Annotated in this window: 70 protein-coding genes and 2 tRNA genes (1 of these 72 running past the window's edge); 13 read left to right on the top strand and 59 right to left on the bottom strand. The window is 42.9% G+C overall.

Going from position 1 to position 55,868, the window contains the following annotated elements; genetic code table 11:
- The 30 genes from CRO25_RS00365 to CRO25_RS00220 form a co-directional block, all read right to left on the bottom strand.
- On the bottom strand, positions 1–180 hold the 5' portion of the coding sequence (locus CRO25_RS00365; protein ID WP_079694199.1) for a hypothetical protein. Its footprint begins 147 nt before the window's first position; the window shows 180 of its 327 coding nt (coding positions 1–180); the start codon lies at positions 178–180; the stop codon falls past the left edge of the window.
- A complete protein-coding gene (locus CRO25_RS00360) occupies positions 180–545 on the bottom strand; it encodes a hypothetical protein (RefSeq protein WP_079694200.1) in 366 nt (121 codons plus the stop codon). The genes CRO25_RS00365 and CRO25_RS00360 overlap by 1 nt, the downstream gene beginning before the upstream one ends.
- An 8-nt stretch (positions 546–553) precedes the next feature.
- Complete coding sequence (locus CRO25_RS33145; protein WP_179132091.1) at positions 554–901, bottom strand: hypothetical protein; 348 nt, start codon at positions 899–901, stop codon at positions 554–556.
- 31 nt (positions 902–932) lie between these two features.
- The gene (locus tag CRO25_RS00350; RefSeq protein WP_079694201.1) at positions 933–1,808 is read right to left on the bottom strand and encodes a capsid protein; all 876 of its coding nucleotides are present in this window, start codon (positions 1,806–1,808) and stop codon (positions 933–935) included.
- Positions 1,809–1,844: 36 nt separating this feature from the next.
- Positions 1,845–2,420, bottom strand: coding sequence for a phage scaffolding protein (locus tag CRO25_RS00345; protein ID WP_079694202.1), 576 nt, complete (start codon positions 2,418–2,420; stop codon positions 1,845–1,847).
- A 137-nt stretch (positions 2,421–2,557) separates the two neighbouring features.
- Positions 2,558–3,682, bottom strand: a complete 1,125-nt coding sequence (locus tag CRO25_RS00340) for a phage minor capsid protein (RefSeq protein ID WP_079694203.1) — start codon at positions 3,680–3,682, stop codon at positions 2,558–2,560.
- Positions 3,679–5,175 (bottom strand): capsid protein, encoded by a 1,497-nt coding sequence (locus tag CRO25_RS00335; protein ID WP_079694204.1) that lies wholly within the window; start codon positions 5,173–5,175, stop codon positions 3,679–3,681. Before CRO25_RS00335 ends, CRO25_RS00340 begins: the two co-directional genes overlap by 4 nt.
- 2 nt (positions 5,176–5,177) lie before the next feature.
- Positions 5,178–6,512: a PBSX family phage terminase large subunit gene (locus CRO25_RS00330; protein WP_079694205.1), complete on the bottom strand. Its 1,335-nt coding sequence runs from the start codon at positions 6,510–6,512 to the stop codon at positions 5,178–5,180.
- Complete coding sequence (gene terS, locus CRO25_RS00325) at positions 6,505–7,302, bottom strand: phage terminase small subunit (RefSeq protein WP_079694206.1); 798 nt, start codon at positions 7,300–7,302, stop codon at positions 6,505–6,507. The genes CRO25_RS00330 and terS overlap by 8 nt, the downstream gene beginning before the upstream one ends.
- A 519-nt stretch (positions 7,303–7,821) precedes the next feature.
- The gene (locus tag CRO25_RS00320; RefSeq protein ID WP_079694207.1) at positions 7,822–8,382 is read right to left on the bottom strand and encodes a tyrosine-type recombinase/integrase; all 561 of its coding nucleotides are present in this window, start codon (positions 8,380–8,382) and stop codon (positions 7,822–7,824) included.
- Between the two features lie 17 nt (positions 8,383–8,399).
- Positions 8,400–8,699: a hypothetical protein gene (locus tag CRO25_RS00315; protein ID WP_143813172.1), complete on the bottom strand. Its 300-nt coding sequence runs from the start codon at positions 8,697–8,699 to the stop codon at positions 8,400–8,402.
- Complete coding sequence (locus CRO25_RS00310; protein ID WP_256863576.1) at positions 8,677–8,883, bottom strand: DUF3797 domain-containing protein; 207 nt, start codon at positions 8,881–8,883, stop codon at positions 8,677–8,679. Before CRO25_RS00310 ends, CRO25_RS00315 begins: the two co-directional genes overlap by 23 nt.
- Positions 8,884–8,927: 44 nt before the next feature.
- Positions 8,928–9,149, bottom strand: coding sequence for a hypothetical protein (locus CRO25_RS00305; protein WP_079694210.1), 222 nt, complete (start codon positions 9,147–9,149; stop codon positions 8,928–8,930).
- A gap of 573 nt (positions 9,150–9,722) precedes the next feature.
- Positions 9,723–10,103: a hypothetical protein gene (locus CRO25_RS00300; RefSeq protein ID WP_079694211.1), complete on the bottom strand. Its 381-nt coding sequence runs from the start codon at positions 10,101–10,103 to the stop codon at positions 9,723–9,725.
- 22 nt (positions 10,104–10,125) lie between these two features.
- Positions 10,126–10,332 carry a hypothetical protein gene (locus CRO25_RS00295; protein ID WP_079694212.1) on the bottom strand — a complete coding sequence of 69 codons (207 nt, stop codon included), beginning with the start codon at positions 10,330–10,332 and terminating at the stop codon, positions 10,126–10,128.
- Positions 10,325–10,615 carry a hypothetical protein gene (locus CRO25_RS00290; RefSeq protein WP_079694213.1) on the bottom strand — a complete coding sequence of 97 codons (291 nt, stop codon included), beginning with the start codon at positions 10,613–10,615 and terminating at the stop codon, positions 10,325–10,327. Before CRO25_RS00290 ends, CRO25_RS00295 begins: the two co-directional genes overlap by 8 nt.
- 118 nt (positions 10,616–10,733) lie before the next feature.
- Entirely contained in the window at positions 10,734–11,168 is a 435-nt protein-coding gene (locus CRO25_RS00285) for a hypothetical protein (protein WP_143806510.1), read from the bottom strand.
- Complete coding sequence (locus tag CRO25_RS00280) at positions 11,140–11,520, bottom strand: hypothetical protein (RefSeq protein ID WP_079694215.1); 381 nt, start codon at positions 11,518–11,520, stop codon at positions 11,140–11,142. Before CRO25_RS00280 ends, CRO25_RS00285 begins: the two co-directional genes overlap by 29 nt.
- A 19-nt stretch (positions 11,521–11,539) precedes the next feature.
- The gene (gene dnaB / locus CRO25_RS00275; protein ID WP_256863577.1) at positions 11,540–12,868 is read right to left on the bottom strand and encodes a replicative DNA helicase; all 1,329 of its coding nucleotides are present in this window, start codon (positions 12,866–12,868) and stop codon (positions 11,540–11,542) included.
- Positions 12,849–13,157 (bottom strand): replicative helicase loader/inhibitor, encoded by a 309-nt coding sequence (locus tag CRO25_RS00270; RefSeq protein WP_079694217.1) that lies wholly within the window; start codon positions 13,155–13,157, stop codon positions 12,849–12,851. The genes dnaB and CRO25_RS00270 overlap by 20 nt, the downstream gene beginning before the upstream one ends.
- On the bottom strand, positions 13,087–14,169 hold the full coding sequence (locus CRO25_RS00265; protein WP_256863578.1) for a replication protein: 1,083 nt from the start codon (positions 14,167–14,169) through the stop codon (positions 13,087–13,089). Before CRO25_RS00265 ends, CRO25_RS00270 begins: the two co-directional genes overlap by 71 nt.
- Positions 14,170–14,499 (bottom strand): hypothetical protein, encoded by a 330-nt coding sequence (locus CRO25_RS00260; RefSeq protein ID WP_079694218.1) that lies wholly within the window; start codon positions 14,497–14,499, stop codon positions 14,170–14,172.
- The gene (locus CRO25_RS00255; protein ID WP_079694219.1) at positions 14,489–14,875 is read right to left on the bottom strand and encodes a hypothetical protein; all 387 of its coding nucleotides are present in this window, start codon (positions 14,873–14,875) and stop codon (positions 14,489–14,491) included. The genes CRO25_RS00260 and CRO25_RS00255 overlap by 11 nt, the downstream gene beginning before the upstream one ends.
- A gap of 139 nt (positions 14,876–15,014) precedes the next feature.
- Positions 15,015–15,230 carry a hypothetical protein gene (locus tag CRO25_RS00250; protein ID WP_079694220.1) on the bottom strand — a complete coding sequence of 72 codons (216 nt, stop codon included), beginning with the start codon at positions 15,228–15,230 and terminating at the stop codon, positions 15,015–15,017.
- Positions 15,227–15,697, bottom strand: coding sequence for a helix-turn-helix transcriptional regulator (locus tag CRO25_RS00245; protein ID WP_079694221.1), 471 nt, complete (start codon positions 15,695–15,697; stop codon positions 15,227–15,229). The genes CRO25_RS00250 and CRO25_RS00245 overlap by 4 nt, the downstream gene beginning before the upstream one ends.
- Entirely contained in the window at positions 15,694–15,975 is a 282-nt protein-coding gene (locus CRO25_RS00240) for a hypothetical protein (protein ID WP_079694222.1), read from the bottom strand. Before CRO25_RS00240 ends, CRO25_RS00245 begins: the two co-directional genes overlap by 4 nt.
- 102 nt (positions 15,976–16,077) lie before the next feature.
- Positions 16,078–17,025 (bottom strand): hypothetical protein, encoded by a 948-nt coding sequence (locus CRO25_RS00235; protein WP_079694223.1) that lies wholly within the window; start codon positions 17,023–17,025, stop codon positions 16,078–16,080.
- Positions 17,026–17,064: 39 nt separating this feature from the next.
- On the bottom strand, positions 17,065–17,880 hold the full coding sequence (locus CRO25_RS00230; RefSeq protein WP_079694224.1) for a Bro-N domain-containing protein: 816 nt from the start codon (positions 17,878–17,880) through the stop codon (positions 17,065–17,067).
- A complete protein-coding gene (locus CRO25_RS00225) occupies positions 17,877–18,206 on the bottom strand; it encodes a helix-turn-helix domain-containing protein (protein WP_079694225.1) in 330 nt (109 codons plus the stop codon). The genes CRO25_RS00230 and CRO25_RS00225 overlap by 4 nt, the downstream gene beginning before the upstream one ends.
- 129 nt (positions 18,207–18,335) lie before the next feature.
- Positions 18,336–18,554, bottom strand: a complete 219-nt coding sequence (locus CRO25_RS00220) for a helix-turn-helix transcriptional regulator (RefSeq protein WP_079694226.1) — start codon at positions 18,552–18,554, stop codon at positions 18,336–18,338.
- 110 nt (positions 18,555–18,664) lie between these two features.
- On the opposite strand from CRO25_RS00220, the gene CRO25_RS00215 reads away from it, so the two are divergent.
- From CRO25_RS00215 to CRO25_RS00205, 3 genes are read left to right on the top strand one after another with little or no spacing between them, the layout of a single operon-like run.
- A complete protein-coding gene (locus CRO25_RS00215) occupies positions 18,665–19,063 on the top strand; it encodes a helix-turn-helix domain-containing protein (protein ID WP_079694227.1) in 399 nt (132 codons plus the stop codon).
- 15 nt (positions 19,064–19,078) lie between these two features.
- Entirely contained in the window at positions 19,079–19,516 is a 438-nt protein-coding gene (locus CRO25_RS00210) for an ImmA/IrrE family metallo-endopeptidase (protein ID WP_079694228.1), read from the top strand.
- A 20-nt stretch (positions 19,517–19,536) separates the two neighbouring features.
- The gene (locus CRO25_RS00205; RefSeq protein ID WP_256863579.1) at positions 19,537–20,802 is read left to right on the top strand and encodes a site-specific integrase; all 1,266 of its coding nucleotides are present in this window, start codon (positions 19,537–19,539) and stop codon (positions 20,800–20,802) included.
- Positions 20,803–20,910: 108 nt separating this feature from the next.
- Here the strand turns inward: CRO25_RS00205 and CRO25_RS00200 are convergent.
- A tRNA-Val gene (locus tag CRO25_RS00200) sits at positions 20,911–20,983 on the bottom strand.
- Positions 20,984–21,127: 144 nt separating this feature from the next.
- On the opposite strand from CRO25_RS00200, the gene CRO25_RS00195 reads away from it, so the two are divergent.
- The 3 genes from CRO25_RS00195 to CRO25_RS00185 all read left to right on the top strand — a co-directional run bounded on the left by CRO25_RS00195 (position 21,128) and on the right by CRO25_RS00185 (position 22,409).
- The gene (locus CRO25_RS00195) at positions 21,128–21,382 is read left to right on the top strand and encodes a hypothetical protein (protein ID WP_063565554.1); all 255 of its coding nucleotides are present in this window, start codon (positions 21,128–21,130) and stop codon (positions 21,380–21,382) included.
- A gap of 236 nt (positions 21,383–21,618) precedes the next feature.
- Positions 21,619–22,062: a GNAT family N-acetyltransferase gene (locus tag CRO25_RS00190; RefSeq protein ID WP_063565750.1), complete on the top strand. Its 444-nt coding sequence runs from the start codon at positions 21,619–21,621 to the stop codon at positions 22,060–22,062.
- 110 nt (positions 22,063–22,172) lie between these two features.
- Positions 22,173–22,409 carry a DUF3892 domain-containing protein gene (locus tag CRO25_RS00185; RefSeq protein ID WP_063565553.1) on the top strand — a complete coding sequence of 79 codons (237 nt, stop codon included), beginning with the start codon at positions 22,173–22,175 and terminating at the stop codon, positions 22,407–22,409.
- Between the two features lie 60 nt (positions 22,410–22,469).
- On the opposite strand, the gene CRO25_RS00180 is transcribed toward CRO25_RS00185, so the two are convergent.
- The 4 genes from CRO25_RS00180 to CRO25_RS00165 all read right to left on the bottom strand — a co-directional run bounded on the left by CRO25_RS00180 (position 22,470) and on the right by CRO25_RS00165 (position 23,816).
- Positions 22,470–22,751 (bottom strand): hypothetical protein, encoded by a 282-nt coding sequence (locus CRO25_RS00180; protein ID WP_063565552.1) that lies wholly within the window; start codon positions 22,749–22,751, stop codon positions 22,470–22,472.
- Entirely contained in the window at positions 22,745–22,957 is a 213-nt protein-coding gene (locus CRO25_RS00175) for a hypothetical protein (protein ID WP_064636528.1), read from the bottom strand. The genes CRO25_RS00180 and CRO25_RS00175 overlap by 7 nt, the downstream gene beginning before the upstream one ends.
- Before the next feature lie 169 nt (positions 22,958–23,126).
- On the bottom strand, positions 23,127–23,447 hold the full coding sequence (locus CRO25_RS00170; protein ID WP_064636525.1) for a DUF3889 domain-containing protein: 321 nt from the start codon (positions 23,445–23,447) through the stop codon (positions 23,127–23,129).
- 54 nt (positions 23,448–23,501) lie between these two features.
- Positions 23,502–23,816, bottom strand: coding sequence for a hypothetical protein (locus CRO25_RS00165; RefSeq protein ID WP_179800926.1), 315 nt, complete (start codon positions 23,814–23,816; stop codon positions 23,502–23,504).
- 211 nt (positions 23,817–24,027) lie between these two features.
- On the opposite strand from CRO25_RS00165, the gene CRO25_RS00160 reads away from it, so the two are divergent.
- Positions 24,028–24,930 carry a manganese catalase family protein gene (locus CRO25_RS00160; protein WP_079694230.1) on the top strand — a complete coding sequence of 301 codons (903 nt, stop codon included), beginning with the start codon at positions 24,028–24,030 and terminating at the stop codon, positions 24,928–24,930.
- Between the two features lie 111 nt (positions 24,931–25,041).
- On the opposite strand, the gene CRO25_RS00155 is transcribed toward CRO25_RS00160, so the two are convergent.
- The 6 genes from CRO25_RS00155 to CRO25_RS00130 all read right to left on the bottom strand — a co-directional run bounded on the left by CRO25_RS00155 (position 25,042) and on the right by CRO25_RS00130 (position 28,430).
- Positions 25,042–26,046 carry a VanZ family protein gene (locus tag CRO25_RS00155; protein WP_257018503.1) on the bottom strand — a complete coding sequence of 335 codons (1,005 nt, stop codon included), beginning with the start codon at positions 26,044–26,046 and terminating at the stop codon, positions 25,042–25,044.
- Between the two features lie 63 nt (positions 26,047–26,109).
- Complete coding sequence (locus CRO25_RS00150; protein WP_063565546.1) at positions 26,110–26,385, bottom strand: DUF6809 family protein; 276 nt, start codon at positions 26,383–26,385, stop codon at positions 26,110–26,112.
- A gap of 144 nt (positions 26,386–26,529) precedes the next feature.
- Entirely contained in the window at positions 26,530–26,709 is a 180-nt protein-coding gene (locus CRO25_RS00145) for a ribbon-helix-helix protein, CopG family (protein WP_079694231.1), read from the bottom strand.
- A gap of 286 nt (positions 26,710–26,995) precedes the next feature.
- On the bottom strand, positions 26,996–27,382 hold the full coding sequence (locus CRO25_RS00140) for a DUF5071 domain-containing protein (protein ID WP_063565544.1): 387 nt from the start codon (positions 27,380–27,382) through the stop codon (positions 26,996–26,998).
- A gap of 41 nt (positions 27,383–27,423) precedes the next feature.
- Positions 27,424–28,002, bottom strand: coding sequence for a DUF3221 domain-containing protein (locus tag CRO25_RS00135; protein WP_079694233.1), 579 nt, complete (start codon positions 28,000–28,002; stop codon positions 27,424–27,426).
- Between the two features lie 104 nt (positions 28,003–28,106).
- Positions 28,107–28,430: a hypothetical protein gene (locus tag CRO25_RS00130; protein ID WP_256336374.1), complete on the bottom strand. Its 324-nt coding sequence runs from the start codon at positions 28,428–28,430 to the stop codon at positions 28,107–28,109.
- Between the two features lie 166 nt (positions 28,431–28,596).
- Here CRO25_RS00130 and CRO25_RS00125 point away from each other — a divergent pair, with 166 nt between their 5' ends.
- On the top strand, positions 28,597–29,592 hold the full coding sequence (locus tag CRO25_RS00125; RefSeq protein ID WP_079694234.1) for an ABC transporter substrate-binding protein: 996 nt from the start codon (positions 28,597–28,599) through the stop codon (positions 29,590–29,592).
- Between the two features lie 216 nt (positions 29,593–29,808).
- A complete protein-coding gene (locus CRO25_RS00120; RefSeq protein WP_079694235.1) occupies positions 29,809–31,611 on the top strand; it encodes an AraC family transcriptional regulator in 1,803 nt (600 codons plus the stop codon).
- Positions 31,612–31,767: 156 nt separating this feature from the next.
- Here the strand turns inward: CRO25_RS00120 and CRO25_RS00115 are convergent, their stop codons facing one another.
- From CRO25_RS00115 to CRO25_RS00100, 4 genes are all read right to left on the bottom strand, one after another.
- Positions 31,768–33,483, bottom strand: coding sequence for an ABC transporter ATP-binding protein (locus CRO25_RS00115; protein ID WP_079694236.1), 1,716 nt, complete (start codon positions 33,481–33,483; stop codon positions 31,768–31,770).
- Between the two features lie 44 nt (positions 33,484–33,527).
- Complete coding sequence (locus tag CRO25_RS00110; RefSeq protein ID WP_024631187.1) at positions 33,528–34,559, bottom strand: iron ABC transporter permease; 1,032 nt, start codon at positions 34,557–34,559, stop codon at positions 33,528–33,530.
- 2 nt (positions 34,560–34,561) lie between these two features.
- A complete protein-coding gene (locus CRO25_RS00105) occupies positions 34,562–35,617 on the bottom strand; it encodes an iron ABC transporter permease (protein ID WP_063565538.1) in 1,056 nt (351 codons plus the stop codon).
- 233 nt (positions 35,618–35,850) lie between these two features.
- Positions 35,851–36,588, bottom strand: coding sequence for a glycerophosphodiester phosphodiesterase (locus tag CRO25_RS00100; RefSeq protein ID WP_063565537.1), 738 nt, complete (start codon positions 36,586–36,588; stop codon positions 35,851–35,853).
- Positions 36,589–36,946: 358 nt separating this feature from the next.
- Between CRO25_RS00100 and CRO25_RS32965 the strand changes: the two genes are divergently transcribed.
- Complete coding sequence (locus CRO25_RS32965; protein WP_072735381.1) at positions 36,947–37,141, top strand: hypothetical protein; 195 nt, start codon at positions 36,947–36,949, stop codon at positions 37,139–37,141.
- Positions 37,142–37,312: 171 nt separating this feature from the next.
- On the opposite strand, the gene CRO25_RS33655 is transcribed toward CRO25_RS32965, so the two are convergent.
- From CRO25_RS33655 to CRO25_RS00075, 5 genes are all read right to left on the bottom strand, one after another.
- Complete coding sequence (locus CRO25_RS33655; RefSeq protein ID WP_211754062.1) at positions 37,313–37,444, bottom strand: YjcZ family sporulation protein; 132 nt, start codon at positions 37,442–37,444, stop codon at positions 37,313–37,315.
- Positions 37,445–37,542: 98 nt separating this feature from the next.
- Positions 37,543–38,127: a TIGR00730 family Rossman fold protein gene (locus CRO25_RS00090; RefSeq protein WP_072735382.1), complete on the bottom strand. Its 585-nt coding sequence runs from the start codon at positions 38,125–38,127 to the stop codon at positions 37,543–37,545.
- Between the two features lie 234 nt (positions 38,128–38,361).
- Positions 38,362–38,787: a hypothetical protein gene (locus CRO25_RS00085; protein ID WP_125477324.1), complete on the bottom strand. Its 426-nt coding sequence runs from the start codon at positions 38,785–38,787 to the stop codon at positions 38,362–38,364.
- Positions 38,788–38,801: 14 nt separating this feature from the next.
- Entirely contained in the window at positions 38,802–39,470 is a 669-nt protein-coding gene (ung, locus tag CRO25_RS00080; RefSeq protein WP_079694309.1) for a uracil-DNA glycosylase, read from the bottom strand.
- 274 nt (positions 39,471–39,744) lie between these two features.
- Entirely contained in the window at positions 39,745–40,965 is a 1,221-nt protein-coding gene (locus tag CRO25_RS00075; protein ID WP_079694238.1) for a MalY/PatB family protein, read from the bottom strand.
- Between the two features lie 247 nt (positions 40,966–41,212).
- On the opposite strand from CRO25_RS00075, the gene CRO25_RS00070 reads away from it, so the two are divergent.
- Positions 41,213–41,920, top strand: a complete 708-nt coding sequence (locus CRO25_RS00070; RefSeq protein WP_072735384.1) for a helix-turn-helix domain-containing protein — start codon at positions 41,213–41,215, stop codon at positions 41,918–41,920.
- A 153-nt stretch (positions 41,921–42,073) separates the two neighbouring features.
- On the opposite strand, the gene CRO25_RS00065 is transcribed toward CRO25_RS00070, so the two are convergent.
- Both CRO25_RS00065 and CRO25_RS00055 read right to left on the bottom strand, forming a co-directional pair.
- On the bottom strand, positions 42,074–44,995 hold the full coding sequence (locus CRO25_RS00065; protein WP_079694239.1) for an insulinase family protein: 2,922 nt from the start codon (positions 44,993–44,995) through the stop codon (positions 42,074–42,076).
- Positions 44,996–45,766: 771 nt separating this feature from the next.
- Positions 45,767–47,305, bottom strand: a complete 1,539-nt coding sequence (locus tag CRO25_RS00055; protein ID WP_079694240.1) for a hypothetical protein — start codon at positions 47,303–47,305, stop codon at positions 45,767–45,769.
- A gap of 243 nt (positions 47,306–47,548) precedes the next feature.
- Between CRO25_RS00055 and CRO25_RS34225 the strand changes: the two genes are divergently transcribed.
- Positions 47,549–47,815, top strand: a complete 267-nt coding sequence (locus CRO25_RS34225; RefSeq protein ID WP_079694241.1) for a helix-turn-helix transcriptional regulator — start codon at positions 47,549–47,551, stop codon at positions 47,813–47,815.
- Positions 47,816–47,972: 157 nt separating this feature from the next.
- Here the strand turns inward: CRO25_RS34225 and CRO25_RS00045 are convergent, their stop codons facing one another.
- The 7 genes from CRO25_RS00045 to CRO25_RS00010 form a co-directional block, all read right to left on the bottom strand.
- Positions 47,973–48,935: a DUF4435 domain-containing protein gene (locus tag CRO25_RS00045; protein WP_079694242.1), complete on the bottom strand. Its 963-nt coding sequence runs from the start codon at positions 48,933–48,935 to the stop codon at positions 47,973–47,975.
- Positions 48,936–48,947: 12 nt separating this feature from the next.
- Complete coding sequence (locus CRO25_RS00040) at positions 48,948–50,243, bottom strand: AAA family ATPase (protein WP_079694243.1); 1,296 nt, start codon at positions 50,241–50,243, stop codon at positions 48,948–48,950.
- 13 nt (positions 50,244–50,256) lie between these two features.
- Complete coding sequence (locus CRO25_RS00035; protein ID WP_079694244.1) at positions 50,257–52,206, bottom strand: DUF3732 domain-containing protein; 1,950 nt, start codon at positions 52,204–52,206, stop codon at positions 50,257–50,259.
- Positions 52,169–52,684, bottom strand: a complete 516-nt coding sequence (locus tag CRO25_RS00030) for a three component ABC system middle component (protein ID WP_079694245.1) — start codon at positions 52,682–52,684, stop codon at positions 52,169–52,171. Before CRO25_RS00030 ends, CRO25_RS00035 begins: the two co-directional genes overlap by 38 nt.
- The gene (locus CRO25_RS00025; RefSeq protein ID WP_143806512.1) at positions 52,681–53,880 is read right to left on the bottom strand and encodes an ABC-three component system protein; all 1,200 of its coding nucleotides are present in this window, start codon (positions 53,878–53,880) and stop codon (positions 52,681–52,683) included. Before CRO25_RS00025 ends, CRO25_RS00030 begins: the two co-directional genes overlap by 4 nt.
- 595 nt (positions 53,881–54,475) lie before the next feature.
- Positions 54,476–54,561: transfer RNA gene (locus CRO25_RS00015), tRNA-Leu, on the bottom strand.
- A 236-nt stretch (positions 54,562–54,797) separates the two neighbouring features.
- On the bottom strand, positions 54,798–55,247 hold the full coding sequence (locus CRO25_RS00010; protein WP_079694248.1) for a general stress protein: 450 nt from the start codon (positions 55,245–55,247) through the stop codon (positions 54,798–54,800).
- A 207-nt stretch (positions 55,248–55,454) separates the two neighbouring features.
- On the opposite strand from CRO25_RS00010, the gene CRO25_RS00005 reads away from it, so the two are divergent.
- A complete protein-coding gene (locus tag CRO25_RS00005; protein WP_079694249.1) occupies positions 55,455–55,691 on the top strand; it encodes a hypothetical protein in 237 nt (78 codons plus the stop codon).
- Positions 55,692–55,868: the final 177 nt, after the last annotated feature.

Raw genomic sequence — 55,868 nt, 5'->3', positions numbered from 1 at the left:
GCCGGACAGTGTAACCAAACGGCGCTCCTTATCCAGCTTCTGACGCATCTGCTCGTCATAACAAGCAAGCCCGTCAAAGATTAATTTCTCGACAGGCTCCCCGTCTTCTGACGTCTCTGTTCGGAACACTTGAACCGGTGTATTCAAAATCCAATGTGGAAACGGAAACTTCCCCCGCATCAGCATAACCCCCTATTCATCAACCCCGTGGCTCTCAGTAGGCTTGTAACACCTTCGGTAGTCTTAACCCCTCCGGGGCCGTCAACGGCCTTAAATGACACGCTCACGCTGCCTGTGGAGTATCCAGAGAGAGGGAAGTCCAAGTAATCACCGTATTGGTATTGAAAATCCGCTTGCTGGCATACCGCTTTGACCACGTTCCCCCGCTGGAAGGCTGTCAGACCGTCCAGTTTGCGTTGTACGATGCGATTATAGGTAAGACTGTCTATTTGGTCGGATGCCCGACTGAGAGCCTTATTCAAGTCCTCAGCCGGAATCACGCCGTCCCCATACAGTTCATACTCTTCTGCCGTTACATATGACATGCCATCACCTACTTGTCATCAGGTGTCGCTTTGGCTTTAGTCTTCGGAGTTTCCGTGTCGGCAAGCTGCTTCTTGAGTGATTCGATTTCCTTGTTGGCGTCATCCAACTGGGTTTGCAGCCCCGTCAGCGCTTCCGGTGTACCGGAACCAGATGCCGCAATCTGCTTTCTCAAATCCTCATTCTCTCTTACCAGGGCTTCGTATTCCTTCCAAGACACCTTTTTGCTTGAAGCGTTCTCTACTACCTCAAGTGTATTCCCCGACTGTTCAGCGATATCGTAGCCGAGTTTAAGATAGGTATCCCGGTCAGCATCGTCAATCTTAAACTGTGTATTTCCCTTTACTGCAAACAACATGTGATTTGCCCCTCTCTATTGGCTGTTATGTTTAGGCTTGAACGTTCATTTGGATTGCTGCCGCTTTGCGCTCGATCAAGAACAGATCCGTGTAACGGCGGTTTTGGTACAGATAACCGTCACCCTGTGTATGGGTGCTTGGCTCATGCAGATAAATTGCACTATGTTTGATCGGCGCCAGAACACAATCAGGATGAACCAAGATCAAGTTAATCTGTTTTGCACCCACACCAGGAAGAGCGCCATTCGTAAAGTCATAAACCGTCTTCATACGGCTGGAAGGTACGGATTTCAACACAACCTCATCCAAGCTGCGTACTGCCCGGTCAATAACTCCACTGTTCTGACCCACGGTTACGATCTGGCGAAGCTTCTCAGCGGATTTCAGCAGCTTCATATAGGTTGGCGTTACATACATGATTCGGCCTTCCTGCGGCACCTCTGCCTCGTCCATGTTCATCATCATTTCGTCGAACACTTCCAAGGCATTAGCAGCATCCAAAACGGTTGTATCAGGTGTGTAGCCCATCGCCACATAGTCTGCATACATTTTGGAGAAGCGATATTTATCAAGCTCAGGAATGGCCTGTTCCTTCTCGAATGTAGCTGTCAGATTAGCGGCAGAAAGTACCTGGTTCGTTTCATCTACGTCCATAGCGTCAATGAAAAACTCAACGTCACGGTCAAATCCCAGGGTCATCGTTTCAAAATCATTGCTGACTGCCTGACGATTCCAACCCCCAGAACGGTTATGGTTCTTGTACCCCGCTACATCCAAACGTGGTACTTTGATCGTTTTGTTATTCACCCAGATCGCATTTTGCGTAGTCAAGGCATCGGAAGCCAACTCTTTCGTATACTTCTGCTGCAATGTTGTCAAAAAACTTTCTACATAGTTGAACGCCATGTGTTCATCTCTCCCTTAAATTAGTAAATTGGTTTATTACTTCGTTTCAGCAACGCCGAAAATACTTGCCAGTTGATCGTTCGTGGCTTGCCCAGTTCCTTGCCCTGGATTACCTACACGGAAACCGCCTGCACCGCCTGCTTCATCAGGCTTGAACAAATAGGCATCCGATGTTTGAAGCCCCTTCAATTGCTCATCCAGCCCAACCACCTTGCCGTCATCGCCAATAACCAACTTGGCCTTATCGATCATGCCCGTAACCACCTTCTCGTTATGGACTTTTCCGTTAAGCGCAGCAGAAATTGCATTGGTCAGTTTCAGGTCTTGCAGATCCGTTTCATACTGCTGCTTCGCCGTGGTATTCTCACCTTGCAGCCGTTCAATCTCTTTCTTGAGCCCCTCGCTGGCATCAGCGGATTTTTTCAAATCTTCCAACTGTCCATTGAGCTTTTCGCGGTCTTGCTCGGCCTGTTTCTTTGCTTCGGTCAATTCGTTGTATTGCGATTTGGGAATAAAATGTTTTGGAAGCTCCTTGCCTGCATCCGTTACGATCCCGTCAATCTTTGAATCATCCAATCCCGCATTCTTCAACAACGTTTTCAGCCAATCCATATATCATCAACCTCCATAGATTTGTATAGCTGCTCTCCAGCTAAGGGAGTTAACCGATATGCTCCGGTTATTGAGCGGTGAGCCCCAAAAGTCTCATTTGGAGCCCATAGAAAAAGCACCCTCTGTGTAAGAAGGTGCTAATTAGGCGGTATTCTGAGTTTTTCACGTTTGGAATCCCTACGTAAGTAATCATGTTCTCTCAGGTGTATCCTTATCTGAGCTTGCCACTGCCTTACCTTGGCCTTGTAATTCGCTTGGTTCTCTTCATCCACGCTACCCGCTTCCAAGCGCTTGTACTTGCGTATCTGGCGTTCCATGTACCGCTGCTTCTGCTCTGCTTGATAGTTGGATAGGGCTTTCTCGTCGTCAACTGGCTTAGGCAATGAGCTGGTTCCCACAATGAACGTGGTCATATTATGACGACAGTTCGGATGGAACAAGCCCCCGGCAATGGCGGTACTCAGTAGCGGATACTTACCATCTGCAGCCGATCCCCCGGAATACACATCGTCAATGAACACCTTGCCCTGATAAGGCAGACACAGCTTCGAACAGTTGCCGTGTGAAGATATGACCACGGTTCGAATGCCCAGTTGATCCCGTTTGGCACCCTCTCCGGCAAATACAGCACGCTGGGAAGATGTACGCAACGCCATTTCCGCATAAGAAGCAATATTCACCCGCCGTCCATTGGCATAAGTGATATTGTCAAAGCCCTTTTCCAAAAACTCCTTCGTTGCCATGTCTATAGCCTGATTCAGCGAAGCAGCTCCACTGTTCAGGTATACCTGGCTCTTATATATGGTCTGTCTGTACACGTCATCTGCTTGTCTTAGCATGGCATGCCGGGCAATTTGCAGATTGTTTTGTGCAGCATCAGCCAGAGCGTTAACCCGCTTCTCGTTGATCTTGAAGAAGCTACGGTCTGAACCATCTTCAACTTCGATATCCGGCTTTTTGCCTGTGATCTTGTTCCACAGGCTCTTTACCGTATCCTTTACCCGGTCAGCCCCACGCCGCCAGGAGCCTTTAACCTCTTCCTCGGCTGCCTTCTTCACTTCTGGTTCATAGCGTTTGGATATCTGCCGTGTCTCTTTACGGTACTGCTGGATGTCTTGCAGCTTGCGTTGCTGCCACTGCTCCCACTCCTTGCCTTCCTCTTCTTCGGCAAGCTCATGACGTTTCAGGTTGCGCTTCATGGACTTGATCAGATCCATTTCCATGTCAGAGAAGATTTGACGGATGTCATATCTCTTCTTCATACCTCATCCTCTTCTGGATCGCCTTCGATTTCAGTATCAGGCGGGTCATCCCGCTTTAGAGATGGTTCGTCTAAAATGTATCCTTGCTCTGCCTTCAAAAGCGCAACCTCAGCGGCCTTCTCATCCTCCGTCCAGGTGTCACCATACATTTCTTCCACGGCACGTTCTACGCTCATCACACCGAACGTCCGGGCCTTGCCCACCGTCTCTACCACGGCGTCAAAGGATGGACTGGCATATTCTCCGAACTTAACCGATACTTCATACTCGCCTGCTGCCCGACTCTGCATCGTGTCATGTACCTTCAATACCGTTTCTACCAGACGGGGCAACACCTCATTCAGCGCATCAATGATCTTTCCGCGGGTATACAGCGTGGCTTTCTCCTTCTCCCGCTGCGCTTCTGCATTGTCGGTCTTCTTCAAGTCAATGCCCAGCGTGGATGGCGACATAACGCCCTGTAAGCACATGTCCAGTGCGCTGGCATAGGACCCCACGAATGCTTCATACAGGATTTGTGGTTGCAGCATCGTGATTTGGTCTTTACCGTCCTCAGCCATGGAGCTACCAATCTTGATGAACTGATTATCAAATGGGTTGGCACGCATTGGAGCCCCCGTTTCAGGGTTCTTCGGAACCAAGTCGTCTGGGATGTACTTTTGCACCCTCCCGGCTCGGATCGCGTCCCACCATTGACTGACCACCTCATCCAATGCGTCAAAGTTGTCTGATTTGCTATCGAATAGGGATTTCCCTCGCCCCTCCCACTTGGAGCTACGGAAGAACATGAGCGGCACAGCCATGATAAACTTGCCATCGTATTCGATGTTCGCCAGTGCTGCCGTCTCAGGCAATACAGTAAGCGGCACGCCTTTTCCGTAAGCGTCATAAAGCTGATACCGGATGTATCCACGTCCATAGGTTTCTTCCAAACGGTAATCCTTGCCCTTTAGTGTGTAGTCCGTTAAGAAAACAACTTCACTCAGCCTGCCCCGGTTCCGTCTATACTCCACCTGATCCCCGCTGTAGAACTCAATAATGGGGTATTGGGTAACATTGGTATCCACGGTGATTTTATACGCTCCATCCCCAGCCACCAAAGCGTCTATGATGTTCTGCCCTAACAACTCATCAAACGCATTGTCTTTGCTGATATCGTCCCATGCGGTTTCCTTATCCACCTCAACGGCTTCCAGATCAGCAACGACGATATCCGATAGACGCTCCGCAATCATGGCAGGCATTCCGGAATGGATTTTCCTAATCGCCATGTTCTGGCTGGGTACCGCTGCCCAGAATCTTGCCTTACCCACTGCATCCGTTCCGGTCTGCTTGTAAAACTGATCCAGCTCAGAAGCATCACCACGGAACCATAAGCGGTTACGCAGTACATTTGTCCGATATGATAGCGGCTCAGTGATGTTTACGATTCGATTCTCCGGCGCTGGGTTAATACGCAGCATTTTCATGACCATATTCTTGATCCACCCCATTTCTATACCTCCAGTCTCTTCTTGAACGGCTGAACGGCGTATTCGCTACTATCCAAGCAGTCCACCGGGTAACTTCCGTCATCCGTCCGCACCCATTCACCTTTCTGGCGCTCTGTCTCGTCCCATGTGGCGTTCTCTATGGCTTCAATCCAATGTTTAAGATGGGCCATGATCTTGTACCGCCCTTGGTTCATTAGAGCATTGGTTAACCTGATCCGGTCAACAATTCCTTCTTTCTTGTAAGAGGGCTCAACTTTGATGTAGATCCCCCTGCGCTTTAACTCATTAGCCAGTGCTTGCCGGAACAGCTTGTCAGCAGATTCAGCAAAGATATGGGCATACGACAAAAAGGCCGGATAGGTTTCCGACCACTCGACTATCTTCTCAACGATCTCCTTGGCGTAACGGTCATGTGTGTAGCCGTTCTCCTTGCCCTGCTTGTGGTAATAGCCATCCATCAGTATAACCGTGCCATATCGCGGCGTGAATCCAGTTAGCGTGGCAACCGTGGCGTCAGTGCCCCCAACGTCTATCCCAATAGAAAACTCAATGAACCGTTCTTTCCTTAGCTGTTCCCTGGTAATGATGACATCCTTGACGGTGTACTGCGTGTATATCCGTCCTGTAGCTGCTGTTCGTTCACCCTTAATCTCTGACTTGTACCACAGACTGGACTTGTCATACCTAGCCAGCATAATCTTCAACCGTTCATCTGGAATGCTAAGATTATCAAAGACTGTGAAGTGAGCATAATTGTATCGTGGATTCTCACCACGCTTAAAAGCTTCGTCCTGATAATTCAGAAAATCACTATAGAACCAATGGGCCGGGGGTTTGGGGTTAAGATCAAAAAATAACTGTTGGTTTGAACTGGCTAAAGTACGGTCACGTACCTCTTGGACAAAAGAAGGGTGGCACTCGTTGACCTCTGTTACATAGGCCGTTCCGAAAGAGTTACCCTTGATCAGTGCGGCATTGTTTGCCTTGCCCCCACCAGCAATAATGACGATCTTCTCGCCTGTCTTGGTCTGAATGAAGAGTGCTGCACGGTCCTTGTATTCACCTTCCCGGCAACGTCCCTTGAACAACCATTGAAGTCCGAACCCGTTCGAGTCAATGGCGTTCATCTTCGCGGCTGCCATGCTCACCCCAGCGACCAAGTGAAGCTTGTCCGGGTGAACCTCCAAGCACATGGCATAGGCAATCAGGTTAATGATGTTCTTGCCTGCACGCTTGCCGCCCTCAGCTACGTTCAGCCATGAGTCCTGGCAACGTCTGATATATTCCGCCTGCTTCGTATTAAATGGAGCATATGGAATTAGGGCTGTGTCAGTCATTGTCTATCACCCGCTCCGGCACAGGATTGTTAATCAAATCAGCCAATGCGGTAATTTGCTGGTTCAGGTCAAGCTTGCTGTTATCTGGAACCTTGCCCCGCATAACGGCAATACTGGCCTTGATCTGCTCCAGACGTTGCTTCTGAACCTCGTTCACCTCATCGGGGGAAGCCATCCGCAAAACATCCTCATACTTCTTAATGGAGCTACCCAGGGCCGTCCATGCAGCAGCCATGGCTTTCAGGCTGTTTGCTGATCGATCCCAAGCAAACTGGAATTCGTATTCCTGTTCAATTGGTATTTGTTCAATGTTGGGTTCCTTCTTGGTTCCCGTGTTATGGACTTCAAACTTCTGTTTTTTGAGTTCCTTAATCATCTCATCCTTGCCCGTTACGTGCTGGATCTTCAAGGCACGTATGATATTCGTGAGCTGGATGCGTATGCCTTCCCACAAGATGTCCAACGTGGAAAGCTCGGCTGTCGTGTCATAAATCTCTTGCGTTTCTTCGTCATCTGGCAGAAACTTACGGAATAGCCCATGCTTAACGGCCTTGTCATTGCCGTATGGCCCGCCGTGCCCACCTCTATTGCCTACTGCGTTCTGATTGCCCTTGGGCGCTCCCGGGCGTGGCTCAGGTTGCTTTTCCCATTCATCAAGGCTTTTCCATTTACGAACAAGACCAGCGCTGATTCCAAGCTTTTCGGCAATCTCTCCTGGCTTCATTTCCTTGCCACTGGCGAACCACATCGCTAATGCTTTCTTGCGGTCCGGGCTTCTCTCTCTCGCCATTACATAATACACCTCACCCCTGACATTCGTTTATGCAATATTTATGCACAGACATGTGTTCAAAACCCTGAGTTTTGTACATATGTACTTTCCCACAACCACGCCGAAAACCCTGATTTGACGGGCTTTTTGACAGCTAACTGAATTGTGCGGATATACATAGTTTATGCATAAACCCGAAAACCCGCGTCATTACTGGATTTTTCGATTTTGCCGATTTTGATTATTTCCCGGCTTATTGCCCTCAAATGGGGCGTTTATTCATCGTTTATACAGCCATAATTGAGTCGGTTTTCTTAGAATCAGTCTAAATAGACAGACTTCTAATTGTTTTTCTTCTTCAACCAACACAAAAATAACCCAAAATAGGGTCATTATTAACCATTTTCTGGATCAGGACTGAAACATAAATACAATAGTGTTTCACTCGGTTTAGAACTGGCAATCATCGTCATTTCAGATTCGAAAGCCATTTCTGTAATATGAGTGCAACGAACGCCATATTGTGATGCACTAATATTAACGTAACAGCATAATTGCTCTGTCCATCATGTCCTGTGTCAGCCCGATATAGTCCAATGTTTCCCTTGGATCGCTATGCCCGAACATATCCATTAGTAACGCAAGGTTCTCGGGATTCTGCATGTAAAGGCGGTATGCCCATGTCTTCCGTAGCGTATGACATCCGATCTCTTTTAGGCCAAATTCCTTGGCTGCCTTATTCAAGAATCGGTATGCTGTTGTCCGGTCAATCGGTTGTTTCCGCATGCGGCTAACTGTCTTAACCTGACGGCTAGGAAACAGGAAATCCATATCCTGCATGGTGGAGATATACTTGTCCAGATCCTGCCGAATACTTGGATGGATGATGAACCGCTTGGCATGTTTGTTTTTCTGTTCAACCAGGTTAACGTGTGATCCCTTTACATCAATAACCCTCAGCCTGCATAAGTCAGATACACGCAAACCGCTGTAGATGCCAATACAGAAGAACAAGTAATTCCGTAAGCTGCGTATCCAAAAATAATCCTTCATGCCATCAATAACCCGTTCATCTCGGATCGGTTGGACTTTTTTCATGTCACCACCTCACTGAATTAACAGCGGCTGCGTGCTACCGCAAGAACCGGCTTACGATTGATTACTTGATGCTTGAGCGGGAGACTGGCCGGAATTCTCGGCATCTTTAGAGGTTTGATCCTCTTCACATCGTGTTCGTTCAGCTCCTGCGACTCTTGCACCCTTAACCAAATCTTCTGCATTTCGCGGATCGCTGCGCCAAATCGGTTAAACGCATCCCACAAGGCATCTGCTGCGGCTGTAAGAGCGGTTTTAAGAGATTGTTTCAATTCATTACTCACTGCATCGAACGATTCATTCTCCTTCAACCTCAACACCGTCCTTTATGGTCACTTTCCAGCCGCATTTGCAACTTCGATGGAACAGGTTTTCATCAATTTTGATGGTTCCTTCTCCATTTCCTACATAGGTGTTTCCACAATCAGGACAAGCCGTGTACTCATGCGCCAATTCAAGCGCTGTTGCAGCATCCATTTTGTTTTGCCCTCCTTTTTTAGACACAAAAAAAGCCGCCATTAAAGGCGACTGTCTTCCATGTTCTAAATCTATTGAAATTTCTTGTACTCACTTATGAAATGATCCCAGCGGTCGTTGTCTACTTTCTTCCCTACTTCACCTTTTTCTTGATCTGGGAAGAAAACAACCCTATTCAAAGGATCGATCCTTGTCACTTTGCGAACATTCACAACTGATTCGTCAGAAATCACTACAAATCCCGGCGTGTTAAGTACACGTTCCATTTGTGCTTGTGCAAATTTGTCATCCATGTTGTCATCCTCCTATGGGCAATTGGAATACATCCCAATCATACCCACTCATGGACACGCTATCAATGGAGATTTTTAGGCAACATACAAAAGAGAGCAACGGCACTTAACCGTCACTCCTCTTGTTTGATGTGTACAGGATTCGAACCTGCCTGCCCCGCATTCGCCGTTCGCACCACATCAAGTTAGCGACCTAACCCATGATCATTCGCCAGTACCGCCCGTGACTGGTAGCGTCACCCCACACCAATGCGGTATTCCCTATTCAGATCCCTGATAATCCAGACGGTCGACCTGAACTCCGTCATGGATGTTTGGCCTTGCCTGGAATCGAACCCGGCTTATACCAATAGGCCATAATATAAAGTAGCGGTGATCATAACCGCTTTTCCCCGCACACCGCACCCCTGACGATTCACGTCTAAGGATATCAATCCCACAGCACGGTCGAGTCCTGCTGGGATAAGGGGTAGCAGGGACACCCGGGCAAAAGCCCTATGTCCCTACTTTAATTTGCATTAACCGTCATATGATTGTCATGATACAGTCAATTTACCGTCAATATTTTAAGGTTTATATGATTCCGCAATCTTTCAGCGTGTTGGCAACACATCTAATCCCTTCGGTAATGCGCCGATCTACTGTTCTTTCACTCATCACACTTCGAAAATTAATTACAGTGTGCTTCCATTTCCCGCCTTTGATGAACCGATGTTCAATAATTCGTCGGGCTTCATCGTCCTTGATCGTGCGAATTGCCATGTCTACCACGCTGATTTTCTCATTGTAGGCATCATATTTGCCTTTTTGCTCTGGCGTCAATACCCTCATTGTTTCAAACACGCTTTTGCTTGCCTTCCATTGGGGGTAATCTTCGCGGAGCAACTTTATTGTGGCTTCGGCATCCTTATCAGTGGCGCTCGGAAACAGTTCTAATTGTTCTACAGCGTCCATATGATCCCCCTTTTGCACTATACTACATATAATCATCAAGAGTCGCTTGGCCTTCTGTGACCACTTCCGAAGCATCTTGAATCAGTCCTTGGTCCAACCATGATTTTGGTGCGTTTTTCTTGTACTGCGGCCAGATCGGTTCCCCGGCTCGAGAGCGTGTAGGGTTCTGGCTCTCGGCTTTCTCGGTCCATGCCCATTGGGTACGGGCTGTTACCGTATCGTTACTCATGAGCTGCTTCACCTTCCTGCTCTACTGGCTTATTCTCATGCAACCATCTGTAAATCACCTTTAAAGCCGCGCCTGCCCTGTCTGGTGTTCTTGCCATGCTCAAAATATCCGTCACTTGCATTAACAACCGTATGGAGCTGGTGCGCTTGTTCTTCTCCTCTTCAAGTTCCTTACGAAGTTGATCGTTCTCAATGAACGAATCTTCCAGCTCATCCATCAGCATGGTTGGATAGGGTGTTCTGGCTTTTGCCAGCTTCCGTTTTACATCAATTATGCTTTTCATAGCTTATCTCTCCCCTTTAATTTCTTCGCAGGCCAATTCTGCGGTACCGCCACGGCATTTATAGATAGGGGTTGGTGTGTTTACACCCCGAAACGCTCTATGCACACTTTACGTTCGTCTATGAGTCTGTTCCTGTATTAACGTTATGTCTTAACTTCGCTCTATCAAAATGGTTTTGAAGATCCTCGCGACTTCTCACCGTGTAGTGCCGTGCAGCTTGAGTTTTTATTACTGACCGAATTTCACGTTTGCCCTGGCTGAATTCATGAAGCAGCCCCAGCCGGACAACGATTTCATGTAGCACACGCCATTGTTCGTTGGCTTCCTTGGCAAGGCGGCGCGTTCTTCTGTTCGCCTGATACTGACGCATCAGTTCTTCCGGCTCCACCTCTTCTGGACCAAGAAACTCGAATGCATGTGATAAATCCGTGGCTTCACCATCACAGAACCCAACACAGGTTACCGTATTATCAAATTGAGCCTTGATATGCTTGACCAATTCATGAAGCTGGCTTGCTGCATCTTTAGGCGTCATTACCGTTGTGTCGTCCATGCTCCCTGTCCTCGCTTTCCTTGAGCCGTTTACATAGCCCATCGTATTTTTCCATAGCGGGTATCCGGCGTGGATCGTCAGGGGCAAGGGCATCAAAAAATGCCGCACCCTTTATCATCCGTTCCCGCAAACGTTCCTGATAATAGCTGACCAATTCACGAAATATCCGGTCGAAGTGATCCAATATTTCATCCTGAGTCTGAGCTATACAACCCTGACTTTTCAGGCGGGTGAATGTGTGTTCGTCAATGTTGCCGTTTTTCAACGCATTTTCCAAATGGCTGATTAAAATGATCTGATACCGCATGATGAGTCTTACGTTGTTTTCAATCTCCAAATGATCTGCTGTCACATTCACACCGCCTTTCTGATCAGTCGTAATGTATCCGTGCTATATCTACAAACTTGCTGAAATTCTTCATGTACACCATTTCCGCGACCCCTGTTCCTGTATTCCGGCCCTTGGCAACGATGATTTCCACAATGTTTTTCTTCTCTGTCTCAGCGTTGTAATAATCATCCCGGTACAAGAAGTCAATTTCATCCGCATCTTGTTCAATCGAACCGGACTCCCGTAGATCAGACATCATCGGACGCTTGTCCTGCCGCTGTTCTACGCCCCTACTGAGCTGGGACAGCACTTCTACCGGACAATCGTTGTCCCGTGCAATCTGCTTCAAGGAACGGCTGATATAGGCAATTTCCTGTTCACGGCTTGAGAATTTTTTGCCTGGATTGATCAACTGCAGATAATCGATTTGAATGTAGATTTCGCCGTATTCCTTCTTCATCTGCTTTGTCTTGGCTGCTATCTGTTGAATAGTAATCCCCGGTGTATCGTCAATTACAATGGGTAAGGCGTCCAGAAGCATTCGGGCGTTTGTGTAATCCCCCCATTTTTCCGGACTTAACAGTCCAGTCCGTAGCATAGTTCCGTCCAGATTGCCTATGTTTGCAATCAATCGTTCACCCAATTTCTTACCGGGCATTTCCAAACTGAATATCCCAGTGGTAACGCCGTGATTAGCTGCCGCCTTTGAGTTGTTAAGCATAAAGGCCGTTTTCCCGACACTGGGCCTAGCTGCCACAATGATTAAATCCTGCTTCTGCCTGCCGCCTGTGAGTCTGTTCAGATCTGAACCGCAAGTGGGCACGCCTGTAATTCCTTTGGATTTGCTTCGTATGTCCAAATCGTCATCATGACCATCCATGACTTCACTGATTTTCACCATGCCGCGTTCGGATGGGGAACGTTCGGACAACTCTTCTGCCCCTGCCTTGATCCCAGCAATCACTTCGAGCGGGTCGGAAGACTCTTCAAGCAATCGGCGCTGTTCATCCAGCATCCGCAGCCCTTGGCGCTTTACTCCCAATCCTTGAACACTCGTGATGTACTCCCGGGCGTTTGATATGGTCGGCACAGCTTCTGCCAGCTCTCCAAGGTACGTCAAACCGATCACATCACCTGTTATCCCTTTGGCGTTCAAATGGGTGTACAAAGTGATTACGTCTATGGCCTTTTGTCCTTCATGAAGCTCTGTGATTGATTCAAAGATAGGTTGATGCCTTGATGAGAAATCCTCTGGCGTTAATAGACCCGTTGCAAGTGCTGCCGTATCCGGTGTTCGATCCAGCAGAATGCAACCAAGCACAGCTTGTTCGGCTTGCGGGTTGTACAGGTTATTCATTTGCTCCACCATCTTTCAAAAGCGGTACCGCATTCTGTTCCCATGACTCCATCAGCCGGAATCGTTCATGTGTCTCTGCCCGAAGGATCTCATTCACCGTGGATGTATTCGCCCGGATTTCTGCTATTGTTGGCGGCCACTTCGATGTCTTGATATGTTGCGTCAAACTCCGTTGTGCAGATTCATAAGTCACATCGTGAAGCATTTGTTCCCATAGTGTGACCATTTCGTCAGTCAGTTCGACCGTGGGGTAAGCTGTAACCACTACCGCCAAAATGCTCAGTACCTGTTGATTGTCCATTCCGTGTATCCTCCATCCGTCTTTGTAAAAGAGACTTGTTCCGACTAGACCGGGTGTTGCTTTGATCACTCGCTACCGGAACAACTGCTGTAATCTTCGGTGCTTCTGTGAAATCGGCATATCTTTCGTTCTTCGGGTTTAAAAAGGTCGAACCATGCATGATGAAATTGCTTTCTGTTCGGTTGATTGAACAATGTTGTGCATAGTGCTGAGAACATTGGATTAAAAGTTCGGGTTTGACTTTTTCTTTGATTGCTCTATCCCACATGTTTTGAGCTTGCTTTTTTGCGACCTTTTTCGGGTATGAATTCCAGAACAATTCGAAATCCAAAATGACCATATCTTTAATGTCTTTATCTTTTAATGTCTTTAAAGTGTCTTTAAGAGCCCCGGAGGCCGCGCCCTGTATGGGCTCAAGGGGTGTCACGGTTACTGTTTCAGTAACTGGCGGTTCCTGTTTCAGTAACTGATTTCCGTTTTCGGTTACCGTTTCAGTAACTGAGTCTTCTTGAATCGGTTCCTGTTTTGGTAACTCTTCCGCATCTGGCGAGTCCCCGTTTTGGTAACTTTCAGCAGCCGGATTTCCTTCCAATCCCTCATCCTGTTCGGTTCCTGTTTCAGTAACCTGTTTTTTTGTTTTTTTAGCATTTATTAGATTGGTGTGAATCAGCTCATCGAACCGATTGCTATCCCAACCTTTAACTGGCGATATCTGCCAATAGTCATAATTTTCGTTGAACCGATATTCATTGTTGTTCCGTGCTATTACTTTGCAGTTCTCAAGATGCTTAAGTTCTGCACCTATATGACCTTTACCAACGCCACACAAGGCAAAGTCTTTTAACATGGGTATGATTGCAATCTCTTGGTTGCAGCCATAAGATAAGCGCCAGATAAATAGCAAAATATCCTTCTGGCGCTTGGTAAAATCACGACGAATGACCTCGTCCCAAATCTGGTTGGCAATCCCTACAAAACCGTTCTTCTTGCGAGAGTCGGTCACACGTCTCACCTACTCTTCCTTTATTTCAAATTGATCTTGCGTACCGAAGGCAGCAGCCAGCAAAGCCCGGACGGCATCACCTTTGGGCTGTTCCTTATCACACATCCGACGAATGAACTGAGAGACAAATTCATATAATTCATCACGATCTACATACTCTAAATAGGTCATCATGGAAGCCTGAAATCCGGTGCTCCAAATGTCATATGTCCACCACTGGAAGCGCATGTGATGGTACTTTCCTACAAACTCTGAATCCGGTTTATATGGGCGAGTAAGAGAACGAATAAGTTCGTGACTAACCGATTCAACGTCAACAACCGTATCCTTAGATCCCAAGTTGCTCACCCTCCCAATCGTATTGAGCTGAAATGACTTCGAATCCCTCAATACGAACCGGTTTGCTATACCAGGTATGGGTGGCTTCTGAACCGCTGGGCCAAGCCATGATGGAAGCTGTTTCATTGGCTGAATCGTACATAGGCGCTACGTTAATATTTGTCCCTTCTACCTGCGGCAATCCGCGGATAGCATCACAAACCAAGCCCAATACATATGTCCATACATCTACTTTATTTTTTAACGTTGCACGTTCACTGATATATACATGAAAGTTGTTCAGGACCGGATATAGGCCCTTGGATTGAATGCTTGCAGCCAATTCTTGAACCTTTGTTTCGCGGCTTAATTTCGCAAAAGGAACAGCCGTTTTCATATTGTTCACCCCTCAAATTTGGGGGCAGCCCTTGCGCTGTTCGAAAACATGGTGTTATAATCAGCGCGAAGGGATGCCCCTTTGATTTAGGTTGCCTTAACGACCCCGACCAAGAGATGTTAAGGCGAACCGTGAATGATTATCTAAGATGACTAACAGAAGCTGTGTACGCCGATGTAATGGCTGACATGGCTTCTTTTTCGCGCACATCAACAATAGCTAGAACCTTGGTGATATCCTTTTGAAGCTGATCCCTCGGATAATCTTCCTCAGTGCTGGAAATTAAGATAATGTCCAGAAGCTCCTTCTTCATTTCCCAATATGCCATCAGTTCCGAATGTTGTTCTCCAGTCATACCGATCTACCTCCCAAAAATATATTGTCGTGATCATTCAAAAACGGGCTTAAAATAATCTCTTCGAATTCATGCAAATCATGGAAAATTTCCCGAATCGCTTTATGGATATCCTGACGCGTAAACATGTCGTCCGTGCCCATACATTGAATTAGTTCAGCAAGTTTCAGCTTGATCTGTGTAATTTGAGACACTTCGTTAAAATCAGTTGATTTTCCTGAATTGCGAGCCTTGTTAACTTCGCTTGCAACACCAGAGTAAACGTGATTGCAATTGGTACCATAGCACTGACAAAGACTTACGAATTCATCTATGGCTGCATGACTGGCATCAATCTCAATTTCGCTAATTCTGCTTTCTGTGATCCCGGTTTTACGAGCCGCATCCTTCAACGAATAACCGAAGTTCTCCCGCGCTTCCTTCAATGTCAACTTTTGAGCAATAGAGATTCCGTCAGATCCCTTCATTGCAGTACCTCCGATTGTGTTTGGTTCTCAGGAAAAATGTTAGCGCGATAATCATCATTAGCCATGCAAAGAGCATCGCGAAGTTTTTCCACATCAGACGCACGTTTCAGCCATCCAGCAGCACTTGCAGGGTTATCACCTTTCTGAGTCTGAGCTAAACCTTTCAATTCAGACTGAACAGACAATTCCTCAAGAGAATCAAACACGTCAAGCATGTCGCAAAAATCAAGAGTTCGAAGAACGGCTATAAGTGCAATTTCGTTTAGTGATAATTTCATATTACTTAGCTCCTTTAGATTGTTTTTGGATGTTACGTACGATGATGGCATGCTGCATAGGGTGACCGAACCAGATTCGAGCAAGTTCTGGCAGATTCATAGTTACTTCACCACCTTGAGATTAGGCTTGTTCGGTACCATGTCAACAATGTCTCCGTATTCATCAAGCTTAGATGTGAATGTCTGGATTGGTTTGCCTGTAATCTCTTCCAAAATCCCAAACGTATCAATCATGTCTTCGCCAGTTTCCTTTTTGTACTTGTCCATCACCGAAAACATGTGATGCATGAAGATGTCCATCAAATAGCAATCTTGTTCATGCTCAATTTTTTCTATGAAGATGATTTCCTTGAACGCTTCGTAATCGATTTTCTCAGGGATTCTGGAGTATACTTCCTTAAAGATTTTGCGTCTGCTGCCATCCCACCACTTTAGGCTTTTATCAATAGTGATTACCTGTAGCAGCTCATCTCTTGTGATCGTGGAATTTTTGAAAATAGCTTCAATCTGGACCATGAAGTCGGTCTTGCTACCAGTCAAAGGTTCATCTATGATTTTTTTAAACTGCTTCCAAAAGTCCAACGTCTGCCAGACTAATAAGCCAGCTTCCGCGGAAGCATTATCACTGCAATGTTCTTTCGCATCTTTTCCAATTGACTTGATTTCGTCCAGCAGTACATGCCCTTCTTCTTTCAAAAGTCTAAATTTAGCTAGAACCTTGATACGCCGTCTTCCGTATATTCTCAATGCAGCAAAAACATTGGTCGCCTTATAGGACGGAAGCGCAAGCATGGTGTCGATATAATTCGTGAACTCGCGTTCATCTTCACTACCTTCGCCATAATAATCAACCATTTCACGTTTAAAAACCTCGACATCTTCTTTGGAAACTTTTCGCGCCCAGTATCCGCCAGCAACTCGCCCAATTTTGATGTTATAGTCTAACAATTCGATGTCCAGCTTGTTTCGTTCTACTGGGAATTGCTCAAGGAATTTGTTTGCCTTAACTACCCAAGCGTTCATCTGTTGTTGAATTTCAGCTCTTTTCATATTGTTCATCCCTTCAATATTTGTTTTTTATAGACAACCCTATTTATTCAACCCAACTCTTTTAAGTAGGATTTCAAATTTAGCAGGAAAGTAATGTGGCGCTGTTTCTCTTGGGTTGTTAGGACTAATCAAGTTTTTACCAAACTCAATGCCTTCTTCCGTAAGAGATTTGAAATATTTGACACCACTTCCTCGTGACGGTCTTTCCTTCACTTCCAATAATCCTTGTTGGATGAGAAGTTCGTTAAAGGTCTTAGCCCCAATTTGTAGCCCGTATTCTTTCAGGAGCACTGTTGCAGACTTTGTATCCGGCTCATCGGCATAGGCTGGCAATGGAATGTTAAAACCATGTTGCTTGTTGAAGTCCCCCAGCATCTTTAACCTTCCGCTTTCAGGCAAACGTAAAATTTCAGCGGATACACCAAGCATGTGTGCTTCCTTCTTGAAATGAGTTAGATCAGGTTCAGCAATTCCAGGTCTTTCATATCTTCCGGTCTTCTGAATAGATGGCAGCATTTCTTCATACAGGAAATCTTGGAATGGAATTGCCCTAGGCTGTCCAGACTGACCAAGAACCCGATTAAGTGAAAGGTTAGATATGAACTTTTCACCTGCATTGTTCATTTTTCGGATATGGCGATTCACCATGTCTGAATTCTTTACAAGGTAAACATGTTCGGTTTTACAAAACTTTAAAACTTCGTTTGTAGCGGATGCACCTTGATATTCCAGACCAACCGCTACGTCCTTGGCCGCAATGATGAAGTCCCCTACAAAATCGAAGTTAACATCCTCCGGCATCAGAATTGTGATTGATAGTTGTCCTTCAAATAACACCATTTGGTTTCCGCTCATTTCCTCGCTCCTTCTGGTTGGTAATTAGCTGATAACTGATCTCTCTTCCATTTATCCAGCGCATTGGAACTGAACAACAACTTTCCTCTCCGACTTCCTTTCCCGCCAATTTTCATATGAGGCAATAAGTTTTCAGCACACATCCTATAAAGGGTTACTCGTGAAATTTTAATGTGAGCGGCTGCTTCATCAGCTTCTAATGTTCTATCTTCCGATTCGCTTAAATGTTTGTTTGCTATTTCATTCAGAACTTCGGGCAGAATTATTTTCGCTACACGTTTTGCTAAATCATTTAGAAAGTCATCAGAACTGTTGCTCTCAATCATGGAACACCTCCAATTGATAATTAAATTATCAATAATAGTAAAAAAAATGCATATCAAACAAAATTATTGACGATAATATACTTATCAATTATAATCGTAATAGATAATATTTTTATCGCTTTGGGCATGCTAAGTAACTTTGATTTTGTCAAAGTAATCAGGAAATAATTCTTTTTCGGTTTTGCCAAAGTGTTGTGCAATTCGGAACATCAAATCTCTACCAGGAGTAAAGGTTCCGTTTTCAATCATCCTAACATAGACAGTCGAAATTTTTAACTCAGAAGCAACTAAAGCTTGAGAGCCGATTTGTTCGCGACATTGCCTAAACAGTGAACGTTTAGCAGCCATCAATTGGTGCACCTCCTTTATGTACTTCTGATTATATTTGATAATTTAATTATCGTCAACATATTTCGATAATATTTTTATCAAAACTTTCAGGGGGTTGTCAGATCATTATGAAAATTGGAGACAAATTAACTCAATTAAGAAACAAAAAAACATACACCCAAGATCAAATGGCAGAACTGTTAGACATCAAAAGAGCACGTTATAATGCATGGGAGAACAATATATCCAAACCCGATATCGAAATGATAGCTAAACTGGCAGCAATCCATAACGTTTCTGTAGATTTCCTTTTAGGAGTAGAGCAGAATGCAGATGGAAAAATCATCCCTCCTTGGGCAACTCCTAAAGACAAGCGGGATTTTAAGAGAATGTTAGAAGAAGATGAAGAAGTCATGTTTGATGGGGTTCCAATTGCGGATGAAGACAAAGAAAAAATAATTAGAGTAATGGAAGCGATGTTCTGGGATGCCAAGAAGAAAAATAAAAGAAAACCAATAGATGACTAACACGGGGGAAATATTATGCGTGACATCGTGGATAAACTAACATCTAAATACAAAACTAATTGCCCTTACGAACTTGCAGCTCATCTGAATATCAATGTCATGTTTGCGGATTTAGGCAAAGGTACTCGTGGTTTCTATTATAAAAAACTAAAGCGAAAGTATATCTGTATACATAAGGACTTGCCAGATGAATGGAAACGGTTTGTCTGCGCACATGAATTGGCACATGAGAGATTGCACAAAGGAATGGGGAGATTTTTTGTTGATGAAAAGTCATTCTATCTACCTGGTAAATTCGAGCGGCAGGCGAATAGTTTCGCTATAATCCTACTGCTTGGAGATAACAAGATTTCAAGCGGAGAAACCGTAGAAAAATTTTTCCTAAGAAATAAAATTCCGCTTGAAATGCATCACTTTTTCACTCCAGTAATGTCTTTTTATACACAAAAATAGAACATACGTTCTTATATGAGGTGATTCTTTTGGGATATGTTGAAAAAAGAGGTAAAAATACTTGGAGAATGGTCGTGGTTACTGGCTATGAAGCTGACGGGGTTACTCAAATAAGAGAAAGAGATAAGATCACAATTGACGATCCTGACATACTTAAATCCCCCAAAAAAACAAAAGAGTATCTTCAAGACGCTCTTAGGAACTTTAGCAACAAAGTACTTGCTTCCAATTATGTAAAACCCGAAAAGTTAACATTTAACGATTTTGTTTTCAAGGACTGGTACAACAATTACGCGAGAGATGAACTTTCTCCAGCAACATTGGAAGTTTATCAAACACATTTAGATTCCAGGTTAATACCCCGTTTTGGTCACATGCAGCTAGGAGAAATAAAATCAATGCATATCCTAAATTTCCTTAAAGATTTGGAACAACCCGGAGCAAGACTTGATGGAAAATCCGATGGCTTAGATGCTGGAACGATCGGCTATATTTATAGAGTATTGAAAAACATTTTGAGTCGTGCGAAGGAATGGAATTACATCGAAACCAATCCCATGGAAGGAGTCAAGAAACCTAAAGATAAAAATGCAAGGGCAAAGCAACTAATGAAATTGGAGAATCCGCAATATTACGAAGAAAAAGAAGCGCAACTGGTAGTAGACGCTCTTTACAAAGAATCAAGAAAATGGAGGCTACTTATCCTTGGTTCCATGTTTGGAGGATGGCGAAGAGGTGAGTTAATTGCCTTAGAGTGGCCGAATGTAAACTTTGAAGAAGGAACTTTAACGGTAAACAACAATATTCCTTTATCTAAAAATGGAAAAGCAATAGAAAAAAGCCCCAAATCTATATCATCACATAGAAATGTAGATTTCCCAGAATGGTATATGAAAGAATTAGAAGACTACTATGATGAATGGGTTCGCGAACGAAAGCGCCTTGGAACAAAATGGCTTGGAGGGGATCGACAGTATGTTTTTCATAATGGCGAAGGAAATCCTTATTACTATCAACATCCGTCAAAATGGTGGAGAAGATTTTGCAGCCGGCACGAAATACGATATATAAAATTTCACGGGCTTAGACACAGCTCGGGCACGTTATTGCTTGAAGATGAATCTGAAAATAATTTTGATTCAATTTTAAAAGTGATTCAGGAACGTTTGGGGCATTCCCGTTTATCAACCTCTGCTGATATATATGTTCATGCTACAAAAAAAATAAAAAAGAGGTCAGCTAATAAGTTCGATAAGTTTTCTCGAAATCCGAAAGAAGAAAACTAACCACTTAAAAAATCCTCCCCCATTTCTCCCCCAAATCGCAAAATTTGGAGCTTTACACCTTGACTGTCTAAACGCTCAAACCCTTGGCACACAAGGGTTTTTTCTGTATGATCTGTAGTGGGCTCGAACCACTGACCCCTACCCTGTCAAGATAGTGCTCTCCCAGCTGAGCTAACAGATCATGATATCTGATTGTTTTCCAATCAAGTAACAGTATCATACCAAGTAACCGTGTTCATTGTCAATTGTTATATTGGTAATATTTTATTCGAATTGGTGCACAATAAAGGAATGATTACCATTTTGATGACGAGGTGACTTCCATATGAGGAACATGAAAGAACGTAAGCTGCGTTTATTTATCATAGCCAAAAACTTAGCCTGTTTGATTGCGCTTGTTGCATTAATATACGTTTCTGTCGGTTGTAGTTTGGAACGAGATGAACATACAGTACAATTCCAACAGTTAAAAGAGCCCCATGAGGTGAATGATGATCTGCCCGTTTGGCTGGATGTGTATTCCAAGTCTGTTGTGCATGACGTTTACTCCCCACAAGGCAATGTTGAAGTCTTACCCTGAGGAACATCAAATTGCATTTCACTCGTCTTCGTCCCACTTTTTGGAGTACGCCTTCTTAGTCACATAATACAACAAAGCAATCATTCCTGCCGCCATCAAAAGGGTGATTGCCATCACTCCTGCCATACCCATGGTGCGCCCCTCCTCTCCCAGTATGTTCCAGTCTTAACTATACAGGAAAAGCATTTTTTTGTATAATTCAGTCTGATAGCGTAGAGCAGAAAGAAGGTATGGAATTGGCAGCTGAGATTAGTTATGTAACGACTGAAGAACAACTCCAGGAAGCATTGGATATTCGCAATCATGTTTTTGTCATCGAGCAGCAGGTGCCTGCTGACATTGAGATCGATCAATATGATATCATCAGTCCTGATGTGCATCACGTATTGTTGAGTAAAGATGGACAGGCTGTAGCCACAGGGCGTCTGATCTATTACACCAAGGATACCGCCAAAATGCAGCGTATCGCTGTACTCAAATCTCATCGTTCGTTCGGTTACGGACGTGTGCTTCTGTTAGCCATGGAAGAACGAGCACGCGAATTGGGATTGGCCTACTCTGTTTTGGACGCACAATGCCAGGCGCAGAAGTTCTATGAGAAGCTCGGATATGAAGTGATCTCGGAAGAGCCTTTTTATGATGCAGATATTCTGCACGTTCGTATGCAAAAGAGCCTGTAAATAACCTCAGCGTGCGATATGAAGCTATGTTGTGCATACTTTTTTTTGATCCGGACAGGCTAAAGAGGTAACCAGATTCCTATTTGGTCAGATAAGGAGAGTGTGACATCATGGATCAAACGACACGCGAAAGCTTCACAGCAGTACAAAAAAATGGTGACGGCGATCTGACGGCGTTTCAAACTTCATCCGGACGTGTGCTGGATTACCAACAAGCACTGGCAGAAGTAAAAGCAGGATCAATTGCAGGTGTGAATGTCTTTAAAGGCAAAGACGGCGAAATGTACATTCGCGGTGACGCAGACGGCGACCCAACCAATAACCTTGATCAACTTCCTATCTTCTAATAGATGTATGCTGATTAACATGGCGCCAATCCGGCATTCCGGGTTGGCGTTTTTTACGTTTTAATATTCGGTAAAATATTTCACGGCATCGCCAGCAGGCTGGCTTTTGCGAATGGGCTGTGATTCCTGCTCCCATGCTTGCAGAATTAGTATGCCTTCCAGCGTAGACTTGTTCTCCCACACAATATGCTGCCTGCGCTCAAGCTCCAGCAGTGACTCATGAATGAACGCCTTGGTTCTGCCCGTCTTATTCTCCAGCTCATCCATTCGTGGTACTCGACGACGCTGCCCCGCATAATTAACAATAATACGCAAAATTTTGCGTTCAAAATCATTCAGCATATTTCTTCCTTCCCTTCCTTATGGAGTACGGGACGCCATGCAAGAATACCTTGTTCAAGAAATGTTCGGGGTGCCCCTTCTTTCCCTGCGGATGCTCTAATCTTACCTTCCCGTACACTGTTGATTCGAATCTGCCGCTGTGTAATATGCCCTGCACGATCCATGTAGACGAGCTCCACCATCTGACCAATATATTTCCCTAGCATAATCATCCCTCCAATAAGAACATGTGTTTGTTTTATTATTATATGCGAACATAAGTTCTTTATTCAACAACTAAAAAAAGGATTTTTTTGAAATAAAAAAACCAGACTCACTCCCTCTCATAGGGAAGTCTGGTTCCTATCCTGCCTTGCTATGCAGTGCATGTTCAGTTCAACGTCGATCCGATTCCGTGAATTGTACTTTTTTCAGCTGCTGGGTAGACGGATTAAAATCAACATTCACAAATACAGCAAATTGTTTACCGTCTTTGTTACGTACCCATAACTTGAACTGTTCACGGGATTGGTCTGCTGTTAGTGAGGTGCGACCGATGTGTTTGTAATCCAAAATATCCACGTTGTACTTGGTTTGTGTTTCTTTCACTGCAATGATTCCCCACTTCGCATAATCCGGAATTGCAGTTGCTGAACTTGTTGCTAGTCCACTTAAACTTAGTATCACCGTCATCAGGGCTACGATGAGCATTCTCATATCATTCACTCCTCGGGACAATGTTTACGTTAGCCTGCCCTGTAGAAGTTTATTTTACACCAGTAGACGAAGGATAAACGTAATCGGTTGCTGGAGCGATTGAATCGTACTGATCGCCATCTTATACCGTTCGATTGGTGATTTGAAGCTTATCCCCCAGTCACCCTCCAATAAAAGATTACGCGGTGGTGGATCTTCCGGCTTTTCCAAACCGTACTTTTCTATAAGCGCATCTCGTGTTTGTTGATCCAGCTCACTTGGATAATCTGCGTATGCTGCCGTAACATCGCTACATCCAAAAACGAGAAGCATCAGGACACCCCATCCTACCATAATCCAACTTTTGCGCACTCTCAGTTTCTCCTTCATTTAAATCAGATAATGACAACCATACTTAACTTCATTTGTCCTGATTGTACATAAATAATACGGGATTGGAAATAACAAATGTAGACTTAACTACATACGCCTTAAGCCTCAATTGCAAAATTATGGGTTTAGCGTATTCGATAAACGTGTAATAGGCCATGACAACATCACTTCATTATTCTGAGCAATCATTTCGAGGAGGTTACACCGAATGTTCAAACGTATGGATGAAATCGCAATTGAAATCCCCAATGTCGAGAGACCGGACCCGAATGCAGCGGCAGCGATACAAGAATTGCTGGGTGGTAAATTCGGAGAGATGTCAACGTTGAACAATTACCTCTATCAATCCTTTAATTTTCGCTCTAAAGAAAAATTGAAACCCTTCTACGATCTGGTGATGAGTATCACCGCCGAAGAATTGGGTCATGTAGAGCTTGTGTCCCATGGCATTAACAAATGCCTCAGAGGTTCCACTGAGTACAAAGAGCCTGACGATACACCACTTGGTTCCGTGAAGGATGCGCGTCTGTCCTATCATTTCCTGGCTGGCGCACAGGGAGCAATGCCTTTCGACTCCATGGGCAATCCATGGACAGGCGCCCATGTTTTTAACAGTGGAAATCTGGTCGAAGATCTGCTGCATAACTTTTTTCTTGAATGCGGAGCACGTACACATAAAATGAAAGTTTATGAAATGACCGATCACCCTGCAGCCCGGGCAGTTGTTGGCTATTTGCTGGTACGCGGCGGTGTGCATGTAGTCGCTTATGCTAAAGCGCTTGAAATCGCAACCGGAGTGAATGTAACCAAATTGGTGCCGATTCCCTCCCTGAGCAACAAATCCTTTAACGAGGCGTGGAAATACGAAGAAAAAGGTCTACACACCAAGCTGTATACCTATAGTGATAAAGACTTTACTGCAATCAGTCAGATCTGGAAAGGAACACACCCCGAAGATGGACAACCGCTGGAAGTCATTCAAGGCGTACCTGAAGGGTACCCGATTCCTGAAGCTCCTGCGGTGGAAGAAGAATTCGCCCCAGGCATTTCGCAGGAAGAGTTCCAGGAAATTGCACGTCGTCTGAAGATGGCGGGAAATATTGCGGATTAAGAAAGCTTTGTTGTAGTGGATGTATTAGTTGTTGTTGATATGGCATGAAAATGGATTAAGCCCTCGGATCTTGCTGCTTCAGTGGCAGGATCGAGGGCTATTATTGATATATTAAAACATGGATTTAATGCTGTTGATGAACTTTTGCCCTGTGTTTGGCTCTGTCAATGCAATGTCCCACATCACTATATTGGTCACCGGATTTGAACCATCGGTTATTACTTTTATAGTCAGTTCATTAACTCCCTTTAACGGAGTTTGAAAAGAGTCAGGATGGTTCTCCCCGCTGTTTGCTGATACAACCAAGGAATAAATTTCTGTGCCATCGGCGATAAAGCTTATTGTAATAAGCTCATGGCTTGTTCTTCGGACAACATCGTCCGGTATAGCGAAATAACCTTTCATATTTTTGTATTTTTTATTTAAGAGATATGAAAACTCATTCGTTTTTTGTTTTTCTCTACTGTACAGATTGATTTGAGGCTCGACATTTGTTTGTCCTACTGTAAAACTGGAGAGTTCTTCATCCCATACTACAGCCCCATCGCTCGAAACAAGTTCATTCAGTGCAACACTTTTTCCGTCAACGTTATCTAAATAATGATTGAGGCCGCCAACAACAGTGATCGTACCTATTGAAAAAATAATCGCTGTCAGGAAGATTCGAATAAGTCCTTTTAATGTATTCCGATGATGCTTTACTATCCGCTGTGCTCCATATCCAACGGCAGCCCCTAAAGTATTAATCAGGATATCGTCTATATCAAACGCACCTAAACGGGAAATCATTTGCAATGTCTCTAACATCGTAATGCAGAGAATGAATATGCTGATAAAGCGAATAAACCCACAGCGAAAGAGGAGCGGAATGACCATCCCGAAGGGGATGAATGCTACAAAGTTCCCCATTTCAAAAAACCATATCTTAAAATCTCTCCCCATTGGAAAATGTAAAGGAATTCCTTCAGGGGTGAAGCTGTATCGCCAGCCCTGATCAGGACTGGCCGAGCTTCTATCGAAGCCCAGGAATAAGAAATACAATGTTAAACAAGTATACAACGATAACAATACAATGATGAATTTTCTTGACTTTCCTTGATACAAAATCAAAATCACACCTTCTTTTTTTCAATAAACTTCTACATCATCAAATCATTCCTACACTACAATTTGCAGGACTCACGTTGACTCATGACTCATCACTTCGATCAGCATGTTGGCCCCCAGTCGAAATCCCTGAACAAATGCAGCTTCGCTATGCATACCATCACATTGACCACACAAGTCAAACAACTGTTCTAGCTCACGGAATTCTCCCTCGCTCAATCGATTCTTCCATTGTTCCGTCAGAGACGCAATTTGCCGCCCTAATAATTGGTATTCAGGATGTGTCGGCATCATCGTCTCATCCGGGCGAAGTCGCCCGCTATAAAGTGCTTCCAGAATTGAATTCATGTGCATCCTCCCAGAAATGGATTCGCATCGACTTGAATGAGCGTTCTGCACATGGTAGGATATTTATGCAGTCAGCTCATTGATAGTGATTGCGGGATAGGAAGCAGCGCTGTTCTTCGTGGGACGAACGCTGCTTTCTTTTTTTTATTTTTGGAGTTCGTCGTAAATCTTCTCAATCCCTTTGCGAACGATGTCTGATCGGTTCGTATTCAGCTTCTCAGCCGAAGCATCGAGCTTGTTCATAATTTCATCATCGACACGTATCTCGATCGTCTTGCTTTTGGGTTTGTCAGATTTAGGACGCCCCCTCTTTTTGGAGGACATCGCTTCACCTCTTTTTTTGTCCTGACATTAATGTATTATTGTCAGGACAAAAAGTCAATTCATTTGTAAAACATACGTTCTTTATTTTGTGGCTTCCAAATTAAATACATGTAGATCGTCAGTTCAAATCAGAAAAAATATCACTCATGTTATATGTAGCTATGACTTGTACTTTAAAGTACGGATCTGTTTTTGACAAAAAAACAACCCTGAAAGGCATTAAGCCGTTCAAGGTTGTTAAGGGCTGCTCCTCAATATGAACTTTCCTGAATCACTGAACTGCTTGTTATTGTATTTTATTCAGCAATGGTATTATAACCTCATCCAATTTCTCAAGCATCTCATCCTCCGTAGGATTTTCTAATATTCTTTCTAAATCGCCCTTTAACATAATCAAATATTTAGAAGGCAATCTACTAATTAGTCCCGTCAGCATAAAATATTCCCATGTAGAGTCTCTTATTTTAAATACATTTTGAATATGAGGAATAAGTTCTTCTCCAAATCTTAAAAGTAAATCTTCTACGGATCTGAAAATGGGCCAATTCCCATCCTGCAACCACTCCGTAAGCTCAGGAATGATATCTCGCAACTCTTCATTACCTAATTCACTTAACTTACGCACCGCTTCAAAATCAGACTTGTCGCGGGGAAGCCATTCTCTAACATTCAGACCTATCTCCTCTTTTCATCCAACATTGAAATCCTACATCCTTACTCCTGCTCCCCTACTGGCTCAATGTCTTCTACTTTTACTTCTATTGGATCCTGAATATCCGTCGTTGATATTGCATCTCGCATATGAATGGTCCATATTCCTATATCCTTATCGAAATCAACATTCTCAATTACAGGAATACGTACTTGCTCTCCGTCTGATGAGTACAATCCAGCCCGGATGGCTTCCTCCTCACTCATATGAGCTCCATCTGGATTGGCCGGACAGGATACAGCAATCGTTTCCGCTCTGGCCTGACCGGGATAGGGCTGATTTTCCGGGCTGCCATCCGTCCAGATCTCAACATAGGAGCCGATCTGAGGATCAGGCGCATTGGAGAACCATTTTGCCGGATAATATAGACTTTCTCCTTCGTTCTCACCGAAGTCTTCATATGCAGGATCAACCACTAGAATGGAATTGCCTTCGCGGTCAACCACATAACCAGTGAATCCATTATCACTTGGGGGATTCGCTTGAGTTTGCACAGAATTACAATCGATATGTCCTGAACATCCGGGAAGGCATACGATCAGGATCGAAAGCGATATCAGAACTCGATGAAGATGGGACATATGTAAATCCCCCTTTATTAACACCTATTTCTACCTTCAACGTTCAATATATGCTGATTGTTGCATGCAAACATACGTTTATCATAATCATGCGGGCAACAAAATCACTTCTTCCCGTATTGCTTGTACCAGTACCTCCCCCAGATCACTAATGCCACGCATAACAAGAGGGCACAGTATGCCCAGGTAAAAAACAAAGCCAGTCCCAATCCAATGTTGGCATCCAGCCGCTCTACACCCCACTCTGTATACATCGCAAAGCCCAAAGGTACAGTCCCTACAACAAATAATCCAATCAATAATCCTCCCCAACGTCTGAAGACGGACTTGGCTCCTTCCTTCGAATTCTTTCTAATACCTTGCACCAAGATGGCAAGAATCAAAATCAATATCAGCCAAGTCATGAGAATTTCCAGCATAATGTTCATAACGTTCGCCTCCTCCACTTAGAATCGTTTTATTTTTGTACAAAGGTTTTCCACCTGTTTGTCCATTGTACTGACACCCCGCTTTCGATAAACTGATCACATTCGAACTAAATTGATAATGATTATCATTATCCAATAAGTAACCTATGCGGGAGGAACCATAACGATGAACGCAACACGTAAGCTCGGTACCCTTATACTCATGATTACCCTGATTGGTGGGTTGCTATCAGCCTGTGGTAGCAAAGCAGAACCACCCACTACGACCGCTGAAGCAGAATCAGGTGAATCGACCACCTCAACTCGAGCGCAGTCCGAACAAAGTGAAACCAAGAGTTACACCGACTCCCTGGGCCACAAGGTAGAGATTCCGGTCAACGCGAAACGTATTATTTTCACAGGCAGTGATCTTGGAGATTTGCTTGCCCTGGATGTTAAACCAGTAGGTGCAGCCCTAGGCATCATTGGCGATCAGATCGCTTATCCCGAATTGCTGGATGGGATTGAAGATGTAGGCGACTTGCAAGGCGATCTGGAGAAAATCACTTCATTAAGTCCTGATCTGATCCTGCTGGATGCTGGCGGCAGTTATTATGAAGAGAACCAATATACTTTGTTATCGAAGATTGCTCCGACAGTAACCTATGACCGTCTATCAACCAATGAACGTGTGAAAGTCTTCGGTGACATTCTAGGGAAAGAGCAAGCAGCTGAGGAATGGATTAAAACCTATGCAGAGCAATCCGAGCAAGTACGAAATCAGCTTGATTTGCCCACAGGTGTAACCGCATCCGTCTTTCTCCAGCTTGGCAAAGATATGTACGTGATGGGCAACAGCGCACTTGCCGAAACTGTGTATGATACATTGCAGTTCACCCCTGCTCCCAAAGTTAAAGAATCCCTGATTGATAAAAATGAACGTTTTGCCAACATCTCCAGCGAGCTGCTGCCGGAATATGCAGGTGAATACTTGTTTGTCCTCACGGATCTATCAGAGGAAGAGCGAAATAACAGTGACTCCATCATGACGACCGACATCTGGAAGTCCATCCCGGCTGTTAAAAACAATAAAGTCTACTATCTTAATACCAAGTGGAACTTTGATGATCCGATTACCAAAGAACGACTGATGGACGAACTGCCTTCCATACTAGGAAAATAACACATCAATTCACGAAGCGTTAGGATCTTCAGGATAAACCATTTTGCTAGAGAAGCATTATCTGTAGGGCTACTGCCCTCCACTCATGACCGGTGCAGTTCCTGACACACAGGAGCCTCCGGTTATTTGCCATTGAAAAAAAGTGCTCCTTTATATACAATCAACTATAATTGATAACTATTCTCAATAAATATGCTATGAAAAGAGGATTCCGTGTTGAGACAACTTACCCAGAATACTCCGGATCTTCTGTCCTTATCCTATGCCAACTCGCAATCCCATTTGCTCAGCAAACTGCTGACACCGAGCATCTCCTCCGTTCTTAAAAAGCATTCCCTGCTCTCGTTTACTTCGGGAAAAGGAACTTTATATGTACAGGACATCCCTGTACCCGTCAAAAAAGGAAACACCATGCTCCTGCATCCCCAGAGTCAGATTCAATTAACCGGTGATGGACAGTTAGACGGAATCTATATCTCTTTTGACGTGTTTGCCAGAGGTAGCAAGGAACCGGCATCTGCCTTGGACCGTCTTTTTCCTTACGGACAGCCTATACCTATTCGTCCGTTCTCTCAATATGTTCATTTGCTTGAACAACATGTTGGATTTGGGGAAAACGCATCAGATGAGATGCAACAGTTCAGACAACAGATTATTTTACAGGAAATGATCGTGCTTCTGCTGGAAAATGCTCAAACTGTTCGCAAAAGTACCCATCCGGACGAATCGGTGCGCACCACCATTCAATACATTGGGCAGCATTACACAGAATCACTTACAGTTGAACAGCTTGCAACTCAGGCCAGTATGGGACGCTCACAATATAGTTCACGATTCCAGAGCATAACGGGGTATAAGCCGCTGGACTATATTACCCGGTTACGAATCGAACAGGCCAAGACATTGCTGATGCGCACAGATGATCCTTTACGCGAGATCGCTCGCAGTGTGGGGTTCAGCGATGAGTACTACTTCAATCGGCGATTCAGCCAGATGACGGGGGTTTCACCCAAACAATATGTTCGTCAGCATCGAAGCGACAGGAATTTCTTATCCACATGGAACGTATCCCGAACTTCACCTGACTCTGACTCAGAAAACATATTGTTCGCTTCCCCCTCACTGGCACCATCCGACTCAGAGAATGCACCTAATCCAATTAACGCACCTGTTTCATCCTTTCCATCAATTCTACCCGTTGCTGTTAACCCTGTGCAGTCTAAACCGACAACACACTCTCCCAAAATTGTCACGATGGGCAGTATGGTCGGACACATGCTGACACTGGGAATTCGGCCCGTTGGCGCAGAACTAACCATTATCCGGCATCAAGTCGTATACCGGAACCAACTGCAGCACATTGAAGATGTGGGTGTAATCAACAATACTTCCGCTATCGCAGGTCTAGCACCTGACCTTATTGTCTATGAGCACCGTTCGGACGCGATGAGAGAATTGCTTGAGCAGGTGGCGCCCACACTGACCATCAATCCGGCAAGCAATACCGCCGAGCAACTGCGCAGTATTGCCAAACATGTGGGTGAAGAACAGAAAGCGGAACAGTGGATTGCCCACTATGAAGAAAAACACGAACATATGTGGAGACGCCTGGGCGGAAGTACAGGCACGGGAGAAACAGCAAGCGTGCTGCTTGAGCTGGATGGAGAGTGGTATGTGATGGGGGTTCAGGGGTTCCCACTGACACTCTATCATCCCCTTGGGTTCAGCCCTCCCGATACCGTGGCTTCCCTGATGAAGAACGATGTTCGTTTTCTCAAAATTCAGAAGCATGAAGTGGCCGACTATGCAGGTGACCGCCTGTTCGTATTAACCTCCAGCAACCGTCGTCATGACGCCCATCTGCGACAACTTCTCAATCAGACCAGCTGGGACGAGCTCCCCGCCTCTGTTCGTGCACACACGTATACTACAAACGCCAAATGGAACTTCGATGACCCGATCACAAGAGATCGTTTGCTCAAAGTCATGCCACGTATTTTAAACCATCCACTGACTTAGTTTGCGTGATTCTCTTCTCTTGCCATCTGGCACAACGTGATATTAAAAAAGTAGAAAAGACGCCTTCGCTTACTCAGGATCATGAGTAGACGAAGGCGTTATTTTTTACTCCTTATGCAGCTTTCTTATATTACGTTCACAAACTCTCTGTTACGTTCAGGCACCGAACTGTGCATAATGCAGACGACTGTATACTCCACCTGCTTCAAGCAATTCTTCGTGTCTGCCCTGCTCAGTAATTCCTTGCTCGGCAACAACAATAATGCGATCCGCATTTTTGATCGTAGCCAATCTGTGGGCAATAACCAGGGTAGTCCGTCCTTCGGACAATTCCGCAAGAGATTGCTGGATCGCTGCTTCTGTCTCAGTATCCAATGCAGATGTAGCTTCGTCCAAAATTAGAATCGGAGGATTCTTCAGGAACATACGTGCAATGGACAAACGCTGTTTCTGTCCGCCGGACAGCTTCACACCGCGTTCACCAATTAACGTGTCCATTCCTTCCGGCATGGAAGTGATCAGTGTTTCCATCTGTGCACGACGAGCTGCCATCCAGATTTCTTCTTCTGTTGCATCCAGCTTGCCATACGCAATATTCTCACGAACGGTTCCATCGAACAGGAACACGTCCTGCTGAACAATTCCGATCTGACTGCGCAATGAATCCAGCGTCATGTCTTGAATCTCCTGACCATCGATCGTGATGCGACCTTCCAGCACATCATAGAAACGAGGCAGCAGACTGCACAGCGTTGTTTTCCCTGCGCCGGATGGTCCTACAAGGGCCACTGTTTCACCAGCGTGAATATTCAGATCAATCCCTTTCAGAACAGGCTCCTGATCCGAATAGCCAAAGGTCACCTGCTCATATCGGATATCTCCACGCAGATGAGATACCGTAGTGGCACCCGGTCGATCTTCAACGTCCGGCTCCATATCGAGCAATTCCGTATAACGTTTGAAACCCGCAATCCCTTTTGGATACGTCTCAATAACGGAGTTGATCTTCTGAATGGGTGTAAGAAACACATTGGACAGCATAATAAATGCAATAAATTGACCATAGCTCATACTGCCTTGAATGACAAACCATGTGCCGCATACCAGTACAAAGAGGGATACCAGCTTCATCAGCATGTAACTGATGGAAGAGTTCCAGGCCATGATTCTGTACGCAATCAGTTTGGTCTGACGGAAACGGCTGTTGTTTACAGCGAATTGTGCTTTTTCATGCTCTTCATTCGCAAAAGCCTGAACCACGCGAATACCACTTACATTGTTTTCTACACGTGCGTTGAAATCCGCTATATCCCCGAACATTCGGCTAAATGCCTTGGACATCTTGCTGCCAAAATACAAGGAAAGATAAATAATGAGCGGCACGATAATAAATGTTAACACGGCCAGATTTCCGTTAATGCTCATCATGATGCTGAATGCACCGATCAAAGTCATTACTGCGATAAATACATCCTCCGGACCATGATGGGCAATCTCGCCGATATCCATCAGGTCATTGGTCATACGAGAGACCAGGTGTCCGGTTTTGGTATTGTCAAAGAAACGGAATGATAACTTCTGTACATGATTGAAAAGTGCCTTACGCATATCGGTCTCGATATTAATACCAAGCTTATGTCCCCAGTATGTAACAACAAAGTTGAGGAACGAGTTTAATAGATAGATCGCGAGCAGCGCAAGACATGCCCATAATATCCAGTCCCAGCGTCCCCCTGGCAAAAGGTCATCCACGACTCTATTGACTGCCAGCGGGAAGGCCAGTTCTAGCAGAGCTACGAAAATCGCGCAGCTAAAGTCCAGAATGAACAGCTTTTTGTAAGGCTTGTAATAGGCAAAAAAACGGCGAAGCATGGACTGAAGTCCTCCTTATAGCAACCATACCAAATGATTGCTTTCTATTTCGTTTTGCTCAAGAGATACAGGAAGTACGGGGCACCAATGATGGCAACCAGAATACCTGCCGGAATCTCTGAAGGCTGCAAGATTACGCGTCCCAGCGTATCTGCAACAAGCACAAGCAATGATCCTACCAGTGCGGATGCAGGCAAAAGGAACTGATGTTTTGGTCCCACGAGACGACGTGCCAAATGTGGACCAATCAGACCCACAAAACCAATGCCGCCACTGACGGATACGCATGATCCGGCCAGTCCCACGGCTGCAGCCAGCAGGATCAGTCTTTCGCGTTCCACCGGAGCGCCGAGACCACTTGCTGTTTGGTCGCCAAGGTTCAGTACATTGAGCACACGGGCTTTATACAGAACAAGCGGCACAAGGACAATGAGAAACGGCAGCAACGCCGTTACGAATTTCCAGTTGGAACCCCAGATGCTACCTGCCATCCAGGTGGCCACAAATTGATACTTCTCCGGGCTAAGCCGAAGTGTTAGTACGATCATGGCTGAGCTGATTCCTGCCGCTACACCAATCCCTGTAAGCAACATGCGCGTAGGCATGAGACCTTCTCCCTTTTTGTAAGAGAGCACATAAATCAGAAATGCAGCAAAAGTTGCACCGATCAGGGCCAGGATTGGCAGCAAAAATACCGGAGCCGCCGTTGTTGTCGGGAAGAAGGAAACAAACAACATAACAACCAATCCGGCACCAGCGTTGATACCGAGAATCCCTGGATCAGCCAGAGGATTTCGGGATACCCCCTGCAGAATACAACCGGATAGCGCAAGTCCCGCACCGACCAGAACCGAAATGACGATACGCGGCAAACGGAATTCAAACAAGATCAGTTCCTGCTTAGCTGTCCCACCGCCAAACAGGGTCCGCATCACCTCAAGTGGAGAAAGCCGAGTGAACCCTGTATTCATACTGATAATAAAAGCTGTAATAATCAACGCACCAAGCACAATCATGACAATGGTGCTTTTTGTTCTCTTTTTGCGTTCTGCTCCAACCAAAGTTGAGGATTCCATCGTTACAGAGTCCTCCTTTCTTTACGCGCCAGATAGAGGAAGAAAGGTACCCCAATTAGGGCAACCAAGGCGCCAATTGGCGTCTCATATGGCGGGTTAATCATACGTGCAGCCAGATCCGCGAATACGAGCAGCAGACTGCCCATCACTGCGGAACATGGAATAATCCAGCGATAATCGACCCCAACTAATTTACGTGTGAGATGGGGAATGATTAGCCCTACAAAACCAACAGCACCCACCACGGATACGGCCGTACCTGCGAGGATTAGTACAACAATCAGACCAACCAGCTTGATCAGGCCAGTACGTTGACCCAACCCAACGGCGATATCTTCTCCCAAGCTAAGCAGCGTAATGGAACGGGAGATAATAATCCCTGCAATAAGCGCAGCTAAAACCCAAGGGAACATGACTTCCAACTGGGACCACTTCGTCCCGGCGACACCGCCAGCTGTCCAGAAAGCAAGGTCTTGTCCAATTTTGAAATACAGTGCAATCCCTTCACTGAGTGCTGAAAGCATCGCAGACACTGCCGCCCCCGCCAGAACCAGCCGGAGAGGTGTAAGTCCAGATTTGGACGCTGCACCGAAACCATAGACCAACAGAACCCCAAGTCCTGCACCAACGAAGGAGTACAGAATGATATACATATATGGCATGCCTGGGAAAAAGGCAAAGCAGACAGCGAGCGCAAATCCTGCGCCAGCATTCAATCCGAGCAAACCGGAATCTGCCAGCGGGTTACGGGTCATCCCCTGCATAATGGCACCGGCTACTGCGAAGCAGGCACCCACCATTGCTCCGCCAAGAATACGCGGTAACCGAATCTCCCATATAATCTGATGCGGAGTCAGTTCAGGATTAAAGTTAAAGATTGCCTCCCATACAACGCCCAGCTTGATATCTGCAGCCCCAAACGAAATGGACAGCGCCATACCCAGCGCGAGCAGCAGAATCCCCCCTGTCAGGATCAATGTGGCAGCCCAGGGACGAGTGTGTATTTTGGCTGTCGGTGATTCCGTAGGTTGACTTGCCGGTGAAACTTTCGAACTCATATGTCCCCACCCTTGTTATGAGTGATGTAGACAGATCCTATGTACATAACAATCACCTCTCTATTAATACATAACTGATATTGATTCTCATTCCCATAGATCATTGTATGTCAACTAGCTGTCTCTGGCAATGGACAAATGGGACAAGTTTATTGCATAAATGAATTTTTGTACTAAAAAAAGCTGCATGGAGTATAAGAACTCCAATGCAGCACCTTGGTTTTACATATGATTTAACGACTATGCACAGCAGTCAATGCTGCCAGCACATCCGGCACATCTGTAATAAGTCCCTTCACACCCATATCGATCAATTCCTGCATTTCGGCAGGATCATTCACCGTGAACGGGTGTGTTGCAATTCCCTGAGCCAACGCAGCAGCAACTTCTTCTCGTGTTACAGCAACCTTGTAGGGATGCAGAGCAGAAGCTTCCAGTTTGGCAGCATAATCATATGGGCGGTACAGCTTTTCCATATATAAAATTGCTGTGCGAATTTCCGGGGCAAGACGTTTGCACCTCACTAACGAGGCATGATTGAAGCTGGATAGAATGACCTGTTGTTCCATGCCCCAATTCCGAATCGCTTGTATCAACTTTTCTTCCATTCCCTTATAACTAATAACACCATTTTTCAATTCCAGGTTAAGTAGAATGTCTTTCCCCCGAACCAAATCAAATAATTCATCCAAAGATGGAATACGTTCTCCAGCAAAATCGGCATGGAACCAAGCACCTGCGTCAAGAGTACGTAATTCTTCAACTGATTTATCCTTGACCCAGCCTTCTGCTCCGGCAGTACGACTTAACGTCTCATCATGTATCAATACCAGGCTACCATCACTGGAAAGCTGGACATCCGTTTCAATGCCTGTCGCTCCAAGCTGCAAGCTGCGTTCAAACGCCACCATCGTATTCTCGGGGCATACGGCAGATGCTCCCCTATGGGCGATATTTTCAATTCTTTTCATTCCAGCGCCTCCTGAGTTCAACATTAACTCTATGATTCTCACTATAAACGCAGTTTGTCATACCTGTATTAACAGAGCGTTTAATTGTATGATCCGTCCGCGTATAGGGCAACATCTTGGAGGGCTGGGGATTCACTCATTTTGTGAACTCAATCTGTAAAGCAGACATAATATAGTATCAGTCATAGACAACTGCACTCCGCTGTAAGGAGGTCGCCCATTGAAACCCCTAACGAAGAACAGATCTGTATCTCCCAAATCTTCCTCCAAAAAAGTTCCCTTGCCCAGAATTTCTGCCAAAAGCAGATCCGGCAAACCCAGCAGTAAAACTAGAACGCCCCCCAGACCACGCCAATACATGAAAAAGGCATCCGTTCGAGGGCTGTCTGTTCCCGACAAAACAAGTAATCAATCATCCGTTCTGGATGAACAGAGTCAACTGGATAAGTTGGCTTTTATCGCTGCCATCCTTGCTCTTATTGCAGCCGCAATTGGACTATACATTGCCTGGAGAACACTCAGTTTGCCGGGTGATACTGAGGTAACGGTCTAACTCCCCTTGCCCACTCTGTCTCTCTTTTCCATAGAGGCGGAGTTTTTTTTGCAGACAGAAAAAAACCGTTCCCCTGAGACGCCGACCGTACCGGCGCCTCTTTGGAAAGGCCATTTCTTCATCGGGCGTTGCCCCGGCGATTATGTCACCGTCCCGGAATGGCTGCTCGAATTACAGAACGAATGTACGAGAGATGATAACGAGCAGGATGAACAACACTAGAATCGCGCCTGTTGATGTCCATGCTCCACCACCAAAGCCGCCGTATCCGTAACCGTATCCTGTGCCTTTGATTTCGCTCATGAGTGACACTCCCCTCTTTTAAGAAAGTACACTATAGACTATGTTTGGGGAGGGAACTTGCTTGGGCACATCGGAAAGTTTTCCGCTGGAGCGGGTAGTTATTTATCCTGAAGCTGTGACCACTTCTGGGTCAACTGTGCCGGAATATAGGATGACATCCGATTCAATAGTTCAGCCGGATCAGATTCCAGACTCCATAGACTGAGATGTGAGGTATTGGAAAATCCTTCATGCACGCTATGCTCAACCATTTTCATCAACGGCTCGTAATATCCGTTTACATTTAACAAACCAACGGGTTTACGATGAATGCCAATTTGTGCCCAGCAAAGAACCTCAAATAGTTCTTCAAATGTACCCATACCACCAGGAAGAGCCACAAATCCGTCGGACAGCTCGGCCATCGTTGCCTTGCGTTCATGCATCGTTCCCACTTCAATCAGCTGCGTAAGACCTCCATGTACGACCTCTCCCCGGAACAAGCCAGTCGGCATGACACCAATTACTTCTCCACCCTGCTCCAGAGCAGCATCCGCGACTGCACCCATTAATCCCATACATGACCCTCCATAGACGAGTGCGTACCCGCTATCGGCGATCTGTTTACCCAATTTAATAGCCTGCTGTGTGTAATCGGGGTGATTTCCCGGGTTGGAGCCTGCAAAAACACATATACGTTTCAATGGGTTTCACTCCTTCTCATGATCTATTTCATTAGTGTATAACATGAATGTAAATACTATGTTACATCACTCATCATACTCAAGTGAATAAAAAAAACACCCGACCGTTTGCAGCCGGTCGGGCTCCCATAATTAGTACACATCATTTAGAAGGGGTTGTTACTGTTTACTATAAAGGCCAAACATTAAATCCATATGATCTTTGCATGAAATGAATATTAAATATCAACCGACTTATCGTATTCCACGCCGTGAGCGCACCACAAACATATGCTTGTCCTTACGAAGAATCCGGCCGTCTGCAAGCTCAACCTGATCATCATCATGACGTATAATCGTTGTGGATAATGCTACAATTTTGGCCCGACGCCAAATCATAACCTGTGATTTAAAATAGATGGCATTTTCAAATTGTACGGCCTTTTTCATCACATATCCAACCTTATGCACCTCGGATCGCGCTTTTTTCAAGGGAAGGCTCTCTTCAGGCAGAGGCCGGATCATTGCGATATTGTCGAACGATACCTTGATCCGCTTGGGTCCGATTCGTACACAATCCGCTTCTTCATCCCACTCGACCAGTGTTCCTTTCAGTGGCTCTCGTATGCCGGTTGCACGATATACGGCTACTTTCCGTCCTACCCAATGTCGCAATGCCATCGCCCCCCGTTTGTCTAGTTTTCCGGTATCGTCCAATCAATCGGTTCAATACCTTTGGAGGTCAAAAATTCATTGGCTTTGGAAAAAGGACGACTGCCCAGGTAGCCACGATGTGCTGCAAGCGGACTTGGATGCGTAGACTCCAACACCAGATGTTTATCCCGGTTAATGAATGCCCCTTTCTTCTGGGCATGACTGCCCCAAAGCATAAATACCATCGGTTCTGAACGTTCATTCAATGCCCGGATGACAGCGTCTGTAAACGTCTGCCATCCCAGTCCCTGATGGGAGTTCGGCTGCCCTTCCCGTACCGTCAGAACCGCATTAAGCAGCAGCACGCCCTGCTCTGCCCAATGAACCAGCGATCCGTGATTCGGAATCGGCAGACCCAGATCCGCGTGAAGCTCCTTATATATATTTTTCAAAGAAGGAGGAACGCGCACCCCCGGTCTGACCGAGAAACTTAATCCCTGAGCCTGACCCGCTCCGTGATAAGGGTCCTGACCGATAATAACGGCTTTGACCTTATGATACGGGGTCAGTTTAAGAGCCGAGAACAAATCTTCCTTGGGTGGAAAGATGGTCTGTGTTTTATACTCGGCGGCGAGTGCATAACGAATGTTGTTGAAATACTCGGCTTCAGTCTCTTCCTGAAGTACAGAGTCCCAATCATTTCCAAACATATGTAAAGGCTCCTTTCCCTGATGAATACATATCCGTGCAGTCCACATAACGAACTGCCACCTGCGTGAGCCGTATCCTACGACTCATAGACTATCCACCATTTTAACATAACCGGGGACAGCAGACCAGAAGTGTACATCAGGGGATAGGGTTGCCTCTATAACTAACGTTACTTCAGACCGAGCATGGAATATCTATCGTTGTAAATTGATGCGCTCTGAATCTGTACAACAGAGTTAAAGCAATCCAGTACCTTGTTTATAGATAACTTAATCAGACTTGAACGGGTACGCCCTCATCTTTATTGACCAATAGAGTGCTTATTCTTCTGAGTCCCTCTTCAAGAACCGAACGCGGACATGCCAAGTTTAGACGGATACACCCGCCTCCATTAGCTACAAACATATGTCCATCTTCAAGTAATACCCCCGCTTGTTCAGCGAAAAATAAAGGCAGGTTTACATTTGCGGGGACATATGCCGTAATATCAATCCATGCCAGATACGTAGCTTCCGGAATATGAAATACCGCCTGTGGCAGATAACGCTTCACATATTGATCCACAAAGGCAAAATTGTCATCAAGATACGTTTTCAACTGTTTTAGCCATTCGTCGCCATGTTCGTAAGCCGCTTGAGTCGCTGCAATGCTCAGCGGATTTTTGAACCCATAATGCCGTTTCTGCCAGATCGTTCGGAGTCCTTCATTTGCAATAATCACATTGGAGAACATTAGGCCCGCCATATTGAACGTTTTGCTTGGAGACATACAGGTAATGATTCGATCCGTATCCAGGAACAGCTTGGCAAGAGGCGTATGCTTCTTACCTGTACGCAGCAAGTCACAGTGAATTTCATCCGAGATTACCCACACGTTATGGCTCAGACAGATCTCACCCACACGTTGTAACTCTTCTGTTGTCCATACGCGTCCAGACGGATTATGCGGATTGCAAAAAATACATAACGTAACTTGTTCATCACTGGCTTTGGCTTCAAAATCTGCAAAGTCTATTGAATAATGTCCCTGCTCGTTGATCAAATCTGAGCAAACTAGTTCAATATGATTATGCTCCGCAGCCGATTTAAAATAACCATAGGAGGGCGTCAAAATCAGCACCTTCTCATTCGGCTTGCAAATATATTCAACTAATTCATATAGAGCAGGAATGATCCCATGTGATGTCTCCAGATGCTCCTTGGGGAAGGACCAGTCATAGTATCTGTTCATCCAGTTGGAGACAGCTTCGTAGTATGCCGGATCGAACACCTGGGAGTACCCCATAATTTTACGGTCCAAACGCTCCTTAACTGCTTCCCGTATTTCGGGAGGTGTGGCAAACTCCATATCTGCAATCCACATGCGAATAAATTCTTCATCCTTAAAGGGAAATTTCATATCTTCTGTTGCATTAAAAATATATTGACGGAAACCATCCGTATTCATGGCATTGGTTCCTGTGCGATCAATAATCTCATCGAAATCATACTTCATAGCCTTCTGCGCCTCTTTCTCTCTGTTCTCCATCCTGGGATGAGGTTCTGTTAGACACATTATTTCATGGCTTAGAAGTTACATCAAACGCAATACAATCTATTCAGAAGAAACAAATCCATCTTAATGTTTCGTCATAATAGGTATTTTCATGAAAAAAGTGTTATATTTTTCGTATAGATTGATTTTACCAAGGGGTTTCACCTTTTCTCATATTCTTAAGAAACTTAACAGAAGGAGATCCGATATGAACACCATCAACAAAGAAGTGGGCAAGAAAATCCGTAATTTTCGCAAATGGAAAGGGTTAACGGTCCAGCAGCTGGCGGATCAGATTCACAAAAGTAAAGCTACTCTGTCCAAATATGAGAGCGGTGATATTACACTTGATGTGGTTACGCTGCATCAAATTGCTGATTCATTGAACATTCAGGTGGAGCAGCTGCTGTATATTGAACCCAAGCAAGCCTCTCCTCTTATGAATACGGTACCGTCCAGCTTTTTCAAAAATTCCACGCGGTTTTATTCGTATTTTTATGACGGGCGCAATAACAGCCTCATTCGTTGTGTCATTGACATGATGGCACAGTCGGACGCGAATCGTTATCGAACCGTGATGTATATGAACGTCAAGAATTTTGAAAATTATCAGGAATGCGAAAATATGTATTGGGGCCACACCGAGCATTACGACACACTCACCACGCTGATTCTGAAAAATCAGGCTACACCGCTGGAGAATCTGTATATTAACATTCTGGCATCTTTTCAGGAATCCGAGAAAAAGTGGGGTTTGATGGCAGGTGTATCCTTCCGTCCCTTTATGCCCATCGCTTTAAAAATGCTATTCTCTCGAACGCCCTTGCCTGAGAATCAGGAGTTATATAACGAGCTAAAAATGTCTAAAGAAGATCTGCGTACGTTAAAGATCTATAATATGCTCGCCGTCACCTAAATTTTCAACAGAAGCTGATGGATCAGATTGATTGGGAAATAACCCCTATATAACAAGAAAAGGGCGGCAGTTATAAGCTATTACAGCTCATAAAAGCGCCCTTTGGGATCAGATGTTTATTACTTCACACTTCGACTTTGATGTATTATTCGATTAGTTCTTGATCAAATCAAGAGTTTCGTCAAATAATTGCTTCTGGTCTTCAATCTTGTTTTCATTACCGATAACACAGCGTTGCTGCTGTTCCAATATGGCGGATACCACTTCGGCAAAACCTATAATGTCACTTTCTGTTGTGCTTAGCACTTCATCCCGTTCTTTCTGAAGATCGGCTTCGGTGACATTAGACAGATAACATTCCAGAGAGAATGATCCTTCGCCATAAGGGGTCCTTGGTGTATCGAGGTCCTGGATGGCTCCAATGATATATCTTGTCATTTCCCGTTTATCTGCTTTGAAATCCTTCAGGTATTGAGGCATCTCTTCATAAACTTTGTATGTTTTTTCGAGATTCGGGTCGCGGTACGATGCTACATAGCTGTCTCCGTTACGTCTGAAACCTGACATGCAGCCGTATGCTCCGCCCTTGGCTCTGATATTATTCCACAAGTAATCCAGAGATAGAATCCCCTGCAAGACACGCAGCGAGCCGGTGTACGAATACCCTTTATCGATAAAATTACCTGTTTGAACGACATATTGGACTTCAGATGGAGATCTGAATCCTTCTTTGTGATGCACAGGTGTAAATGCCTCTTTTTCTTTGGCAACGTCCTGGGTGAACAGCTTCGCTTTCAAATCGGATACCTGTTTCTCCAAGCCCGCATACCCCTGATCATCCGCAGTGTAACTCACCAGCAAGTTTTCCGGTCTGAAAATAAAGCTAGTCAACGATTGAAGGCTGGTCGACAGTTCTTCTTTTCTAGCCTCAAAGTTCGCCTGAAGCTCCTCAAGCCACTGGTAAAAGGCGATGCCACTAACCGCTTCCCTGAAGTCTGCGACAGCCGAGTGTTTAGAGGTCGAACGGCCAATTCCCGCTGAATGCCCTCCGCTGATCAGATTGCGCTGCAAGTTGCCTTTCAACTGGGTAATAATTTCGTATAAACGCTTCGAATCATCAAATTTGGACGTAAACACAATTTCCTTGATCATGTCAAAAGCAAATCCAAGTTTGTCATAGAGTACTTTGGCGTTGAATTCATACGTAGCCTTGAAATCACGGTGCTCATGCGCGTTCGCATACGTACCGATGCCACTATGAATTCCCCCGGAATGAATGTGAATCTCATTCGACAATTCATTAAATGAGAAATTCTGAGTGTCGACGTAACCGAGCACACTTTTCAGCAATCCAACATACGGCAGCAAACGCCGTGGGACTTCCTTAATATCGAACAACAGTCTCAGATAACCGATCCCATTCGTATAGATATTATGGTGCAGTACCGTTGTACCTTCGACCTGATTTACCGTCTGATACAGCGTCGATGCTTTCGGTTCAATATCCTCTATCGACAACGTCGGAATGACCTGCTGTTGTTCCTTGGTTGATGGTGCATTCTGGTACTCGGCAAGAGCCTCGGTTCTCTGAATGAGTTGCTGAATCTCTTCCTGACTCAGTCCAGCCTGAACTGATTTCAGATGTGCTTTCAGCGCCTCCTCTTTGCGTGCGTTCAATCCTTTATCCGGCGTGACAGCAACGAAAGAAGTATGTGTATTTTGCAGTAAATACGTCTCAATCAACTTCTCAAAGTAACCCTCGGTCATCTTCGTTCTGAGCTCGGCGAATACGTCATTCGCTTCCAAATGAGTAAATGGCGCTTCGACATCATACAGCCAGCTTTGCAATGAGGAGAAACCGTAGATTAATCCTTTGGGCATTCTTCCATAATCCGCTTCACGGTGGTTGAACTCATAGGAATTGATACCTGCGAGCAGCGCTTTTGGATCAAAACCTTCCTTCACAACACGCTCAAGCACCTCTTTTACCGTCCCCAGAAAATCTTCTTTGCTCGCCAGATTGCTCTTCTTCAATCCAACGGTGAACACGGGCTGATACAGGCTGTCATCATACGTACCATATACATCTTTCGCAATGCCCTTATCCAACAAAGCCTGCTTCAGAACCGCTCCTGGAGCGTTAAGCAATGCGTACAGCAAAATTTGAAACGATATGTTTAATTCCTTGTCCAGACTTGTTCCAATGACCGCATTATAGGTCAAAAAACTGTTATCCACTTCTGATTCAGTACTTCCGGCAGAATATGTCTTGACTGCGTCCACTCTTTGTCCGAATGCAGGCTGGAGCTGAATGGCAGAATCAATCTCAATTCGATCATATTCACTCAGATAGTTCTCATCTAACCACTGCAATTTCTCTTCCATATCCATATCCCCATACAAATAAATGAAGCTGTTGGACGGATGATAGTATCTGGAGTGGAAATCCAGCAAGCCTTGATACGTCAGATCGGGAATGGCATCGGGAAATCCGCCTGATTCACAGGAATATGTAGTATCCGGGAAAAGTGAATTCAGAACTTCCCTGCGTACAATCCGTTCCGGTGAAGAAAAAGCACCCTTCATCTCGTTATATACAACGCCGTTATAGGTTAACTCATCTTCAGCTGAGGTCAGGTTGTAATTCCAACCCTCCTGCAGAAATATTTTTTCATTATCATAAATATTCGTGTGGAGTACCGCATCCAGATAAATATCCATCAGGTTATGGAAGTCATGATCATTTCGACTTGCAATCGGATAGATTGTTTTATCGGGATATGTCATCGCATTCAGAAATGTATTAAGAGAACCCTTCAGCAATTCAACAAAGGAATCCTTGGCCGGAAATTTCTTGGAGCCACACAGTACGGAATGTTCCAGAATGTGAGCTACACCTGTATTGTCTTCCGGAGGAGTACGGAAACCGATACTGAACACTTTATTATCATCCTGATTAGATAAGAGTACAATTTTGGCTCCGGATTTCTGATGTTCCAGGAGATACGCATCTGACTTCAACTCTTCGATTCTGCGTTCCTGCAGCACCTTATAGGGCTTAAGCTGTTTCAACATGGGTCGAGTCCTCCGTCCATAAAATTGTTTAGTTTGTTATGCAACCTTGAGTTATTCAAATTCAAAGTTAAAGGTAATTTATGCCTATGGATAGTATACACTATCGTTGCATGTCTTCCTAACGGGCAGCACCACAGATGTCATCTGATATGTATTATCGTTTTTTAATGTTTATGAACTGAATGGTACAGCAGAAAATCATAAAAATTAAAATTTCCAAACAAAAAAAAATCGCATGAACAACTTGTTTAACATGTGTCATGCGATCTTTTCTTAAGATGCCGAGGACCGGGATCGAACCGGTACGGTAGTCACCTACCGCAGGATTTTAAGTCCTGAAGTAGCTGCTTTTGCCGCTTATCTACATCAAAGAAAGATCTTACATAAGTCCTTTAATCACGCGGGTTAAAGAATTTTTTTTCAAAACACTTCTACGTTCAGGGATGGGGATATGCAACCATGTTAGCAAGAATGTTAGCAAACACTCGATTCAAAAGCCTTTTGCTTCTGCTCCTTTTGTAAAAAGATGTACCTCATCGCTACTAGTGGGCAAAGGCCCTAAATTTTCCATTCCTGCATCCTAGCACCCAATGAAATATATAACCAAAACACCTAACATTAATGAATATGGAAGAATCCAGTCAACGGTGTAAATGTCAATCAAAATTTCGGGTATTTTACAGGATTAGAAGATAAGGAAAATCAAGACCCGAAGTCTATTGAGCCACGGTTCTAAGCGGTTTTGGCATGTACAGATATAACTTTATTTCACTATACAAAGTGCTTGTGTTTTAATTTTAAAATGGGATATGTGATTTTATATCCTGCAAAATCTACTACTTGTTCTTCACACCAATAATCATCATTTAATTTAGGAAGTAATGCCTCTGAGTTTACTTCTTGTATTAAGTTAAACAAGTTTCCTTTGTACCTTGTTAGCAGATTTTTAAAATTGATTGTATCTAGGATTTTATAATTTCCATGAACACGTGATCCTAGATTATTTTTTGAAACCACCATAAAACATATTGTTAAGTTATTTGGTATACTTTTTAACCCAAAACATTTTTTTAAAAATTCATTAGAATTTCTATAATAATATTCACTAATTTTTGAAATTTGAGAAAACCCCTTATTTATACCTTCATCATTTTTACGCCCTTGTACATTTAGATGTTCTGCAACTGTATCTGCTCGTGAAAAATTTTTTAATTCAAAAACTATGATTGCATTGCTATTGCTGTCGTATAAAACCATATCTATGTCTGTCAAGTTATCATTTGAAGTTTCTTTGGGGATTTTTATATTAAATTTACAACTAATATTTTCATACGATTTGAGCATTTCAACAAGTTCGTTAATGAGCGACTTTTCTTTAAAATTTTTATCGCTAATTTTATATTTATTGTCTAATAAAACAAATGCATTCCTCTCAATATTACTATATAAAAATAATCCATTTGAAGTAATATAGCTCTTTTTATGATTTATATCCAATATTTCAATTAAAGGGGTACAGATCACATCAAGTCTTTGATCTGGCTTAAACGTTAAATCACTTACAATAAGTTCAATTTTGTCCAAAGACATATTTGTTAATATACTTATTTTCTCAATTAATTTTTCGCAATCAATATACATGGGGTTATATATTTTTTCAAACTGATTTAAATGTCTAATAAATAATACATACGCGTATATACTTAGATATACATCATAAAAATCTTCTAGACTATAATTTATAAAATCAAGTGTATTATTAAATTCTCGAAGTTTTTTAAAATAAGAATAACGAAGAAAATTATATGTCTCCCTGAGAGGGTCACTATCACCTTTTTTAAAGCTCAATCTTTCAGGAAGTTTTTTGTTATTATTTTGATTTCTGTTAAGTTTATTATATAGATTTAAAGCCTCTAACGCATAATTAGTTTGATTATAATTGAATTTTACATAGTTATCTTTTATTAACAATTCAGCTTTTCCATTACAGCTTAAGATATAATAATTTTTAATGTTATTATAAGTTTTTACATCTTCAAAATAACCATTCAATTTTTTCAATAAATCAGGGTCTTTTCTACATGAATCACGACAATGCTTAAATATCAGTTTTAAAGAAGTATCAAGTATATCTAACTCATGATGTATATCGGTCTCCGCTGTTATTTTTCGTGAAGCATCATCAAATCTTTTTTCAAATTCAACAAAAACACCTTGTATCAAATATGATAATCTATTTTTAAATATATTCCTTCTGCCCATATACAACTCTATGTTATTTTCAAACTGTTTTTGATCCTCACTACTCATATAAACAACCCCTCAGTATGACCAAAAATGTAATCATCACTATATTTTTGAAAAATGATATATAGAGTTTCGCGTAATCTCCTTTAGCGGTTAATCAGTAGCTTGTCCACGGGTTAAATAACGGACAAAAACAGTCATCCCACATACCACATAGAGTGGGATTTAAGGTGAACTCCAATATTGAATTTCCGATTTACTCAGTTACATCAGGGCTTATCTTGGAATTGAACAACATCGAATTTTATCGAAGAAAGCATCCGAATTCTGCGAACTGGTAAAGGACAGAGCCAGGAACAGCTGGCTTTGAATGCAGGAGTAAACACCTCCTACATCAGCCAGATCGAACGCGGAGAGAAGAATCCGATAAAAAATTTGGAGAAGATAGCGCTAGCTCTCGAAGTAACCTTACTTGATTTACTTTTACACTCAAATCCGAAGAAAGGAGTAAGTATCCAATCCATGCAGATTCTTACCCCGCTAGAATCAAGAAATGCTTGTTGGAAGTTCTAATTGAGCCAGAAGGGTCTAACTTTTGACGTTGTGCGTCAACATTTTTAATTAGCTTGACTCCAACTGGATATTTCTGTATCCGTTTTTGTTCATTTATAGCACTCAAAAATAAAAGCAAGTGAAGGAGAGAATATCTCAATTAAAATATTACAGCATGTTAACTTATTTTCCTGGACTCTTGTATAGGATCAATAGAGTTACTTTTACCCAATAAATTCAATCTGGCCTTAATGTATGAAAGTTGATTTTCATCGTAATAATTCAAAAACATTTGTGCTACTTGTTGGTAAGTATATTTATTATATTTCTCTTTGAGCCTCCAAAGACATTTCTCATGTTTACCTGTACTACAGAACTGACATTTTTTTATTCTGCCTAGTATACATGCTTCAGGTAATGTTCTCATTCTTTCTAAAACATTATTCGCAAAAGTATGAAGTAACCATTTCCCTTTAACAATGCTATAAATATCATTAAAATTTATAGCATTTTGTGATGCAAATAAATCCAGGTCTTCTTTTTTTTCAAATACTCTTCTATAGAGGTAATCTCTAGAATTGTTATCAGCGATCTTTTTATCTTCTTTTGAGAACCCCAATACAGATTCATAACCTTTTACACAAGCGTTTTTTATAGCTTCCAAAGTAAGATAATAGAGTTGTGGTTGTGTGGATATGAATTTTTCCATTAAATATTTTATGACATCTGAATTTATCAGCTTTATATTGACCGATGTAACTTGAGGTAGAATATACTGAATAGCATTCTCATTAACAAAATGAGATTCAAATGAATAATGGTTTAAAACAAATAAGCCTTTTAGATCATATGGAATTTCTTGGCGATAGTGTCTACAATCTCTGTCAATAATCCCTAAGAAGTTTTCAAGAATACGAGAATCATTGTTTATATTCTCTTGCTGCATCTCAAGAGCCTTAATCACTGAATCACAACCTTCTCCATAACCCTCAAAAACTTCAACAGCATAGACCTCTATATCTTTTTGAACATCAACACATAATTTTTCATAAAATTGAATATCGTCATATCCTTCAACCAAAATAACAGGCACTTTTGTCATTATCGCTGATATTATTATTTCGTCAATCTCAAATTTCATTAATAGTATCTCCTAATCCATTTCTACAAGAAATTTTGTGTTTTTAACCGAAAGAGAAGGGCTATGTGAAGCGACTATAATTTGAGAATCTGGGGCTAACTCATTAAGTAACATTAGTAGCTTCCTTTGCCATTTAATATTGAGGGATATCTCAGGTTCATCTATCATAATAAAGTTACGTTGATTACCCTCAATTATAAATAACGTAAGTAACGTAAGTAGATGTTTTTCCCCGCTTGAAAGTTCACTCAAACTGTGTCTATTCTCTGAGAATTGAATATAGACTCCTTCATAAGTAACCACTAGCTTTTTTTCATTTTTTCTAACATGATCGTTGAATACTTTTTCCAAAACATCAATTGAATTTAATATCGTCTTCTCACTTTGTAACTCAAGGGTCATCTTTAATAGAAGACTGGGAAGAAGTGAATTGTTCAATCGAGAAAAGTCCTTTTCACTTTTCAATACTTTTATTAATTGGTCGCGAAGAGCATTTTCGGGTGAGGAGGAGAGAGCCTCAATTAGTCTCTCCTTATGAGCAATAATCATTTTGGACTCTTCTTCCGGAATTCCAGTTCTTCCAATTTCATTACTATCCACACTTAAAGCCACGGATAAAGTATCAAATAGAGCCTTTTGAACTCGTTCATTAGTAACTTTCTTTGCTAGCCTGTATCGTTCAATCAGTATTCGTTCAATTGATTCCATGTTAATATTATTTAATTCAAGATGCTTCTCTCTTAAATTAATATTTCTATCTGAAGTTGCGCCTTTTCGTCTTATGTCACGTCTCAAAAAATCCGATAACTCAAAAGCAAATGAAGTTATTCTTGATCTACCTCTAAAATCTCTATAAAAATTACTTCTATCTAAGAACTCCATAATAATATCTGGATTAATATTTATGCTAGATGAGCTAATACCGCGATTTGTGCCAAATAAAATCGAAGACGCTTCTTTAAATTCTGGTTTTAAAAATTCGCTCCAATCATAGCTATCTAAATCAAAACTTATTTGGCTAGATTCAGTAGTCGTTTGTATATCCAATTCTTCTTTTTTTTTGACTGTCACTTTTTTTATATTTTCAGGATTACCAAAAGTGTAGTATAAATCAATTTTTTCCACATTTTCATTATACAAAATAGAGCTATTTTGAGATATTATCGCATGTATTATCCTCAATAGAGTTGTTTTTCCACAACCATTTTCTCCAAATATAATTGAAACAGGTTCTTTTGAGAATTCAATTGTAAGATTTCTACTCGGAGATTTAAAACCTTCTATTTCTATTTTTATAATTTTATACAAGAAAAGTCACTCCTTAGTCAATTTCGGGCCATCCTAACGGAATCAAACCGTCAATCCCTTTTTTCCATTTCTTCTTTACCGCGTTAACATATTCAGGATAATTATTAAAATATGCATGTTCAATAACAATAATCTGCAATGATTCTCCACGTTCAACTTCTTTAAAAAGGAGGTCAAAATACTGTAAGAGCGCCTCCCTATCCCTGTCCATTTCTTCATCAGCTATTTCAACAATTGAAGGCTCCTTATCAGAAGGAAAATATGGACGGCTAAGTTGATCGATCAGTAAAACCCCAGGAACAGGACGATCCCTCTCAAAAAAGTGTCTATGCAGAGCGAGAAGTATAGATACGTGCAGACTTAAGTAATTTTCATCTGATCCTACATCTCTCATGTACTCTATACGAGAAGGAAGGGATACACCTGCTTTAAAATCTCTCAAATTTAAATAAAGAGGATTATCCCTATATCTTTGCTCAAATGGTAATTCTGATATAATTGTTTTTGCAATATCAGCGATCCTTCTTTCGGCATTTTCAAGAGCCTCTTTTCTTGCATCAATATTAAGTTCTTCGACTAGAGAGTCAATTTTTTGTTTTAATCTAGGGATATTTGTTTTGAATCCCTGAGCTTTTTTTGTTGCAACTTTATCCACAGAATTTAAGTACAATTCTATTTTCCCAATCAACCGATTTCTTCGGTCATTTAGCCCTAACCCCAATTCGTAAGAATCATTATCTTTGATGAGAGCTGAAATCTCAGCTTGAATAAAACTTATTTTTTCTTCTTCAACAGCAAGAGATTCCTTCAACCAATTAACGTATTCATCAAGCTTAGGTCGTTCTTTTTCAATGGAACTTATATCTGAGCGAACCTTCTTAACAGATTCATTAATTTGTTTAATGGATTCGTTTTTTCTCTCCAAAGCTTGATCACATAGAGGACAGGACTCTGACTCAACAGGATTCTTAAAAACATTAATTATTTCAAGTCTCTGTTTTTGACTACGCGTTGTATTCTTAAAATGTGAAGCTGCATCAATAGATTTTCTTGCATAATTAATGCGTCTTTTTATGGAAATAATTTCACTCTGAGATTGTGAAAGCTGATCATACAAAGATGATAGGGTGTCTTCTGCTTCTGTGATTGGTGACAATGGTGTCCATTTAATGACCTCTTCAAGCATTTTGTTGATCTGTACCTCAGACATCCCAAAATTAGGTAATAAACTTAAACCAAGCTCCGCAGCTTCATATAAAAATGTATTGGCTTTTAAACTACTTGATATTCGTTCATCCTCAGAGCTATTTTTTTCTAAACGGCGAAGCTCTTTTTGCAGATTCTTTAACTCAACTTCTTTGGCCATTGTTTCTTCATTAATCAACCCAAGATAGTAAGGTAAGGCATCAATAATCGTCTGCCGTTTCTGATAATCCTCAGTTCCACGAATCAGTATGGTTTTATTTATAATGATATTATCATCTTGCAACAAATATGGAACTGCGCTTCTCAAGCTAATTGTTTTACTATCTCTAGCGCTATCATAACTCTCACTTTTTACATCTCCAATTCCTAAGAGACGTTCAAACTGCCCAAGAGCTCCCTCCAAATTAGTTAATCCCGGAATATTATCTGCTGTATCCGGGATGTTCAAGTTTTTCCCCTTTAAAGAGTGCATAGTAACAGAAGATTTTTGAGGTGCACGTGGAACTTTTCTAAAAATTGCAAACTCAGTTTCATTTTTTATCCAAAGTATTCCAACCCAAGAGACACTTCTCCTTACATATGAAGGAATATGACACTCGCTCGAACCCAAAACATAATCGATAATCTCTGGTAAGGCGGATTTTCCCGTCTGTGAATCCCCAGTAATTATATTTACCTTCTCTAAATCAAAAGTTATTTCACTTCGTCTATTATCATGACTATAGAGAAAGACTTTCTGAATGTTCCATCTTTTCATAAAATAACCCCAGACTAATTAAAATACTTGATGAAGACTCCATTTCAGACATCCATTTACCCAGTTTTCTTGAAGCTGATGCTATTTCTTTAAGTTCGTCAGAGAGACTATTCATTTTTTTCATGATGAGTCCTTTATTAATCGCAATTAAAGTACCGTCATCTTGAAACTGTAAAATTTTATTTTCCACTCCAAACATAACAGCTTCTTTTGAGATTGAACTTGTCTTTTCCACTTTCTCACTAAGACGCAGTAATGATTTTTGATTTCGAGAAACCCAAGTATATAATCCCGTAGCTGAATTAGTCCCTCTAAAGTCATTACGTATGTTTTCTGACAGCACCATAGGAAGCGGAAGAAAAAGTAAAATATACGGACAACCCTTTTTATTTTTGCTATCATATCCCTGTAAAAAAGACCACAAGACAAATGAACCTAGTGCTGGATTAGTAATTGTATATATATCCGTAGAGATCATGATTCATCTCTCAGCATTTCTTTAAATTTCGGGTGCCATCCCACCTTTAACTCCTCAGCCATCTGTTGATATGAACCGTGAATTAAAAAGTGCTGTTTCCATTCGCTTCTAATTGGATTTATATGTAAATGGGCATCGGAATGTACCCATTCTAACAATTCTAATCCTTTCTTCTTGCAAAGGGTTTCGGGCTCTTCCACTAAGTCATCCTGCATAGGTCCATGTTTATCGGACCAAGCTTCAAGTAAAACACTATCGTACTCTTCAAGTTCAAAAACATTTAAAATGTCATCTGTAATCCACTTTTCTCTTTGATTTCTAGCTCGCCATCTGGCAAGTGCAGCACGTTTTTTTCGGCTGAATCCTCCATTAACAAGGTCAATTTGTTTTTCCATAAAGCCACCTAGTTCAGGTTCAAGACTTATAGGTGTTTGCTTAGAAAAATCATCGGGGAGGTTATTATCCTGAAACTGCCCCATTAGACTTTGCAATTGAAATAATAATTCATCCTTACGAATGGGCTCTTTAGGATTCAATGATCTCATGTCCCACCACTCCAGTAATCGGTCGGCTATTTTCGGCCTCAAATTAATTCCTACCATAGACTCCAATTTTTTAACAACTTCGTTATAAACCTGAAAAATATGGAAGTTATTTGGTCGGATTGTTATTTTATCTATTAAGGAAAGTCGATTCCCCGGTGATAACTCCATAAAAGATTGGCACCCATGTATCTTTGTCTCATACGGTAGGGTTGCATCCTTAGCTAATATCGCTTTCTCTCGTATATCAATCACTCGTTGTGCTTCCTCAGTCATCAAATCAACAATATTTTGTCTTTGTCCTTCACCGTTTATCAATTTTGCTAATGGATTATCAGCAGAAATAGTATCATTCGTGACAAAAAACAACTCATACTTGTCAAGAGAAGCAAATTTAGACCAAATTCTTATTGTTTTCCAAAAACCTTCATTTTTTAGTGTAAGTGAAGAAGGACGATTTGTTGAATGTTTTAACTGATATAATTTTGTAGTATCTTTTGTCTTCAAAGCAATATCATCATCAGCTTCTATGTAAACCTCATCCAAATCATCTCTTGATTCATTCCATAACACAATAAGAGCATAAAATGGCTCAAAGCGATAACCTAAGTAAGGGGCTTGAGCAGAGTGAATACTTGTTGACAGGTTAGTCACCTCCTAAAGAACCAGTAATTATATTTTGAACTACCATTAGACACAAAAATAAGTGAGTCAAAATACATAATTCGCCAATATTCTACCATCTCCTTCCAAACAAACGTTCTATTTAAGGAGACAATATAAATATGTCGTAAACTTCAAATTTTGAAATCTATATTATTCAAATGACAATCAGAAAAAATCAGGAGGAAAAATATGCACAAGGTCAAAGAACAAGAGTCTAAATCATTGAGGAAAAGTAATGATAACACAACAAAATATTTTGCTTAAGAACTTTCCGAGTGTTTCCCTACGGTTAAAGAGCCAAGAAAAAAAACACCATGATCTCATACATTGGCACAAAGATGACGGTAGTATATATCGAAGCTCATTACGGACTCCGACGTTCTGAGGCTCTTGGGTTAAAGTGGGATTGCATCAATTTCGAAGAGAAGACAATCTCAATTAATGAGGTTCGAGTAAAGTACGGCAAAAAAGTAGTCGTAAAGAGGTTTTTAGAAAAAGAATCCAGCGACCTAAAATTTAGCAAACCATCTTAAAAAGAAACAAGGGTTCCAGCTCTAACGAGCTGAAACCCTTGTTCTTAGGATGCCGAGGACCGGGATCGAACCGGTACGGTAGTCACCTACCGCAGGATTTTAAGTCCTGTGCGTCTGCCAATTCCGCCACCCCGGCATGGGTATGTATTTCTTGGCGACAAGAAATATCTTACCATGAAATTTATAGCTTTGCAATACCTTAATATAAAATTATCCAAAAAAATGAAACAGGCACTGCCAGCGTTAGCGAGCAGTGCCTAGAAAGTTCGAGTTGCGGTCCCGAACTTTCTTTAAACCATCTATATTAAGGGAGGTGTGAAATAAGAATACCTCCCCAACATTAAAGAAACCTAAAATCAGGCTTAAATTAAACTAAAAAAGAAGAATAGGTGCAATTCGGGCTGCCTCTTCCTCGCTGCATTCCACAACCACCAGGATATGCCCCTGCACCAGCCAATCTTCATAGTAATTAGCATCTTCTTCAGAGACCCCTGCTTCTGTTAAGGTAAGCACCAGATCATCCGTCTCATTTCCAATCTCGTTGCCTGCAAGTTTGCGTACCGCTTTTCCGATGGACATCGTCTGATCCATCCGCTTGCCCAGACCAGCAAGCACCCCTTTAAGCACGCCTAGTGCACCGTCTGTTCCTGCGCCCTTCAGAGGCATAGGCAAACCAGTCTTCTCGCTTACCACTTCGAGATTAACCTGTTCTTTGGCTACCGCACCCAAATATTTATCTGCTATACCTTCCTCTTTCAATTTATTTAACATGATAATGGCTTCATTCTCCGTGCGTACGAGTCCGATCAGCAATTGTGTCATTATACTTCCCCCTCCTTTTACCCTTATATAACCCTGGTTGCTTCTTCAAAAACGGATATCATATAATAAGTCCTTTCACCTATGTAAAATTTAATTTCTGATCTGGAAATCTATACCTAGTTCTGATAGACTAGATAAAGAAGACAAATTAACCATTGAAATTATTGACATATCGAATTACTATTCCATAACCAGGAGCAATGACATATGAAAAAAGAGGTAGAAATTGCCATTCGACGCAAACAACAAATTATCGTTCGTAATACAAGTGGACAAACGGTAACTGGATTTCCGGAACGTACAGCCGATGCTTCCATTCTCTCCTTACGGACAGTTCACGGAAGCCTGTGGATTCCATTCGACGAAGTAGAACAAGTCACACGTCTGTTAAGCATTCGCTCTCATCATTTAAGTGGAATGCAGTTGTGTGCGGCTGATCTGTAAACAGGGAACAAGTACTTCATGTATTTATACGTGAACTAGACGTGTTTATTTCGCCCTTCATAAAATAAAACCAGACGTATCGTGAAGTGACCCCTTAAAGTTAGACAAATATTTTTATGCAACCTGTATGGCATGAATTCGGTATTGTACCGGGCTCATGCCTTTTAATTTTGACTT

Origin of the sequence: Paenibacillus sp. RU5M (genome assembly GCF_900221055.1) — a bacterium.
Taxonomy (GTDB): Bacteria; Bacillota; Bacilli; order Paenibacillales; family Paenibacillaceae; genus Paenibacillus; species Paenibacillus marchantiae.
The sequence above is the reverse complement of the archived record's forward strand: the minus strand, read 5'-3'. Positions and strand labels throughout refer to the sequence as shown.

Excerpts from the sequence above, each read along its gene's own strand:
- CRO25_RS00005 (WP_079694249.1), top strand. The coding sequence starts at position 55,455 with ATGAAAAAAGAGGTAGAAATTGCCATTCGACGCAAACAACAAATTATC.
- CRO25_RS00030 (WP_079694245.1), bottom strand. The coding sequence starts at position 52,684 with ATGATCTCTACGGATATATATACAATTACTAATCCAGCACTAGGTTCA.
- CRO25_RS32965 (WP_072735381.1), top strand. The coding sequence starts at position 36,947 with ATGAAAAAGGCATCCGTTCGAGGGCTGTCTGTTCCCGACAAAACAAGT.
- CRO25_RS00195 (WP_063565554.1), top strand. The coding sequence starts at position 21,128 with ATGAGGAACATGAAAGAACGTAAGCTGCGTTTATTTATCATAGCCAAA.
- CRO25_RS00110 (WP_024631187.1), bottom strand. The coding sequence starts at position 34,559 with ATGGAATCCTCAACTTTGGTTGGAGCAGAACGCAAAAAGAGAACAAAA.
- CRO25_RS00290 (WP_079694213.1), bottom strand. The coding sequence starts at position 10,615 with ATGAAAAGCATAATTGATGTAAAACGGAAGCTGGCAAAAGCCAGAACA.
- CRO25_RS00070 (WP_072735384.1), top strand. The coding sequence starts at position 41,213 with ATGAACACCATCAACAAAGAAGTGGGCAAGAAAATCCGTAATTTTCGC.
- CRO25_RS00180 (WP_063565552.1), bottom strand. The coding sequence starts at position 22,751 with ATGCTGAATGATTTTGAACGCAAAATTTTGCGTATTATTGTTAATTAT.
- CRO25_RS33655 (WP_211754062.1), bottom strand. The coding sequence starts at position 37,444 with ATGAGCGAAATCAAAGGCACAGGATACGGTTACGGATACGGCGGCTTT.
- CRO25_RS00270 (WP_079694217.1), bottom strand. The coding sequence starts at position 13,157 with ATGGACAATCAACAGGTACTGAGCATTTTGGCGGTAGTGGTTACAGCT.
- CRO25_RS00010 (WP_079694248.1), bottom strand. The coding sequence starts at position 55,247 with ATGACACAATTGCTGATCGGACTCGTACGCACGGAGAATGAAGCCATT.
- CRO25_RS00295 (WP_079694212.1), bottom strand. The coding sequence starts at position 10,332 with ATGAGTAACGATACGGTAACAGCCCGTACCCAATGGGCATGGACCGAG.
- CRO25_RS00145 (WP_079694231.1), bottom strand. The coding sequence starts at position 26,709 with ATGTCCTCCAAAAAGAGGGGGCGTCCTAAATCTGACAAACCCAAAAGC.
- CRO25_RS00240 (WP_079694222.1), bottom strand. The coding sequence starts at position 15,975 with ATGAAATTATCACTAAACGAAATTGCACTTATAGCCGTTCTTCGAACT.
- CRO25_RS00035 (WP_079694244.1), bottom strand. The coding sequence starts at position 52,206 with ATGAAAAGATGGAACATTCAGAAAGTCTTTCTCTATAGTCATGATAAT.
- terS (WP_079694206.1), bottom strand. The coding sequence starts at position 7,302 with ATGGCGAGAGAGAGAAGCCCGGACCGCAAGAAAGCATTAGCGATGTGG.
- CRO25_RS00235 (WP_079694223.1), bottom strand. The coding sequence starts at position 17,025 with ATGAAAAGAGCTGAAATTCAACAACAGATGAACGCTTGGGTAGTTAAG.
- CRO25_RS00045 (WP_079694242.1), bottom strand. The coding sequence starts at position 48,935 with ATGAAATTTGAGATTGACGAAATAATAATATCAGCGATAATGACAAAA.
- CRO25_RS00055 (WP_079694240.1), bottom strand. The coding sequence starts at position 47,305 with ATGAGTAGTGAGGATCAAAAACAGTTTGAAAATAACATAGAGTTGTAT.
- CRO25_RS00185 (WP_063565553.1), top strand. The coding sequence starts at position 22,173 with ATGGATCAAACGACACGCGAAAGCTTCACAGCAGTACAAAAAAATGGT.
- CRO25_RS00330 (WP_079694205.1), bottom strand. The coding sequence starts at position 6,512 with ATGACTGACACAGCCCTAATTCCATATGCTCCATTTAATACGAAGCAG.
- CRO25_RS00250 (WP_079694220.1), bottom strand. The coding sequence starts at position 15,230 with ATGACTGGAGAACAACATTCGGAACTGATGGCATATTGGGAAATGAAG.
- CRO25_RS00345 (WP_079694202.1), bottom strand. The coding sequence starts at position 2,420 with ATGGATTGGCTGAAAACGTTGTTGAAGAATGCGGGATTGGATGATTCA.
- CRO25_RS00100 (WP_063565537.1), bottom strand. The coding sequence starts at position 36,588 with ATGAAAAGAATTGAAAATATCGCCCATAGGGGAGCATCTGCCGTATGC.
- CRO25_RS00175 (WP_064636528.1), bottom strand. The coding sequence starts at position 22,957 with ATGCTAGGGAAATATATTGGTCAGATGGTGGAGCTCGTCTACATGGAT.
- CRO25_RS00225 (WP_079694225.1), bottom strand. The coding sequence starts at position 18,206 with ATGATTGAGAGCAACAGTTCTGATGACTTTCTAAATGATTTAGCAAAA.
- CRO25_RS00210 (WP_079694228.1), top strand. The coding sequence starts at position 19,079 with ATGCGTGACATCGTGGATAAACTAACATCTAAATACAAAACTAATTGC.
- ung (WP_079694309.1), bottom strand. The coding sequence starts at position 39,470 with ATGTTTGGAAATGATTGGGACTCTGTACTTCAGGAAGAGACTGAAGCC.
- CRO25_RS00170 (WP_064636525.1), bottom strand. The coding sequence starts at position 23,447 with ATGAGAATGCTCATCGTAGCCCTGATGACGGTGATACTAAGTTTAAGT.
- CRO25_RS00285 (WP_143806510.1), bottom strand. The coding sequence starts at position 11,168 with ATGGACGACACAACGGTAATGACGCCTAAAGATGCAGCAAGCCAGCTT.
- CRO25_RS00350 (WP_079694201.1), bottom strand. The coding sequence starts at position 1,808 with ATGGCGTTCAACTATGTAGAAAGTTTTTTGACAACATTGCAGCAGAAG.
- CRO25_RS00150 (WP_063565546.1), bottom strand. The coding sequence starts at position 26,385 with ATGAATTCAATTCTGGAAGCACTTTATAGCGGGCGACTTCGCCCGGAT.
- CRO25_RS00160 (WP_079694230.1), top strand. The coding sequence starts at position 24,028 with ATGTTCAAACGTATGGATGAAATCGCAATTGAAATCCCCAATGTCGAG.
- CRO25_RS00075 (WP_079694238.1), bottom strand. The coding sequence starts at position 40,965 with ATGAAGTATGATTTCGATGAGATTATTGATCGCACAGGAACCAATGCC.
- CRO25_RS00215 (WP_079694227.1), top strand. The coding sequence starts at position 18,665 with ATGAAAATTGGAGACAAATTAACTCAATTAAGAAACAAAAAAACATAC.
- CRO25_RS00220 (WP_079694226.1), bottom strand. The coding sequence starts at position 18,554 with ATGGCTGCTAAACGTTCACTGTTTAGGCAATGTCGCGAACAAATCGGC.
- CRO25_RS00230 (WP_079694224.1), bottom strand. The coding sequence starts at position 17,880 with ATGAGCGGAAACCAAATGGTGTTATTTGAAGGACAACTATCAATCACA.
- CRO25_RS00085 (WP_125477324.1), bottom strand. The coding sequence starts at position 38,787 with ATGGCATTGCGACATTGGGTAGGACGGAAAGTAGCCGTATATCGTGCA.
- CRO25_RS00165 (WP_179800926.1), bottom strand. The coding sequence starts at position 23,816 with ATGAAGGAGAAACTGAGAGTGCGCAAAAGTTGGATTATGGTAGGATGG.
- CRO25_RS00245 (WP_079694221.1), bottom strand. The coding sequence starts at position 15,697 with ATGAAGGGATCTGACGGAATCTCTATTGCTCAAAAGTTGACATTGAAG.
- CRO25_RS00130 (WP_256336374.1), bottom strand. The coding sequence starts at position 28,430 with ATGAACATTATGCTGGAAATTCTCATGACTTGGCTGATATTGATTTTG.
- CRO25_RS00320 (WP_079694207.1), bottom strand. The coding sequence starts at position 8,382 with ATGAAAAAAGTCCAACCGATCCGAGATGAACGGGTTATTGATGGCATG.
- CRO25_RS00300 (WP_079694211.1), bottom strand. The coding sequence starts at position 10,103 with ATGGACGCTGTAGAACAATTAGAACTGTTTCCGAGCGCCACTGATAAG.
- CRO25_RS00105 (WP_063565538.1), bottom strand. The coding sequence starts at position 35,617 with ATGAGTTCGAAAGTTTCACCGGCAAGTCAACCTACGGAATCACCGACA.
- CRO25_RS33145 (WP_179132091.1), bottom strand. The coding sequence starts at position 901 with ATGTTGTTTGCAGTAAAGGGAAATACACAGTTTAAGATTGACGATGCT.
- CRO25_RS00360 (WP_079694200.1), bottom strand. The coding sequence starts at position 545 with ATGTCATATGTAACGGCAGAAGAGTATGAACTGTATGGGGACGGCGTG.
- CRO25_RS00135 (WP_079694233.1), bottom strand. The coding sequence starts at position 28,002 with ATGTCCCATCTTCATCGAGTTCTGATATCGCTTTCGATCCTGATCGTA.
- CRO25_RS00255 (WP_079694219.1), bottom strand. The coding sequence starts at position 14,875 with ATGAAAACGGCTGTTCCTTTTGCGAAATTAAGCCGCGAAACAAAGGTT.
- CRO25_RS00115 (WP_079694236.1), bottom strand. The coding sequence starts at position 33,483 with ATGCTTCGCCGTTTTTTTGCCTATTACAAGCCTTACAAAAAGCTGTTC.
- CRO25_RS00065 (WP_079694239.1), bottom strand. The coding sequence starts at position 44,995 with ATGTTGAAACAGCTTAAGCCCTATAAGGTGCTGCAGGAACGCAGAATC.
- CRO25_RS00305 (WP_079694210.1), bottom strand. The coding sequence starts at position 9,149 with ATGGATGACAAATTTGCACAAGCACAAATGGAACGTGTACTTAACACG.
- CRO25_RS00125 (WP_079694234.1), top strand. The coding sequence starts at position 28,597 with ATGAACGCAACACGTAAGCTCGGTACCCTTATACTCATGATTACCCTG.
- dnaB (WP_256863577.1), bottom strand. The coding sequence starts at position 12,868 with ATGGTGGAGCAAATGAATAACCTGTACAACCCGCAAGCCGAACAAGCT.
- CRO25_RS00335 (WP_079694204.1), bottom strand. The coding sequence starts at position 5,175 with ATGGGGTGGATCAAGAATATGGTCATGAAAATGCTGCGTATTAACCCA.
- CRO25_RS00340 (WP_079694203.1), bottom strand. The coding sequence starts at position 3,682 with ATGAAGAAGAGATATGACATCCGTCAAATCTTCTCTGACATGGAAATG.